Consider the following 56,805-nt stretch of genomic DNA (forward strand, 5'->3'; position numbering starts at 1 on the left):
TGCCTCCACCACGTTCAGCCTGCCGTGATAGCCCGTACATTCGGGGCTCCAGCCCTCCCAGTAGGTGTAATATTTCTTGCAGGTAACGGTGTCCGTGGGAGTGATTATACCCTCGTTCAGCGCCGCTGTTGCAGTCACTGTCTTGAAAGTGGAGCCGGGGCGGTAATATGCGCTGGTGACACGGTTCGTAAGAGGGGCATTCTCACCGTTTGCCACAGCGGAATAGTTGTTTATATAGTCGTTCAGGTCATAGGTGGGAGCAGTCGCCGCAGCCAGCAGCGCACCGCTTTTTACATCTATCACGGCAATAGCGCCTGCGTCCGCTTCGGTGCCCTTTGCCTTTGAAGATGTCTGGTGCCTGAGCCAATAAATGTGGTTTTCAAGAATGGTCTGCACCTTTCGCTGATAGTCGCTGTCAACAGTGAGCTTTATGGTATTTCCCGGCACCGCCTCCTCCGTTACCTTGTCGCTGATAACGGAGCCGCCCATTATCTCAATGGTGCGTGTGCCCTTTTGACCTCTCAGGGTGCTTTCCATGGCTTTTTCAATGCCGCCCTTGCCTATAACATCGTTGAGGGCATAGCCGCTGTCCCTGTTTTCCTCGTATTCCTCGGCGGATATGGCTCCCACCGTTCCGATAAGGTGGGGAACAACATCGCCCACGTTATAAACTCTCACCGCTTCTTCCGAGATATCCACACCGTCAAGGTCATAGGACAGCTCCTTTATCCTGACCACCGCCGCCATGGGGATATCCTCCGCAAAGGTGTAGCGGTTGGAAACGGAGAAGTCACGCATCACCATGGTGTAGCGTATCCCTGCGATTATCCTTTTTTGCCTGTCGGTGTAGCTTTTGTCAATGCCGTAAAGGGTCTCCATGGCTTCCATACATTCCTCGGCAGTGCCATATACCTGCACGCCAATGTTTTTTCTCAGCCGTGCCACGTCCCCCTCCCTGTCAGCCTCATATTCAAAGGGAGCGTCGGAGGTTATGGGAAGAATGTCCTCCCACTCAACGTTTTCCTCGCCAAGCACCTCTGCCACCGTAAGGATTATGCGGTTCACCGACTTGTCGTCCGAGGGAAAGAACGCCTTTTCTATAACGGCATTGAAGCCTGATTTGTTGCTCACCAGATATTCGCCGTCAGCGTCGGTTATCTCCCCTCTGGGAGCGCTTATCACCTGTGTGGCGATACCCGAGCTTCTGGATTTTTCCAGGTAGCTGCTGCCGTCAACAAGCTGTATTTTCATCAGCTGAACAGCACCCAATGACATAATGCCAAGGGTGGCTGCCATCAGGAAAACAAAACGGAAATTATCCGCAGCCTTGTTCATAGATACCGCCTTTCTGTACCGGAGTTGGAAGATTAAGATTAGTATATACCTCTGTAATAAAGTCCTCTTGTAAATGTGCCGTGGGGCTTGCCGCCTGTGAAAAAGCGCTTTGTCACCCCGAGAGCCTCATCAGCCGAAAGCCCCTGCATATCAAGATATGCAAAGTCCGCACCCGAAAAGCCCTCCAGCTTGTCGGAGATATCAAGGATATCGCTGTTGTAGATAACGGAATATTCCCTGTTGTCGCACTTTACGGGGAAGCTCCTGCCTGTTCTGTCGGTAAGGCAGCCAGTGCATTTGCCGCAGCCCGTCACCGCTCTCACAGGGCAGTTGCGCACTACCATAAGAGGCAGCCTGCCGTATGCGAAAACGCCCACGGGGATATTGCTTTTAAGTCCGTTTATCTGGGCTTCTTTAAGCTCAAAGGAAGCTGTAATGTCCGCAAAACCCATATTTTCGCACTGCTTCACCGAGTAGGAGTTTGTGATGTTCATACCCGTTCCGCCGTGAAGCTTTATGCCCTCCAGCTGAGAAAGCACGCCCATATGAGTAAGGTTTCCGCACATAAAATGCACAAATCCCTTTTCACGGAGCATTTTCAGCTGCGAAAGCAGCCTTTCCTCGTCCGAAACAAAATCGGGCAGGCGGACTATCGCCTTGTCAATGTAACGTTCTTCAAGCTCCTCGCATAATTTTATGGGCACCACGAACATGGAAACGCTGCCCTCCAGCGTCCTCAGCACGCTTATATCCGATACAGCCGCACGGAAATCTATCCTGCCGAAGCGTTTGGGTGCATTTATCTTTTCAAGTTCATTTTCGCTGATATGATAAGCGGGGGTATTTTCGTGGAGGATAGCTTCGTCCCCCATGCTTACAGCTTCTCTTCTCATGCGGTTAAGCTCGGAGGCAGGCAGCATAACGCCCTCATCAATATGACATTCCACACTGTTAAGATAAAATCTTGTGTCACCCAGCTTCGAAAGCTGCTTTGTTACATCTTCTTCGGAAAGGCTTCTGTTCTTTGCCTCTTCGGGTATCTTGCCCTCGATCTTTCCTACTGCATTGCCATTATCAAAGGAAAATTCCAGCACAGACGGCTCATTTCTGCGGGCCGTGAAAACAAAATCAGCCGCCGATGTCTTTTTCTCCTTGGCGTAAAGTGCGGCAAGCTCGCTCAGAACTCCGTCCGCAGAAACAACGTCCTCTTTCCTGCGGTAGCCGAACATATCCGCCCCACGCCTGTTCATAAGATATCCGTCAGTAAAGCCGCTGCGGGAAAATACCGCTTCAAGCCGCTTCATATCAGCATCGGTGTCACCTGTGCCGTCAACAGCGTTCCTGAGAGCCGTCACCGCCGCCGCCACATATTCGGGGCGCTTCATTCGTCCCTCTATTTTAAAGGAAGCGCAGCCGATATCGCAAAGCTCGTCAACGTGCCGCACAAGGGACATATCCTTCAGCGACAGTGCATATTCCTCCGCAGGCTTTCCGACAGCTGAAAAAGGCAGCCTGCACGCCTGTGCGCACTGTCCCCTGTTGGCGCTTCTGGAGCCGATAACTGCGGACATATAGCACTGCCCCGACAGGCACATACACTGCGCTCCGTGAACAAATACCTCTGTTTCCATGCCCGTTTCGCATATTTTTCTTATCTCGTCCAGCGTCAGCTCACGGGCAGGAACTATCCGACAGATGCCAAGCTTTTTTGCAAATTCCGCTCCCAAAGGTGTGTGGACGGTCATCTGAGTGGAGCCGTGGAGAGGCATATCGGGCACAGCCGCCCTTGCTATGAGCAGACCGCCCAGGTCTTGAACGATAAGCCCGTCAATGCCCACTTCCGCCGACCTTTTTACCTCGTCATAAAACTCCTCTGCCTCGCTGTCAAGCACCGCAACGTTCATGGCACGGTACAGCTTTACGCCGTGGATATGGCAGTATTCCGCCGCCGCTTTAAGCTCATCATAGGAAAAATTGACGGCATTTGCTCTGGCGGAGAAGCTTTTCCCTCCGACGTAAATGCCGTCTGCGCCGCATCTTACAGCGGCATATATGCTTTCAGTACCGCCTGCGGGCGCAAGCACCTCAGGCTTGTTATTCTCTTTCATTATCACCGTTTTTTCTTTCTTCCCCTGCGTGACTGCTGCGCAGGCTTTTCGGGGGCGGTCAGGTTATCAGATTGTGTATCGCCGCCATTACCCTGAGCTTCTGCATTTCCTTCTGGGCTTCCGCCAACGACTTCTCCTCTTTCTTCCTGCTTTGCTTCTTCTGTCGCTTTGCCGCAACTGGCACCTTCGCCGTCAGCGGCAGGTTCTTTTTTGTCATTCTTTTCTTTGGTCTCATTAGGCTTGACAGGTTCGTCAGCCGCATCGGCAGGCTTTTCGGGCTTTTCCTCAGCCTTCTGAGCATTCTGCTGTGCCTCAGTGTCAAGCTCATGTGCATAAATGGTCACAGAGGGAGTAACGGTATTTTCAAGCACCAGCTGTTCGCAGTCATAAAGTGCAGGGCGCTTTTTAAGCTCCTTGTTTTCCTTTTCAAGGTCAGCTATCTTCTGCTCCAGCTCCTTTACCTTGGCGGTAAGCTTTTCATTTGCGCTTCTTGCCTTGCCTGCTTCGTTCACATAGGTCTTTATCTGACCCCTGATATTTTCAATGCTCTCCTGAGCCTTTGCGGCCTCGTCAAGAGACGTAAGGGCAACAAACACCGCCGCATTCTGTATGCCGAAATTGGGCTTTGCCTTTACCATATCACCTATCTCTTTATCTATTCTGTCGGCAAGGCCTTTGATATATTCGGGCTTTTCGTCGGTCCTGAGGTTATATTCCTTACCGCAGATAACGACCTTAACTTTATTTTCAATATTCATCTGTCCGATCCTTTCCGAAATGTATTCAAATATAATTATACATCATTATCCGACAGATTTCAAGAGATATTATATTCTATTATCGATATGATTTTTACAAAATTATTTATTTGGGTATGTGTATTTTGCGTAAACTTATCGTGTGAGCATTTTATTCATCTTATCGACCTTTATCCTGACAGTGATATATACCGTCAGCCATATTGCCGCAAATATTATTGTGAATATCCAATACATCACAGAAAGAGGCTTGTCATGTTTTTTCGGTATTCGGTGGGTTTTGAAAGGTGAAAGGCAAATTATCATATTGTATTGGCACGGCATTAAAAATCAACCGATACGCAAAGCGCACTGATATTCAATTTTTGCCCTCAAACACCTTGACAACACCCCCGATATGGAATATAATTAAAAGTAACTGTTAATATACCCCATTGTGGGAAGAAATTTGCCTGCGGGCATAAAAGGTGGTTATTATTATGGCAGCAGAAAAAACTATGGACAAGATCGTAGCGCTCTGTAAAGGCAGAGGCTTTGTATATCCCGGAAGTGAAATCTACGGCGGCCTCGCCAACACATGGGACTACGGTCCCCTCGGCGTTGAGCTGAAGAACAACATCAAAAGAGCCTGGCAGAAGAAGTTCGTTCAGGAGTGCCCCTACAACGTAGGCCTTGACTCCGCTATTCTTATGAACCCCCAGACATGGGTGGCTTCCGGTCACATCGGCGGCTTCTCCGACCCCCTCATGGACTGCAAGGAGTGCAAGACCCGTCACCGTGCAGATAAGCTCATCGAGGATTTTGACGGCACAAACGTTGCAGGCTGGACAAATCAGCAGATGCTCGACTATATCAACGAGCATGATATCAAGTGCCCTCAGTGCGGCAAGAAGAATTTCACCGATATCCGCCAGTTCAACCTTATGTTCAAGACCTTCCAGGGCGTAACCGAGGATTCCAAGTCTGAGCTTTACCTCCGTCCCGAAACTGCTCAGGGTATTTTCGTAAACTTCAACAACATTCAGAGAACCACACGTAAAAAGGTTCCTTTCGGCGTTGGTCAGGTAGGTAAGTCTTTCAGAAATGAGATCACTCCCGGCAACTTCATCTTCCGTGTAAGAGAGTTCGAGCAGATGGAGCTTGAGTTCTTCTGCAAGCCCGGCACCGACCTTGAGTGGTTCCAGTACTGGAGAAGCTACTGCCGTGACTTCCTGCTGGGCCTCGGCGTAAACGAGGAGCATCTCAGACTCCGTGACCATTCCCCCGAGGAGCTTTGCTTCTATTCCAAGGCAACCACCGACTTCGAGTACCTCTTCCCCTTCGGCTGGGGCGAGCTTTGGGGCATTGCGGACAGAACCGACTATGACCTTACACAGCACATGAAGACCAGCGGCAAGAGCATGGAATACTTCGACCCCGAGACCAACGAGAAGTACATTCCTTACGTTATCGAGCCTTCTCTCGGTGTTGAGAGACTGTTCCTTGCTATCGTATGCGAGGCATATGACGAGGAAGAGATCGGCGACGGCGAAAAGTCCGACGTAAGAACAGTAATGCACCTCCACCCCGCACTCGCTCCCGTAAAGGCAGCTATCCTTCCTCTTACAAAGAAGCTCAAGGAACCCGCTACCGACCTTTACATGAAGCTTGCAAAGAAGTTCAATGTTGAGTACGACGAGGCAGGTCAGATCGGTAAGAGATACCGCAGACAGGACGAGATCGGTACTCCCTTCTGCATCACCTTTGACTTTGATTCTCTCGAGGACAACTGCGTAACAGTCCGTGACAGAGACACCATGGCTCAGGAAAGAGTTAACATGGACGAGCTTGTTGCTTACCTTGAAAAGAAGCTTGAATACTGATATCATATAGCTTGATTATGCTCCGATATCCTTATGGGTATCGGAGCTTTTTTGTGTCCTGACACCGCTCACCAATAAAGCTATATACAAAAAGTGCCACACACGTTAAATCCGTGTATGGCACTTTTTATTTGACTATTCAATCTTATTCATAAAGGAAGCAATAGAAAGCCTTGTAGGTCATGTAAACATCGACCTTTGAAACGATCTCAAAGGGAGCGTGCATGCAAAGAACGGGAACACCCACATCAATGGTGTCAACATTCAGGTTTGCAATGTATGCCGCAACGGTTCCGCCGCCGCCAAGGTCAACCTTGCCAAGCTCGCCTGTCTGCCAGATAACGTTGTTGTCGTCAAGCAGCTTTCTTACTCTGCCCACAAACTCTGCGGAAGCATCGGAGGTGCCCGACTTTCCTCTTGCGCCTGTGAACTTTGTTACGCACACGCCGTAGTTGATGAAAGAGGAGTTTCTCTTCTCCAGAACATCGGGGAATGTGGGATCAAATGCTGCGTTAACGTCTGCGGAAAGGCACTCGGACTTGCTGAGGACTGCTCTGCCCTCTTCGCCGAAGCACTCTGCCAGGTCGTGGATAAAATACTTGAGATATGCGGATTTAAGACCTGTGTTGCCGTCGGAGCCTGTCTCCTCCTTGTCGGTGAGAACAACAACGGCTGTCTTTTCGGGAACGGTATTGCCGTCCATAAGAGCGGCAAATGCAGTGTATGCGCAAACCTTGTCATCATGACCGTATGCACCGATCATGCTGCGGTCAAAGCCGATATCCTTTGCCTTGAATGCGGGAACTGCTTCCAGCTCTGCGGAAACGAAATCGTCCTCGGTGATGCCGTACTTTTCGTTAAGGATAGCCATGATATTGAGCTTTACCTTTTCGCTTACATCATCATCTCTGAAAGGACGGGAACCGATGAGAATGTTCAGCTCTTCACCCTTGAGTATCTCGCCGGCGCTTCTCTTCATCTGATCCTGAGCAAGGTGGGGGAGAAGGTCGGTAACGCAGAATACAGGGTCGCTTTCGTCCTCGCCGATGTTTACCTTTACGGAGCTGCCGTCAGCACGGATAATTACGCCGTGAAGTGCAAGAGGGATAGTGCCCCACTGATACTTCTTGATTCCGCCGTAGTAATGGGTCTTGAAGTAAGCGGTCTCCTCGTTTTCAAAGAGAGGGTGCTGCTTCATGTCAAGACGGGGAGAGTCAATGTGAGCGGCTGCAATATGAACGCCCTTTTCCACAGGCTCCCTGCCTATGACCGCAAGGATAACTGCCTTGCCTCTGTTGTTGTAATAAACCTTGTCGCCGGGTTCAAGGCGCATATTTCTCTCAAATTCCTTGTAGCCTGCCTTCTTGGCAGCGGAAACTGTGAAATCCGCAACCTCTCTCTCGATCTTTGAGCAGTTCATAAAGTCCTTGTACTTTTCGCAGAAAGCGTCGCAGTCCTTTATCTGCTCCTCGGTCATTCTGAGAACGCCGTTCTTTCTCTGGGAGCAGAGCTTTTCCTGTAAAAGCTTTGCTTCGGATTTTTCGTTTGCCATAATATAAACTTCCTTTCAAAAGTGGATTTGCCTGTCAATACAGATTATTATATGCGTCATACGCCTGCATAACCTTTTTGACATAATGTTTTGTTACCGATGACGGGATATCGTCCAGCACCTGACCGTCCGAGCTGAGGGAGCTGTCCTCCAGCCATTTGTTCACATTGCCTCTGCCCGAATGATAGGCAGCCAGAGCCGTTTCCTCGTCGCCGTATTCGTTGTACAGCAGCATAAGCAGATACGTGCCGTACTGGATATTGTATTCGGGGACATACATGAAGTCGTAATCCAGCTCCCGTCCGTCCCCCATTCGGTAGCCCACCCAGTCGTAAGCGTCCTCCATGAGCTGCATAAGTCCTCTTGCGCCCACCTCCGACTCGGCTGAGGGGTCGAAATTGCTTTCGGTCTTGATGACGGCGAACACGAGATTTTCGTCCACGCCGTATTCTTTCGAGTATTTTTCCACAAGGTCAGCATATTTCCGTGGATAAACACAGTTCTTGCTGAGCTCGGGCAGCTTGTAGCAGCCTATGACCAGCAGAACGATGATGAGCAGCGGCAGAGCGATGTTCTTACGTCTGCGCACCCGCTTCGCCGTATTTTTTGGCATTGTAGTACTCCTTGATCTTGTCTGCCGCTTCCTCCGCCTTGGCGACCAGTATTTCGGGAGTTTTGTTGTTCTTGATAACAAAATCCGAATGGCTTACAAAGAAATGCTCCGAATACTGTGAATTGAAGCGCTTCCTTGCCGCCTCAGGGGAGATATGATCCCGTGCGGTTATTCTCTCTTCTCTAAGCTTTTCATCGGCGGTGACGCTGATGATAAGGTCGCACAGGTCGTCTGCGTTTGATTCAAAAAGGGTGGGAGCGTCAAGGATTATCAGCTTGCTTCCGCTTGCCGAAAGCTCCTCGATGCACCTTATTATCCTGAAAATGATGTATGGATAGCAGATGCCGTCCAGCTGACGCAGTCGCTCGCTGTCAGAAAAGACGATGCTGCCCAGCTTTTTCCTGTCAAGTGAGCCATCGGGGAGAAGTATGCCGCTGCCGAATGCCTCGGCAAGCTCGTTCAGGCACGGCTCACCCTTTCGGGTGACTTCCCTTGAAATAAGGTCGGCGTCGATAACGTCAAACCCCTCTCTGCGGAAAACTCCGCATACCGTGGTTTTTCCTGCGCCGCTCTGCCCTGTCAGACCGATAACATATGCACGTCCGCATGGGTTCACAGCCTAATCACCTCAAATCCCGCAGCCCGCAGCAGACGGTTATAGACTGCAAGCCCAACTCCTGTTTTTTCGGGGCATCTTGCATATACCTGCTCCATGCCCATATCGTCAAGGCTTCTAAGCACGCCGAAAAGCTCCCTTGCCTGCTCCTCGGAGGTGTCTCCGTAGGTAACGTGGGGATAGGGATATTCTGCGGCATCGGAGCCAAACATCATGGCGCACACCTTGTCACCCTGATGCTCCTTCATAAAGCCGATAAACTGCTCCGCACTGCCCTCCACAATGGTCACATTTGCCTTGGGAGAATAATGCTTGTACTTCATTCCGGGAGAAAGCACCCTTTCGCCGTCGGATATCTTTTCGGTAACGCCCTTGGCGCAGCTTACATTTTCGCTGCCCACAACGCCTGCCAGCTCCTCAAGGGACACAAAGCCCGGGCGGAGAAGCTTCACCTTTCCGTCCTTTTCAAAGGAGATGACCGTGGATTCAACACCCACATGGCACTCGCCGCCGTCAACAATGGCGGATATTCTGCCACTCATGTCGTCCATAACGTGCTTTGCAGTGGTTGGACTGGGGCTGCCCGACAGGTTTGCGGAGGGAGCCGCAAGAGGACATCCGCTTGCCTTTATTATCGCCCTCGCAACAGGGTGAACCGGGAAGCGTATGCCCACCGTGTCAAGTCCGCCGCTGGTAACAAGGGGTATTATATCTTTCTTTGGAAGCACCATGGTCATAGGGCCGGGCCAGAAAGCCTTTGCAAGCTTCAGTGCGTTTTCGGGAACTTCCGTTACATATTTATATATGTCCTCAAACTCCGCAATATGTACGATAAGCGGATTATCCTGAGGTCTGCCCTTGGCTTTGAATATGTCCGACACGGCAGCGGGGTCAAGAGCATTTGCAGCCAGACCGTAAACAGTCTCGGTGGGAATGCCCACAACCTTGCCCTCCGCCAGCAGCCTGCCTGCAAGCTTTATATCATCGTCGGAAGCCGACAGCATTTTTGTTTCAAACTCCATAAAAACCATCTTTCACAGCAGCGCAGTTATTCGTCACCCTGCGCCGATAATTTTGCCGCCTGATCGGCAGTTGCCAGAGCGTCTATCACCTCGTCGATATTGCCGTTGAGCAGATATTCAAGGCGGTATATAGTAAGCCCTATCCTGTGGTCGGTAAGACGACCCTCGGGGAAATTGTATGTCCTTATGCGCTCGGAGCGGCTGCCTGTGCCTACCTGAGAGCGCCTGTCAGATGCTATTTTGTCGTTTCTCTCCTGCTCCAGCATATCATAAAGGCGGGAACGGAGTATCTTCATTGCCTTGTCCTTGTTTTTGTGCTGACTGCGCTCGTCCTGACATTCAACCACAAGACCCGTGGGCAGATGAGTTATTCTCACCGCAGATTCGGTCTTGTTGATGTGCTGTCCGCCTGCGCCCGACGCACGGAAAACATCTATTTTAAGCTCTGTGGGATTTATTTCCAGCTCCACATCGTCCGCTTCGGGAAGCACCGCAACGGTAACGGTGGAGGTGTGGATACGTCCCTGGGACTCGGTCTCGGGAACTCGCTGAACACGGTGAACGCCGCTTTCGTATTTGAGACGTGAATATGCACCCTCACCCTCGATGCTGAAAGATATTTCCTTGAAGCCGCCAAGCTCCGTGGGATTGGCGTTCAGCACATCTATCTTCCAGCCCCTTGCCTCAGCGTACATGGAGTACATTCTGAAAAGGGAGTTGGCAAAGAGCGAAGCCTCATCGCCGCCTGCGCCGCCTCTTATCTCAACGATAACGTTCCTGTCGTCGTTGGGGTCCTTGGGGATAAGCAGTATCTTCAGCTCCTCGGAAACGGAAGCGATGTTCTCCCTCGCCTCGTCAAGCTCAGCACGGGCAAGGTCTTTAAGCTCCCTGTCAGCGCCGCTCTCGTCAAGCATTTCCTGAGCTTCCTGCTCCGTTTTCACATAAGAGCAGTACTCACGGTACTTTTCAACAATAGGGGACAAGCTTTTATATTCTTTCATCAGCTTGGCATAAAGCCCGTTGTCGCCGATGACCTCAGGGTCAGTCAGGCGATTGCTGATGTCCTCAAATTTTTCCTCTGTGGCTTTCAGTTTTTCAAACATGAAACAAACTCCGTAACAAAAAGAATGAACGGTTACTGTTCGGGCTCTTCCCGTTTAACCGCCTTGATATTTTTTTCAATTTTACTGCGGGGGACCATAAATTCATGGCCGCAGCCTGAACATCTGAGCTTGAAATCCATACCCGACCGCAGCACTACCATTTCCTTTGAGCCGCAGGGATGAGTTTTTTTCATAGTCAGCACATCGCCCACACGGATATCCACAAGCATCGTCCTTTCGCAGCAATGGAGGCTGGGGCTCCATTTAAAGATTAGTAATTTTATTATACCACACAGAGGAATAAAAGTACAATATTTTTGCGTCACTTTTTTGAAAATACAGTATAGCACATAAAAACTCACGTTATTTTTGGTAATTCTGACCACTTTAAAAGCGAAAAGCGGCAGGAAAAGCTTCCTGCCGCCAAATATTATGCCGCCTCTGCCGCAGGCTTTGCATAAACAATATCAGCAGATGTTACAGCCGTCCAAGAGCCGTTAACATACGCCTTTACCGCAAAGCCGTACTTTATTCCGTTGGCAAGATTTTCAATGTTGATCCCTATGGCATCGGTATAGCACTGAAATGTCCATGTGCCGTTGATGTAGCTATAGACTGCATATCGGTCAGCACCCTCAACCGCAGTCCATTCAAGATAAACACAGCCGTCGCCCGCTTCCGCCTTGGTTATCACGGGCTTGTCGCTTGTGACCGTGCTGCCCGCAGGCTGAGCATACACCATGTCGGCGCTTGTAACTGCCGTCCATGCGCCGTTTACATATGCCTTTACCGCAAAGCCGTACCTCGAACCGTTTGCCAGACCGCTGACCTCATATGTAAGCTCAGTCGTGTGACCCGCAAAGCTCCACTTGCCGCCGATGTAATAATATACGCCATATCTTTCCGCACTGTCAACGCCGCTCCATGTGAGCTTTACGCTCCTGTCTCCGGCTTCCGCAGATGTGATAACAGGCTTGTCCGCTCCCTTGGGGGATACATACACGATGTCGGAGGAAGCAACGCCTGTCCATGCGCCGTTCACATACGCCTTGACTGCAAATCCGTAGCTTGAACCGTTGATCAGTCCCGTAACGTTCATTGCGAGATCTGTTGTGTAGCCATAGCAAGTCCACTTGCCGTCAAGCTTGTAATACACCGCATATTTTTCTGCGGTATCAACGCCGTCCCATGTGAGCTTTACGCTCTTGTCTCCCGCTTCCGCAGATGTGATAACGGGCTTGTCCGCTCCCTCGGGGGATACATACACGATGTCGGAGGATGCAACGCCTGTCCATGCGCCGTTTACATACGCCTTCACCGCAAAACCGTAGCTTGAACCGTTGGTCAGCCCCGTTACATTCATTGTGAGATCTGTTGTATAGCCATAGCAGGTCCACCTGCCGTCAAGCTTGTAATACACCGCATATTTTTCTGCGGTATCAACGCCGTCCCATGTGAGCTTTACGCTCTTGTCTCCCGCTTCCGCAGATGTGATAACGGGCTTGTCCGCTCCCTCGGGGGAAGCATACACCATATCGGAGGAGGTAACGTCAGTCCATGCGCCGTTTACATACGCCTTCACCGCAAAGCCATATCTTGAGCCGTTGGTCAGCCCCGTAACGTTCATGTAAAGGTTGGAAGTATATCCTGCGCAGGTCCACTTGCCGTTTATGTAATAATACACGCCGTATCTTGAAGCACCGTCAACGGAAGTCCAGTTGACTGTCATCGACCTGTCGCCTGCAATAAGTCCGGTTATCTGCGGCTTCTGAACGGTATTTTCAACGTAAGCCACCGCCGACTGAGAAAAGCTTGTAAGCACATTCTGATATGTCACAGGGTCCCACATCTGCGCCCTTACCACAAATCCGTCGGAATTCTGCAGGTCAGCCACAGTGCAGCCCGTATATGCCGATGAAAACTCGCTTACCTGAGAATATGCGCCGCTGCGGTATCTGTAAAGGGAATAGCCCTGGCAGCCGTTTATAGCCTCCCAGTTAAGGGCTGCGGAACCGCTTGCATTCCTCTCAGCGTCAAGGGTGATGAACAGAGGGTTCGAGTGGCTTGCATCGGGAAGAGTGATGTTTTTATATCTGCTCTCCTTGGGGTTGTGGTATCCCGAGCTGTCGAGAGCCATAAAAACTCCGCTGCCCCTGTTGCAGAACGGGTAATAATATCTGCCCGTGACCTCGTACCTGTCCATCCAGGTAACGTCCAGGTCATACCAGCTGCCGCCCAGGTTTATGCTGTTCCAAGCGTGGTTGTTGCCCACTATTCCAACGCAGTCGATACCGATAAGGTGGCTGAAATATGTAACTGTCATGGCATATCCGTTGCAGACGCACCTGCCGTTCAGCAGCGCACCTGCAATGGTCTGGTTGGAGCCTTCGCTTATGGCGCCGTTCTCGTCCTTGTTGTATATAACGCTGTCGCACAGTTTTTTGTAGATGATAGATTCTTTTTCAAGGTCGTCCCTGCCCTGATTTATCTCAGCCAGCCACTGAGAAGTCGCAATATCTATCTGATTTGCCGCAGCCATACGTGCGGCACCGTTTTCATATCCGTCATAGGTGATAAGATAGATATTATCGCTGTTCCAAGCCAGCTGTGAAACGAAGAAATACTGGGGATTGGAGTAGAAAAACGCCGTCGCAACGGCAAGTGCCTCGTCCTGGGTGAACCGACCCGTAAAGGGCACCTTTGCAATAACGTAGTGTGATTTCTTTGTGCCGTCCGCACTGGTGGTGCTTACCCTGCCCGTGTAGTTCACGGAGTAATTTGCCGCCTGTTCGCAGGCAGCCGCAAACTGCTGATAATACGCCCTTGCCTCTGCGGAAAGCTGGGAGTAAAAGAAGTCCGACTGGAAATTGTAGGAAGCGTACTGATACTCGGTGTATGCCGCCTCCTCCGACTCGCATTCCTCCCGTGCAAGCTCAAGGGAGCTGTCGATAAGTCCGTCCTCTTCCTCGGTAACATCGGCCTCCAGCACCTCAACGGAATAAGGGGAGATACGCTCCTCCAGCGCTGCCATATCCTGAGCTGATATAACATCTTCTGCCGAAAGATCGGCAGTTTTATTATCCTCTGCCATAACGGGAACGCCCCCAAGGGCAAGAGTTCCCGCTGTAAGCACGGAAACTATTTTTATAAAGCTTTTTTTCAAAGCAAGTCCTCCTTTTTCGGAAATATTCATATTGTCATATTATAAATAATTATATCCCAACATATCTTTTTAATCAAGTTACAAAATGGACAAAATTGCAAAGGCAGACAATTCTGTGAACGGAAATTATTAAATTTTGTAATTATCAGCCTATAAAAAAAGTCGGCAAATCACCGCTTTGCCGACTGTCTTGGATATTTTTGTTTTACGTCTGTAAGACCAAGGATATAATCAACGCTCACGTCATAAAAATCCGAAAGTTTGATAAGAAACTCCAGAGGTATATCCCGCCTGCCTATTTCATAATGAGAATAGCTCACCTGCGAGCAGTTAAGTACAGCTGCGATCTCCCTTTGAGTAAGGTCATTGTCCTCCCTGAGCGCTCTCAGTCTGTTTCCGGGAATGGAGTTCATTTGCTTCGCCCTTTCTCGTTAAGATTCCTTTATTTTAATATTATATATTATTTTTTCCAATATTTGGGATTATATAACAAAATGTAATAAAAAAAGCTCTTATCCGCCGAAAAACAATGCTATTTTATCTTGTCCTCCGCTTTCCCCTTGATATTCCCCGCAATGGTCATAAGGAACGGCGGCAGAGGCGTTCCTATATCACGTATATTCTCCAGTATGGATATGACCTCGTTTGCGATCAGCCACACCGCCGCCAGCGAGCCTGCAATATACTCCCCTCCGAGCGATATCCCCACATTTTCCGCCGCATATTCCAGCAGTATATCAAGCATTGCCCCCACCGCAATAAGCAGCCACATACATATTTTCTTTGCTATCCCCCGAAACGACCTGTAGGAGCTTACGTTCTCTTTCCTGTACCCTGCCGCACATATGCCCGTTACATAGTCAATGATATTGCAGGCAAAAAGTATCATTGCAGGCACGTAAAGTATCCCCAGCCACGCAGAAAGCGCCGTTCCGATAACGATAAAAAGCTCTTTTATCCTCTTCAAACAAATCCCTCCTTATATTATTGCGATATTATCCAGCTGTCGGTGTAATTTCCCGCACCCACGCTGTTGTGGTCAAAATCACGCCTGTTTCCTGCGGTGTCACGCTCCGAGCCGTCCTCCCAGTATCTTGTAAGGGAGTAATATATCTTCACCACGCCGCTGCCGTATTCTATCCTTGTTATTTTAAAAAGCGGCTGCTTTGTGGTAGCCTTGTTCCAGCCGTAATTTACCGAAAAGCAGCTGCCTGTTTTGCTCTCCCCCGTCAGCAGGTCTTCCATTTTCCAGTGATAGCTCAGAGTATAATAATCCGCCTGAACAGGGTGAGGCGTCATTTCCGTATAAAAGGATATCCGCACCGAATTTCCGTGGTTTGTTACATCCGGTGGCTCTGTTCCCTTAAATGACAGCAGATAGTCATTTGTATTGTCGGTGCTGCCCGATGCAACCGAGTTCGATAACTCCGCCCCGCCCTCGGTGGAGTTATTCCCGCCGCTGCCTGTGGCAAGGTCATACAGATCCTTGTACTTGCTGCTCACATTCACCGGGTCGAAGCCGTCACAGCCGTAGTCAGATGCTATATACACCCCGGGGTCGGAAATGCTCAGCTCATTTATCGCCGCCTGAGAGCTGACATTCACCGTCACCTTTCCAAAGCCGTCATACCCCTCAGGCGGGAGATACTCGCCGTTTTCCGCAACGGAAATATCCGTAAGAACAGGCTCTCTGCTGTCTGCCAGACCCAGCATATACCCCGCCATGAAGCTCATGAGCTTTCCTCCTTTGCAAATGTGATGTCCGTCTTTTTGCCGCCCTCCGACTTAAAGCTCAACACATACACGCTGCCGCCGTACTTTATCTTTTTCACTGTGTCCGATACTGACTGCACATATTCGGGCATGATGCCGTCAAACATCACCCCGTCAAATTGGGTTATCCTGTCCGAAAGCGCCGAAAAGAACCTGCCGCTGCCTGCCCTAAGCTCATCGCCCTCTTCCACAAAGCCGATACCACGCTCGGTCATCACCGTGCAGCCGTATTTTCTTCCCTCTTCTATCCTTTTGCGCAGCTCATAGCCCGTAAGGTCGGTGTAGTTCGACTCGTCCTCGCAGATATCCGCAGCCCTTGCCTCGGCATAAGCTCCCTTGCCCGTAAAATGCACCACTGTCCTTGCGGAGATAAGCCCGCTTTCATGCCCCGTGAATATGAACTCTGTAAGCCCTTCCGGAGCGCCTGTTATAGCTATCCTTCCGCATGAAAAGGAGCGGTAGCTTTTCTGAGCCACAGCGCCGAGAACTGCCGTAACACGAGCTTTGTCCATAAGCCTGCCGCTTATTTTCAGCACATTTCGGAAGCTGTCGCTCTGACCCGCACCGTAAACCTCATTTGTGGCGGTGTTTTTGCAATACACCGCCGTGAAAGGACCTTTTTCCGAATGAAGATACATTTTTTCGCTCCTGCTGTCCTCCATTCCGATGCTGCACGAGGCGGAAAGAAAAGGCGTGAATTTAAGCCTGTTGTCGTTGGAGCAGTAAAAAGCACCCACTGTATTTTCCGCAATGTGCGCCAGAATTTCACGGCATTTCTTTCCGTGAAGCTCCTCAAAATATATCTTGTCCGTGCAGAAGTTACCGCCGCCGAATCCCGCAAAGCCGCACTGGGAAGCCATATCGGCAAGCACCAATGAAAGCACATACGGCTCGTTTGAGCGGTTGTAAAGGCTGTCGTCAAAGTCATTTTCCGTCACTCTCATTCTGTCCATGGCATGGATCTCCAGCAGACCCCCTCTGCGGCTTATGCGACTGATAAAATGCTCCGAAAACTCCAGCGGGTCTTCTCCCCCTGTTTTTACCGTCACAAGGGCGTTTGGCTCAAAGGTAAGGTCGGTTTTGAGCGCAACTATAAGCTCCGACTGCACAATGCCCTTTATCGGCATATTTTCTGCCGTCCTTATAAGCCTTGCGGACTGTATCCTGTCAGCCGTGATAACATTGCCGCCGATGGTTATAACAGGCGGTCTAAAGACCGTCCTCAGGCACAAAAGCCGCATGGAGCTTTACCTGAGCCGTCCAGAACTTTTCTCCCCTGTAAACACGGTCAAGGGAAAGCGAAAAGCCCGAGCACTGAAATTCCCCTGTTTTCTCCGTGGGAGCAGAATATGATACGCTGCATTTTTCCCCAGAAAGAGCTGCCGACAGCGTCGCCGCAGATGTGTCGTCCACGTCCGAAAGCTCAGCGGATATATCCACCTCATAGCCTGTCTTTTCCCTGACCTTTGCGCCGTAAATGTTCACAAACTCGCGCCGTTGTCATACACCGACGATACGGAAATGCTGTACTTGTTTTCGGTGATGAACCTGCTCACATCGGTGCTGCCTATTTTCAGATATATTCCCATAGCCCCTCCTTACATCGAAAGCGTAACATCTATAACGTGCCCGAACAGCTCGCCGTCCGATACTGAGATATCCGTAACACTCATGCCGCATATCATAGGCTCCTGACCGTGCCCCGCATATACACAGCGGAGCTTTGAGCCGTTTTCCGCAGCCTTGACCACCGCTTTCTGCACTGCATTTTCCGAGCAGGCAGCGAATTTTATGCGCACCTTCAGGAAATCCGATACCGCCCGACTGCTCCACCCGTCAACAAAAGTGATGAGCTTTGTTTTTCGTGAAAGTTCGGCGCTTATGCCGTAAACCTTTTCCTTTACCGCCGTAAAATCCGAATATTCGGCAGTCAGCCCCTCAGAAAGGTCAATGCCGAAAACAAAGTCCTCCCCCGCAGAAAATCCGCCGCCTGTCAGTGCCATAGCCTGTCCGACCGTCATTCCCATTCCTCCCCTGCAATAATAATTATCTCTCTTTCAAAGCGGAAGCTCCCGTTAAAGTAAAGCACCCCCGGCGACGGCGCAGATATCCTGTAAATTCCGTCTCCACGATATCCGCAAAGCACATCTGCCGCCGTGTCAAGAGCTTCAAGAGCGGCTTTCCTGTCATCGCCTGCGGAGCAAAGCACCCCACGCATCTCGCAGAGCTGTCCCGCCGCCATTTTCTGCGCCTTGCCGCTTTTAAGCTCAAAGGAAAGCCCCTTGCCCGCCGCCGAACCGCATACCGCTCCGCTTGCGGCGCATATTGCCGAAATTATATTTTCTGTTTTCACACAGCCCCTCCAAGTCCCACTTCAAGATGATGAAGCTCATCGCCGCCGTAAAAATATTTCACCGAGGTTATCTCATATTCTGTGCCGTTGAAAACAACAGTGCCGATAAAATCTTCCCCCATGAACTCAGCGTCCTCCGGGGAGCTGTTGCGGCAGTCATAATAAAGCACACCGCACTTTTTCACATTCCTGCTGTGAATATCCCTCTGAGCCTTGCCGTAAACGCATATCCGCACATTGGAAAGCACCGTCTGCGAAATAAGCTTTCGCTCACCGAACGCACCCTCCTCGGAATAGTTTTTCAGCACACAGGAATGTATGAGCACCTCTTTTGGAATAGGATACATCTTACACCTCCATTCCCCTGTAAAAAAGCCCCGCACAGTCAAGCACAGCCTCCGCCTCGCCGCAGAGATGTGCGGAAAATCTGTCGCCATGTGAACCTCCGCTCACAGAAAAGCTGCCTATCTTCACCGAGGAATATCCCCCGCAGTCCTCTGCCCTGTCAAGGAAATCCGCCTGAACGCATACCGCAGTCCTGAAAGCTTCATCGGCTTCCGATACATCGACCACACACCCTCTCACGACCCTCTCCGCACTTGCAAGCAGCGGAGAAATTTCGCTTTCATCGCCCTTTCCCCCGTAAATATCCCTGTAATACGCAAAATCTACCGCCATAAACACTCCTTTCCAAGGGAGCATAAGCCCCCTTGATGTTTCGATATAAACTAATTGCTAAGCCGAAAATTCAGCAAACTGATTTGCAAATCAAAGTTACCGAGCCACGATTAAAATATTTCTCACATAACCTCCCAATGGGCGGCTGCGGTGACACGCCGCAATCTCTGTGCAAGTCTTTTGCAAACTGCAGTTACCGAGCCACGAATAAAATATTTCTCACATAACCTCCCAATGGGCGGCTGCGGCGACACGCCGCTTAGGTGGTGGAGTAGTGGCAGTAAATGCCCGCAGCCTTGGAGGGATAAACACTGCACAGACCATAGCTGCGATAGCCGTATTTCCAGCTGTCCGCATCGGGATTTGCCGCAGGGGAAATGATCTTGGGTACAGCGTGCTTGGTGAACTGGAGCACCGCTCCCTTGTGAACTATCATAAAGTTGATGTTCTTGCCATCAGTGTCCTTGGCATAGCCGCCGTCAGTCTCCCCCGATGTGGTGCCGTCATTGAGCTTTATCTTGGTGTAAAATCTGGACTGGGGAACAGTCACTATCTTGTCAAAGGAAGCAAGCACCGCACGGGATTTTGTGGTGTCCATGTCGTCGATAAGTCCTTTCAGCACGGGAGTGATGAACAGCACCCTGTCCTCGGAAGGAACCTCCGCCGCATCAAGAGCAGATACCGCAGTTCTCACCGCAGCCACAGCGTCCGCACCTGTGGAAAGCGCCGCAGATGCGGAGCCAATGCCCGTTGTGCCCGCAAAGGAAGCAAAGCGGAAGGCATCAAGCTCAGGCACAGCCTTTGTGCGCACAAACTCCCCCGCAAGGGAACCGAAAGCAATGCTCTGGCTCTCCTCGTTGTCCATAGCATCAACGCTGAACATACGTCCTCTCTCGTAGTTGAACTGAACAGTCTGCCACGAAAGGGAAACATCGCCAGCCACATATCCGCTTGAACGGGAGTAGTCTGCAAGCCCGTCCATGGTGAGCTTGGGAATAACTATCTCGTTGGCATTTGCCCCCTCTCTTGCAAGGGAAGCGTCCGACTCAAGAACAGCAGTTCTCGCATTTTCCTTGTACGCCTCATCAAGAAGCGCAGCGTATTTCTTAGCAAGTGTAATTGTGTTAGCCATAATTTTTACCTTTCCTTTCAAATTTCATTTTGATTTGTCAGTGAATTACTTAAGTCCGAAAGCCCTGCGCAGTACATCATCACCGTTCCCTTCCCTGCGTGACCTTACTCCCGTGGATATCTTCTGACCCGAGCCGCCGAATTTAGATATCCTGCCGAATATATCTCTCGCCGCCTCTTCAAAGCTCACTCCCCCCACAGCACGGGCGGAAGCCGCACAGATAATGTCCTCCGTCAGCTCACGGGGAATGCCCTCCCTCTCGCAGAAAAGCTGATTGCGAAGCTTTGCATTTTCAGCCGTCAGAGCCGCCACCTGCTCTTCAAGGGCATGGATATCAGCTGCGTCAGCAACGTCAGCAACGTCAACATCTCCATTGCCCTCATCGGGAGAGATATCCCCACCCATATTTGTAATTTCATTTACAGACTTCTCGTTTTCTTCATTCATACCTTTTCCTCCTTTTTGATCCTTTCTATCTCAGCCAGTGCGTCCTCCTCCGAGCAGTCCAGCACAGCCATGACCGCCGAAAGCCTGCTTTTAAGCCCCGCCGACACAAGCCTTACGTTCTGGTCGATTATCTCGCCCTTATCCACCGTCTGCCTGTCGGAAAAAGCCACCCTGACGGAAATATCACCCTTTGGTATCTCGCCGCACAGCATTCCGCAGCGGATAATGCTCTTCACCGTGCTTTCGATAAGCTCCGCCGCAAGGCACCTGTTCTGCTGCATTGTGATCTCCGTGCGTGTCTCCATGCTCTTGACCTCAGCCGCCGTTTTAAGTCCGCCCGAGGTGCTGAACGAAAGCGTTCCCGATGAAAGCCCCGTCTGGAAGCAGAGAATATCAAGCAGCGCATTTATAGCGTCAACGTGCTCCGAAACTCTCAGCTCGCAGGTGTTGTCGGATATTTTCAGGTCCTTTTCCTCGTCGCATTTAAGCGCCTGATACACTTCATCGTCCGTGTCGAAATACCTGCTTATCCTGCCCGTGTCGGGGTCAACCACCGTCCTGATGCAAGATGAGGGCACGATTATCCTCTTGCGCCCCAGCACAAACTCCCGTGAGAAGCTGTCAAATGCTATGTCGAGAGCTTTCAGAGTGTCGGTGCAGTTTGCAAAGCAGCTCAGCCCCAGCATGGTCTCATCGGAGAGATTGTTCGCCCCCGCAGGTCGGAAGTACCCGAAAAGCGGCTCGCAGATGTCATACTCCGAATGTTCCGAAAGCCCATCAACCATCGTCTCCACAGGTATCTGCTCCCCAAGATATCCGTCACGGGAGGAAAACAGCGCCCTGTCCGTGAAAATGCCGCTGCCGTCTGCTCCCTGCCGCTCAAAAAGAGTAAACGCCTCGCCGCCTTTGTAAAATCTGCTGCGAAATATGCCCTCCTTTATGCTGCCGCAGAAGCCGCCCACAGGAATAAAGCTGTCCGCCGATATGTAGTCGATGCCAATGTCCCCGTCAATGAAAACCTTGAGCGCACCTCCGCCCAGCGCATAAGCACGGCTGAAAAACGAGGGCATATTTTCCCAGAAGCCGTTGTCCTGGAGCACCCTTTCAACCAGCTCCTGCTGGCGGTGGTCGGCGCAGTAAATATCCGCCTGACTGCTGAACGTAAGCGCCGCCAAGCATGCTCATACGCCGCTCGCCCTTGCCGTAAAGCCCCGAGCGCTTCACATACGCCCAAGGCGGCTCACCCTTGTAAATATCGGCGCAGGCAGCTATCACCGTGCGGTAATATTCCTCTTCGTGGGGAATTTTCGCCTGGGGGAACGCCCTCTGCGCCTCCGAAATTATGCCCAATCACATCATTCCTTTCTATCTCATAACATCAAGGATATCCTTCATTCTCCGCTCCGTGGAATACTCCTGAGCGTCAAGGCTGTCAATGTTCACACTGCCGTCGTCCAGCCGCCTGTCAAGGCTTCCGCCCTCCCACACAGCCTGAGAAAATGCGGCAATAGTGTTCTTGCACTGTGCAAGAATTTTGTAGCGGCCGTCGCTTAAAACAGCATTGTAAAACCTTATTCTCTGGCTTATCTCGCCCTTTCGGGCGTTGTGTATCTCCACAGGCAGCCTTTCACGTATCGCAGCATTCTGCAGTCCTCTTATAAGCACCTGCTCCGCACTGTCGCAGTAAATATCCCTGAGCATGGGATATTTTTTCCTGACCCTTTTAACAAAATCCGCAAAATCACGCTCCAGCTCCGCAGGGGACATTATCCCCTTTCGGTAATACTCCTCCAGAGTGTATATCTGCCTGTACCCCGCCGTGTAGCCCGTCACGTTGAACGCCGTGGCAGAGCCGTTTCCGCCGAAATCCACACCCATGTCCGCCATGATGATGTTCTTTGCCATTTTGCAGATGAATTTCTCAGGGCAGTCCGCAAACTGCCTGTAAATGACCCCCTCAGCATTTTTCCAAAGCCCCAGGATAAAGCGGTCGTAATAAACCGTCCCCGCATATTCCCTTTTCAGCGCCTGAGCAAATCCCTTGGGCAGAGCCGGATTATCGTCAATAGTGAAGCCCGATACCCTTACGCTGCCGCCCGGCACCCCTTTGTCAAGGAATTTCTTGAACCAGTGGGATGGCGACGCAGGGTTGCAGCTGCCGTCAAAAACCGAAGTCTCCCTGTCAAGCCTTGAACCTATCATTCTGAAAACGCCCTCGCTCCATGTGGTTATCTCATCGCCGTAGCAGCAGGAAAGGCTTGACCCCTGGAGCTTGTCCGCATTGCCGCTGCGCCCCGCACCGATAACAAAGCAGTCCCTTCCGAAAAGCCGCACATATCCGCCTCCCTTGACACGCCCCACAAGCTTCTCGCCGTATATCCCACGCATGGGCGAAAGGATATTCCGCTCAACGCTTGCCACCGTGTTGCCCACTATGGCGATCCCACCCCGAGGGTCGCTGATAAATATTCGCTGGGGAATGCGGTAGTAGTCAAGATACGTTTTTCCCGACCGCACTGCCCCCACCGAGATGTTCCAGCGGCAAGGCTCCCTTATGGTAACGCTCAGCACGCTTTTCTGTTTTTCAGTCAGTCCCAAAGCCGTCCTCCCCGAAAAATTTTTTCAGATTTTCCACCGCTTCCTCCTCAGAGATATCGCCGCCGAACACGCCATAGATCTTGCCCAGAAGCTCCAGCGCACGGAGCTTGTCATAAAGCTTCACCTCAATGCCCTTTGTGCCTGCCTTTATGGAAGCCACAGCCTTTGCCGACTGCCTGTTGAGCAGAGCCGTGTCCGTCACCGTCATGACCTGTCCCCTTTCGGGCAGCGTTTCAAGGGAAACGAACTTGGTGAAGTCGGAAAAAGCCACAGCCGCAATCTCCCCGATTATTTTGTCCTTTGATATTTTCCTCAACAGCGCCCTCCTTTCTTGTTGCACTACGCAAATAAGAACTTAAAAATAATTTTCCCATATGTACTCCCTGAGCAAATGTCCGTACTCCGCAAGGAAACCCCTTATGATATTGTCACGCACATTTTCAACAAGCTCTTCAATAAAGCAGTCCAGACACATTCCGAAGCGCTCGCACTCCTCACGCTCCGTACTTTCCTCACACACAGGGCAGTACAAAACCTTTTCCATACGCCTCACCTCCTTATAATTTAGCACTATGCAATTTTAAACTTGCAGTTCTTATTTGCATCTCGCAAAATTATAATACCACACTATCCTGCGATTGTCAATAGCATTGCGCAAAATTCCTGCTGTTTTTTGCAGATTTGTGGAATATATGCAAAAAATGCCGGTACACTTATTGCATTATGCAATTATATTCTAAGCAAAACAAAAAAAGCCGAGCTTCCGCCCGACTTTTTTATACTAATCACCAATAAAACTATAGACAAAAAAATCATCGCATGATCCATATACGCAAGATCATGCTTGATTTTTTGTATAGCTTTTAATTGGAGCTTAGTATTAACTTCTTTTTCTGATAATGGTATGGCAGGGAAAATCAATTCCCGTTGTGTTGGGCATGGAAAACTTCATCGCCGCATGGCAGGTGTTTTCGACCTGATTGCCCTCAGCGTCGGTTATCTCGGTTACTGTGTATTCCACAGGTCTGCACGAGGGAGCAAGTATCTCCAGCTTGTCGCCCAGCAGGAACTTGTTCCTCTGCTCCGCATATATGCGGCCGTTTTCGCACTTATCCACCACAGCGCACACATCATAGGAGCGGATATATCCGCTGTCCTCATAATACTGTCTGCACTCTGAGGGGTGTCCGAAGAAAAATCCTGTGCAGTAGTCACGGTGGCTCACCTTGAATACCTCGTCCCTGATGTAATCGGGGAGCTTGTAGTCATCGGGATGCTCTTTGTACCAGTCAACCGCCATTCTGTAAGCATTTGTTATCACCGAAACATAGTAGGCGGACTTTGCACGTCCCTCTATTTTCAGTGAGGTAACTCCCGCCTTTACCAGCTTGTCGATGTGGTCTATCATGCACATATCCTTGGAATTGAGAATGTAAGTGCCCTTTTCGTCCTCGAAAATTGGGAAATACTGCCCCTCTCGCTTTTCTTCCATGAGATGATATCCCCATCTGCACGGCTGAGCGCACTGACCCCTGTTTGCGTCACGGTTCACAAGGTAAGAGGAAAGCAGGCATCTGCCAGAGAATGACACGCACATAGCACCGTGAACGAATACCTCTATCTCCATATCCGCAGGGGATTTTGCACGTATCTCCGCCACTTCGTCAAGGCTCAGCTCACGGGCAAGCACCACACGCTTTGCGCCCATGTTGTAAAGCTCATTGGCAGTGACATAATTCACAATGCCCGTCTGAGTGGACATATGGATCTCCATATCGGGAGTGTATTTCTTTATCAGGGATAAAAGTCCCAGATCCGCAACGATGGCAGCGTCAACGCCAACCTCGTATGCGTATTTGATGAACCCCTCAAAATAAGGTATCTCATCATTTCTCGGCAGAGTGTTGCAGGTAAGATATACCTTAACGCCCCGTGCATGGCACTTTTCAACGGCACTTTTCAGCGCCGCTTCGTCAAAATTTTTCGGACCTGCCCTCATGCCGAAGGAGGTGCCGCCCAGATAAACAGCGTCGGCACCGAAATCAACAGCAGCTTCAAGCCGTTCCATATCGCCCGCAGGCGCAAGAACTTCGGGAATGAACAAAGACATAATTTCAACCTTTCAAGTTATTCATCGGGATCTGCCACAAGATGAGCCTTTACAAGATTTGCCTCATGCTCATCAAGAGTGGTGGCAAAGAAGAACTCGCCTGTGTCAAGGTCGGAGCAGAAATAGTAGTAGTCAGTCTCTCTGGGATAAAGCACAGCCTGGATAGCCTCGATGCCCGGGTTGCAGATAGCTCCGGGAGGCAGTCCGCCGCCCTTGTAAGTGTCGTAAGCGTCACACATGGACTGGGAATATATCTCCAGATTGGGCTTGATGACCGCTTCCACATAGTTTGTGGTTGGGTCGGACTGGAGCAGCGGGAACTGGTCGGGATTATTAAGTCTGTTGTGGAAAACAGAGGAAACAAGCTTCATATCAATAGAGCTGGAAGCCTCCGCCTGAACTATGGAAGCAAGGGTGATAGTCTCGTCAAGCGTCATGCCCAGATCCTCCATACGTCCGTACATATCGGGAGTTACCTTGTATTCAAAGTTCTTGCAGACCTTTTTCGCCACGTTCTTGGGATCCTCTTCAAGATAGAACTGGTAGGTGTCGGGGAAGAAATAGCCCTCCATCTTGTAGAACTTTTTGGAGCTGGATTTTACCTGCTTTTCAAAATCAAAGCCAAAGGTGGTGGAGTTGAACACACGGATAAATTCGTCCGCATCGCAGACACCTGCGTCCTCCAGCTTTTGGGCAGCGTCAATTAGCCTTATGCCCTCGGGGAACGTGATGTTCACAAACTCTCTGGGGTTGATAGCGTCCTTCTGCAGCGCCTCGATGATGTCGCCGTAGGTCATGTTGGGGTTGAGCTTGTGGCTGCCCGCTATGTAAGTGCCGTCCGCACCCTTGAGCTTGGAATATATGCGGAAGATAACAGGTCTTTCAATGATGCCCTCGCTCTGCAGAATGTTCGCAATAGCTTCCGTGCCTGAGTTTTCGGGTATCTCAACGGAAAATTCCGTGTCGGAGCGGCCCATTCCCAGTATCTCGGAGGAAACAGTGATGACCGCCACCGCACCCAGTACCGCCAGCGAAATTACCAGCGTTACCATGATAAGCGCAAAAATAAGCCTGCCGTGGGTCTTTTTCTTACGCTTGTCCTTTCTGCGCTTTTCCTTTATTTCAAGGCGTGCAGCCTCAGCTTCTTCGTCCTCTTCACCGTTGCCCTCTTCGTCGTCATATATATCCTCATCATCTTCCGCCACGCTGTCGTCTGTCTCATTGTCAGGAGCAGATTTATTGTCTGCTGATGTATCAGCAACTGATGTATCAGCAACTGATGTATCGGCAGCTGATGTATCTGCACTTGACCTGTCAGCAACTTCGGAAGTCTTTTCGGTTTCCTTATCTTCTTCGGGAGTATCGGCAAATTCTGTAACATTGTCCTTTTTTTCGTCCATTTATCATCTTCCTTTCTTCCCGTCTGTTTTATCAGTCCTGCCCTGTTCAGTTTTGCTCTGATCGGAGCATTTTCTCAGATATTTTTCAGTAGCCAGCATATCCGCACAGACATCGAACCTGCCGTGGATAAGCTCGTTGCATGTGCATGAGCAGTAGCACAGCCCCATTTTTACAAGCCTTGGGTGAGCGGAAAGAAACCTGTCATAATATCCCTTACCGTAGCCCAGCCTGTAGCCCTTCATATCAAAGGAAAGCCCGGGGACAATGCACAAAGCCTTTTCAAAGGCATATGCCTTTACGCACTTTTCGGGAGCAGGCTCCAGCACGCCGAAGGTGCCTTTTTCCAGGTCGTCCATGCTTTTGATGAAGTAAAATTCCATGTCCCTTGTGCCGTCAATGCAGCGTGGAACAGCCACACGCTTTTTGTCAGCAAAAGCCTGTTCTATGATCGCCATAGTATCCACTTCAATGGCAGTGGAAACGTAGGTAAGTACAATGTCCGTGTCCCTGTACGCTCCCGATGATACCACGCGCTCAAATATTTTTCTGTCCTTGTCCGCCTTGACCTCGGCTGACATTCCTGTCCTCAGCTGCTTGCATTTGCTGCGCAGTTCGTTTTTGTATTCACGTATGTCCCCCACAGGAGCCGTTACTTTTTCCATATGATATCCCCCGCCAGTTTTTTTGCGGCATTCACGCCGATAAGTGCGCTGATAAGCTCATAGGAAAATTCCAGAGCAGCGCCCGCACCTCTTGCGGTGATGATGTTGCCGTCCCTTACGGCGGGAACACTGAGCACCTGCGCACCTGTAAGAGCGCTCTCAAAGCCGGGGTAGCAAACAACCTTTTTACCGTTAAGAACACCTATGGAGCCAAGCACCGATGGAGCAGCGCAGATAGCGCCCATAAATATCTTGTTGTTGGTGCAGTATGCGATGATCTGAGCAAGCTTTTTGCTGGCAGCAAGGTTCTTTGTGCCCGGCATTCCGCCCGGGAGAACTATCATCTCCAGACCGCCCACACCGGCCTCGTCAATGGTGATATCGCACTCAACGGGAATGTTGTGTGCGCCTCTTACCACTTTGCCCGTAACGCCTACAGTAAGCACTTCCTTACCGCAGCGCCTGAGCATATCAATAGGGGTTATAGCTTCTGTCTCTTCAAAGCCTTCAGCAAGAAATACATATATCATGATCCATTATCCTTTCATTTAAAGATTTATTTGAATATAACAGTGTGTTTTTCGATCATAAACGCAGGGTGATAGGAGCGCTTCGCCTTTCTCAGCCCCTCGATGCCCAGATCTTCCTCACGGTTGATGTAGGAAAATTCCTCCGATGCGGAACGGGCAAACAAATAGTTTATTGCGGGATATGCTCCCTCAACGGAAGCCTCTGCCTTTTCGATGTGAACGCCCAGTGTGTCCGAGTTTATCCGCTCGCCGATGGTAAAGGCAGCCACATTTCCGCCGACCCTCAGCACGCCGCCCGAAAGCCCCAGCGCATGGAAATTCTCAAAATAGGTGTTTATGGCAAACTGCTCGCAGACCTTCGACCTGTCATCGTAAGCGTCGCTGCGGTTGTATGTGCCCACAGCATAGGTGATGCAGTCGTCAAAGTCCTTTTCTGTCAGCGGTTCGTAGGAATATTCACCGTCCAGCAGCTTTTTCAGATGATTTCGCTTGCCGTGGTATTTCTTTCCTTTAAGCTCCGCAAGGTCGGAAGCGTTGTAAACATAGTCCCAGTCGCCCTCGTCGCAGGTTATCTCATAGCTGCCCTCGGGGAAATTTTCTTTGAACACAGGGAACAGGTCGGGAGTTACCGAATCTATCACAAGAGGAGAACCGTTTGCCTCCGCAAACCTCTTCATCTCCCCCAGCACCTCGGCATAATCGCCGCCGCCCGCAGGGAACGTGAAATATATGCCGCCGTCAAATGAGCATGAAATGTAAAAGTCCTTAAATCTTGTTATCCTTGTGTCGTGCATTCTCCGCCACGCCATGTTGTTTGCAAAGCAGTATTCGCAGCCCCGAAAGTCGGATATTTTCAGCAAACTGTCTATCCACGGCTTGTCGGAAAGCTCAATAACCTTAAATTCAAGCATCTGAACCGATAACCTCGCCAATAATATTGAGGAGCATCTGAGTGACTTCCTCCTGAGAATAAATGTGTCCGTCCCCACCGCAGCAGCTTATAACGTCCCAGCCGCATTTTTTTGCAGCATAAAGAGCGCTTTTGCGGCAGGCAGTCATGTAAGCAATGTTGCTCTCGTGGATATCCTTCTTTGACTCATCACCGTGATAACGCTCCGAAAGGCGCTTCTGAGAAAGCTCCACAGGGATATCAAGGATAATAGTCCTGTCAGGACGGGGAAGCCCCAGCTTGTCATACTCATAGTCCTCCAGCCATTCAAGAAAGCCGTCCCATTCATTTTCGGGCAGCTTTGACATCTGGTGGATAGCGTTGGAGCAGACATATCTGCTGGCAAGGATAAGGTCGCCGTTCAGATAATTTTTCTCCCAGCAAAGCTTGTAGCTGGCATATCTGTCGGCAGCGTAAAAAGTAGAAGCGGCATAAGCATTAACGTCCGCAGCGTTCTTGGAAAAATCACCTCTCAAGTACATTTTAACAAGTGTGGCGGAGGGCATATCATAATCGGGGAAGCTGATGCCCTTAACGCTGAGCTTGGGGGAAAGGATCCCCAGCAGGCGGTCAAACTGAGTAGATTTGCCGCTGCCGTCCAGCCCGTCGATAACGATAAGCCTGCCGTGTGTGTTGTGATCCATTATAAAAGCATCCTTTACTAAATAAGCGATAATAACATAAAGGTATTATATCACATTTTTCGGATAAGTACAACACATTCGGACAATTTTCTCACGGAATTTCGGAAGCATGAGCTAAGGAAAAATCAGCAGCGCCAAAAAGGCGCAGGTACGAACAAATCAACATTTCTATTTTATAAATTTCCACCAAACGCTCTCCCTCATAAATCATTGACGTAATGCCAACAATATGTTATAATCAAAGCACTGAACATTGAAAGGACAGAGTAAAATGGCTGTTTATTATATCCTGATGGCGCTTATACTGGGACTGGCTTATCCCATGTGCATAAGAAAGCCGTCAAAAAAGAAAAATATCATCTACATCGCCGTGGTTTTCGGATATATGTTCGTTATGTCCTCGCTGAGATACGGGCTGGGAAACGACTACTTCAACTACCGCACATATCTCCATAGCGTTATGGATAACGGACTTTCCGTAATTGATACTGTCCGCACCACAGGCATAGAACCCGGGTATGTGCTGCTGCTGAAGCTTACGGGTCTGCTGGGCGGAGACTATCTTATCCTCAACACCCTTACCGCCCTGCTCATACTGGTGCCAACCGCATATATCATCATAAAATACAGCAAAATGCCATGGATATCCGCATGGCTGTACCTGACCGTAACATTCTTCTATAACTCACTGAATTTTACCAGACAAAGCCTTTCCGTGGCGGTCATATTCCTGGGGTGGCGGTTCTTCCGTGACCGAAAGCATATTCCCGCTGTGCTGATAATACTTGCGGCGGCAATGTTCCATGTGTCGGCGCTGATATTGCTTCCCGTGTATTTCCTGTCGCTCATAAAGCCTTCCGCCAAAAGCCTCGGCATAATCGGCGGAGCGGGCGTGCTGGCGTTTATCTTTTCAAGGCAGATACTTTCCTTTGTCACAACCTATATCCTGCCCCGATACGCAAAATACATGGACACCATCTACCTGAGAGTGGGTCTGTCATGGGTGTTCCTGCTTATCCCGGCACTGATGATGATACTCACCCTCGCCGCATATTTCACAGGCTGGAAGGACAAGGCTCCCGAAGCGCAGATGCTTGCAAATTTCAGCTTCTATAACTTCTTTATCTGGCTTTTTATCGTGAAGCATTTCATCATCGAGCGCTTTACAATGCCCATATACATCTTTATCCTGCTGGCGATCCCCGAAATCCTGGACTGCTGGAAGAGCTGCCGACTTGCACCCGATAAGAAAGTGAGCGGCATAAAGGACACGATCTACACGCTCAGCAAGGGCGGAAAGCGCATCGCTCCTGCAGCAGCGGCACTGGTGATAGTATCCACGCTTGCCTATAATCAGTTCTGCGTTGGCGAGGGCGTTCACGGCGTTTTCCCATACAGGTCGATCTTTGTGCCCGTAAGCGGACTTACCGACAAAATGCTGGAGACCGATTACCGTGCGCTTTACAACAACGCCGACTTTATGCAGTTTCTTGGGCTTGCTAACAAAGGCAATTACACAATAGTCGCCAGCGTCAACGGCGATACAGGCGATATGCTGGAATTTCAGTACAGGCATCTGCTGAAAAAGCTGGGCTTTGAAACTGATTTCCGCACCCTTGACGGAAAGAGCTACATCGGTGTGGTCAGCGGAGGAAAAGCAGTTTTCGAGAAAACAGGCGATGAACAGCTTACCGAAAATCTAAGCCTTTACGGAGGAAAAATATCCGTCACCATAACCAGCGGCGGAGCTGTCACAGGCCAGCCTGTGGCAAGGATAATCGCAGACGGAAAGGAATATGCCCCCAACGGCAGCGGCATAAACTTTGCGGTGTTTGACAACAAGCTTCAGAAGATAGTGGCGGCGCAGTCCTATGATACATCGGTATATACCTACACTTACAAGGGCACTGACGCTTTTTATGGGGAGATACTGATAGAGGAGTAAGGAAAATATGTGCCATAGTGGCACAGGAGAATGTCGGCTTGCAAAGGGATTTTGCAGATAAACATTTTTTACCACTGAGGCTACAGCGCCCAAATGGCTCTGCCCTCAGCGGACTTTCTAAACTCTTTACCTCGCTTTTTCTTTTTTCCCTTTGTGGTCGTTTTTAGTCTGATTTTGTCTTATGACTTTTCTATTTTTACCAACATCTTCTTATACTAAGCACCAATTAAAAACTATACAAAAAATTGAGCATAATCTTGCGTATATGGATTATGCGATGATTTTTTGTCTATAGTTTTATTGGTGATTAGTATTATTGACTGCTTTAGGAAAATCCCCTATAATTATTATCGGAAGGAAGGATATGCTTGAATAAAAAAATAACAGCTGCTGTGCTTGCGGCAGCCATGCTCACCGCCTGCGGTGCAAAGGACGAAGCCGTTCCCGCAGCAAATTACATTGCGGTCTATGAGGAAGCTACTCAGCCTACCGAAACTTCCGAGGTCTCCGAAACCATTCCCGAGATCGAGATAACTCCTCTGACCCCAGAAAACGGCTTCACATATCTGCAAAACACTCTTTTTATCGGCGACGGCGTTTGCAGCATCATATCCGAAAGCGGACTTCTTCCCGAAGAACAGGTGATATCCTTTGACGGTGCCTTTGCGGACGAGCTTCCCGATCTGTCGGAACAGCTCTCATCGCCAAAGCCTTACATATATCTTTGGTTCGGCGACAAGTCTGTTGCCGATGAAAAAACTCCCGAGGAATACGGCGCTGCCATTCTGGCTCTGGCGGAAAATATCCGCACTGTATGCCCCGAAAGCATGGTGCTTGCCATGAGCTATCCCCCTTTGCCTGAGGAATACGGCGGCAAGTCGGACGAGCTGAACGAAATGCTTCATATGTACATACGCTCCACTCCCGATGAATATGTTATCTACCGCAATTTTTCCTATGCTGCCGAAAATGCGGACGGATATCTTGCTCCCGAATACGGCACGGAAGAGATAAACGCTGCGGGAATTTCCGCCATGCTGAACGCTGTTGAGCATGACCGTTTTTACAGCGATATGACCTCTGACAGCGACGAAAAATACGAGGATATAACCGCTTCACGCCCCGAATACACCGTCACTGACGGCAAGGTGGCATATCTCACCTTTGATGACGGTCCCTCAAAATATACTCCGCAGATACTTGATATCCTCCGTGAAAATGACATTAAGGCGACGTTTTTTATCACTGGATGGTGCATTGACGGCAAAGAGCACATCTTAAAGCAGGTGGCAGATGAAGGCCACACCATCGCACTCCACAGCTATTCCCATGATTATGACAAGATATACGCCTCGAGACGTGCATGGCTGGATGATTTTGCCAAGGTTTACGGCAAGGTATATGCGGTAACGGGGCAGAAGCCGTGGGCGTTCCGCTTCCCGGGCGGCAGCTATAATTCCTACAACCGTGACACCGCCGACGGCATAATTGCCGAGATGCAGAAGCGAGGCTTTGCCTATTACGACTGGAACGCAGCCACTGCCGATGCTTCAAGCTCCGCCACCTATGACAGCTGCATGGATTATCTGCAAAACAGCATTGATTCCGACCATGAGGTTGTTCTTATGCACGATTCGCTGGAGCTGACCCCTCAGTATCTTCAGGACGTTATTGACTACATCAAAGGCGAGGGATATTCTTTCGAGACCATTGATACAGCCGATGAAGTACATTTTTGATTTTTATATTGGTACAAGCCATTGTCTGAAAAATCGGCAATGGCTTGTGTTTTTTATTATGGGCTGAAAAAGGAGTAAAAAAGCGGTTTGTTTGTATTGAGTATATGCTTATCAAAATTAAAAAGTTAATTTGTCCGTGCCTGCGCCTTACGGCGGAAACCAAATTCGACGTTCCTGACGGAACATCTCTTGGTTTCAAGCCGCCTGCATGATATAGTTTTAAGATGATTTGAGAAGTTAAGTTTATATGCAAGGTTTTGAATTCACTGTGCAGGCGGCTTTAGGACTTTTAAATTTGTCGGCTGTTGTTTTAAGTGCTTTTGCCGTCGGCAAAAAGATTTCGCTGCTTGCGAGCAGCGACCAGAAGGCTCTGCCCTCCTGTGGACTTCCTAAACCCTTTACCTTGTTCTTATTTGTGCTGACCCCTTCTTTTGTCTTTCGCTCTCTTATATGTAAAAAGCCATTGTCCGTTTTTGGACAATGGCTTTTATAATGCTTATATCATTCATCTTTTAAAGGCTGAGCCTTGATAAGCGCCTCGATATCGCTCTTTTCGGGCATTGCGGGAATAGCTCCCTGCTTTGATGCGCAAAGCGCTCCGCAGGCGTTGGAGAACATCGCCATTTCCTTTATATCGTCGCTGTCAAGCTCTTCAATGCTCTTTCCGGTTTCAAGGAACTTATAAAGGAACGCTCCGAAAAATCCGTCTCCCGAGCCCAGTGTATCGACCGTCTTTGTCTTATATGCGGGGAACCTGTTTATTCCCTTTGGCGTTGCGATTATGCAGCCCTTTGCTCCCTGTGTTACACATATTATCTTAACGCCCATCTGCAAAAGCTTTGCCACTCCCGGGATAAGCGCTCCGCTGTCGCTGAGCAGCTGAAGCTCCAGCTCCGACACCTTTACTATATCCGCATACTGGGCTGCGCTGCGCATAGTGCGTATGGCAGATTCCTTATTTTCCCAGAGGTGCGGTCTCCAGTTGGGGTCATAGGTAACTATTTTTTCCTGCATCTTTGCATATTCCACTGCGTTGACCGTAGCCGTTCTTGAAGGCTCATCTGTAAGTGAAAGTGAGCCGAAATGGAATATCCTGCAGCTGTCGATAAGCTGCCTGTTCACCTCACCGTACCGCAGATTAAGGTCTGCGCTGGTCTGGCTGCTGCGGTAGAAAACAAAGTCACGGTCGCCGTCGGCGCTGTTGCGCACAAATGCAAGTGTAGTGGAATAGTTCGGGTCAAGGATAAGTCCGCTTGTATCCACCTTGTGCCTTGTAAGCACTTCTTTAAGGTAAAAGCCGAACATATCACGGCCTATTTTTCCTATAAATCCAGTCTTTGCGCCCAGCTTTGCAGCCATGCACATAACGTTTGCAGGCGCACCGCCTGCGTTCTGCTTGTAAAAAGTGTCCCCGTTCTCGCCGCTGACATAAGTAAAATCCACCAGCAGCTCTCCTATACTAACGATATCAGACATAATTACCTCCCATTATCCGAGCATATATTCATCATTCTTTTTTACTAATTATATCACCTGTCACTGCCGTATTTTAACAAAATTTGTTGCCTGATTACTAATTATTTGTTAAGATGAATAAGACAAAATTTCCAAGGAAAAATATAGGTATATTATCTCTTTGGAGGACGGCAGAATGAAGATACCCAATACCTATGAATTTGAAAATGTTCCCATAGAAAAAAGCCTTGACGCTAACCTTGAAAATATTAAAAGGATACTCGGCAATACCGCCGACCTGCTCATAAGCCCCATAACCGTTTCGGGCGTGCGTGCGGCGGTCATATGCTTTGAGGGAATGGTCTCGGGCTTCAACACGGCTCAGGTGGTGGTAAAGCCCCTGATGAGGGTAGATATCCCCGACTGCACCTCCGAAAAGCTTTACAGCCATGTAAAAGAGAATATGATACTCTCCGTTGACACCACGGAAACGGACAAATACGGCGATGTTATCCGCACCGTGATGAGCGGCTTTGTTATCCTGCTCATAGACAATATCCCCTCGGCAATGTGCTTCGGCATACAGGGCTATTCGGTCAGAGGGATAGACGAGCCCTCCTCCGAGGGAAATATCATGGGCTCCCACGAGGGCTTTGTGGAAACGGTAAGAACAAATATGTCACTGGTGCGCAGGCGCATAAAATCCCCCGTCCTGCAGTTCAAGCTTTTCCCCATATCCCCCCGCAGCAAAACGGACGTTGTTGTGTGCTATATGGCAGACCGAGTGCCCAAAGCCCTTGTGGACAGCATTTGTCACAAGCTCAAAGATCTTGACCTTGAAACAATACTTGGCAGCGGATATGTCACTCCCTTTCTTGACAGCGGTGCGCCCTCGGTCTTTTCGGGGCTAAGCACCACCGAGCGCCCCGACGTGATGTGCGCCAAAATACTGGAGGGACGTGTGGGCGTGATGATAGAAGGCACGCCCTTTGCAATAGTTATCCCCGCCATGTTCACCGAAAATTTTCAGACACTTGATGACTATAACTTCCGCCCCTATTACGCCACATTCCTGCGATATATCAGGTATATCGCATTCTTTCTTGCTGTGTTCTTCCCCGGCATATACGTGGCAGCGGCGCTTTTTCACCCGGAGATGTTCAACAGCCGCCTGCTGATGAACCTTGCCGCCGCCGAGGAAGCCGCTCCCCTGAACCTTATGTGGGAAGCACTTATAACCCTGATATTCTACGAGATAATACGTGAAGCGGGAGTCCGCCTGCCCAAAAGCGTGGGCGGAGCAGTCTCCATAGTCGGCGGACTTATCATAGGCGATGCGGCAGTCTCCGCAGGCATAATCTCCAACCCCATGCTGCTGGTGTGCGCCATTTCCGTGACCGCCTCATTCGTTATCCCCTCCCTTGACCAGCAGGTAACAGTGTTCAGGCTGGCGGCAGTGGTGCTGGGGGGCTTTGCGGGACTGTACGGCATCGCTCTCCTGACCGCATTTTTGCTGGCAAACATCTGTGCCGACGAAAATTACGGCCTGCCCGTAATGGCACCCGTCTCCCCCTTTACACGAAAAGCAATGGGCGATGTGGCAGTGCGCCTTGGCTTCAGGCGAATGGGCAAGCGTGGCTTTACCGTTGAAAAGCTGAACGGTGCGGATATAAGGTCCGCCGCAGAACGTGAAGAAAGCGGTGATAAACACAATGGATAACAGATATATAGGAGCAGGTCAGGCGGCGGTGATAATGGCAGCCCTTGGCGTTTTCGGACTGATAATATCCGATTTTACGGACACGGGAGCCATGCTCTCAAACGCCGTCTCGGCAGTCATTCTCATCACCCTTGCCCTTATCCCGCCGGTGATACTCATAAAGGACGGCAGCGGAAGCGTACCGCAGATAGCTGTAATGCGTACAGGCTTTATCGGCAGGCTCATTTCCGTTCTCTACAGCATATTTTTCATTTCCGCAGCGGCGGATTTTATCGCAAAATACTCCGTTTTCGTCTCCGAAAGATATTTTGAAGCAAGCGCCGCAGTGTGCGCAGTTTTTCTCGGCTTAATATGCGGGTACATCTCCCACACAGGGGCGGAAACCGTCAGCCGAATGAGCACCGTCCTTATCTTCATGCTCATATTGACAGGCGCAGCATATGTAATAAGCGGCTTCGGTGATATCATCTCCTACGACTATGCAAAGATAGTTCCCGAAACCATATCCCTCTCAGGAGGACTTGAGGGCATATTCCCCGTCGCCGCAGCAGGAGCGGCAGCCCTGTGCATACTCAGCGGAGGGCTTGGCGAACGTACCCGGGCAGGCGTTTTCGGCGGAGCAGCGGCAATGCTCATCGCCCTTTCGCTGGTAATAATCGGCGTGTGGGCAGTGCTGGACGACTTTGTTTTTGCCTCAGACTATCCCATGGCGGACGCAGTTATCTACGCCTCACGCCAAATGAGCTTCCGCCCCGACGGAGCATTTTTCATGCTCTGGACAATTATCGCCGCAGCGGTATCCTCCCTTATGTGCGCCTGCGCAGGCCATTCCCTTACCGCCGCCGTGCCAAAGTTCAGGTGGTGGGGCATACTGACGGCAGCCCTCGCCCTCATCGGCGCCGAAGCGGAGCTGTGGGGAATAAGCGTAGGAAGCATCTACCGCTCCCCCGTCTGCGCATTTATCCTTGTGGGAGCGATCCCCTTGGCGCTTATATTCACACCCGAAAAAAGGAGGAAAGCAAGGTGAAAAAGCTATTTTGCGCAGCCGCAGCCCTGTTCATGGCGCTGACCATGACCTCATGCAGCGCAGTCCAGGTAAACGAAAGAATGTTCGTTCAGCTCATGGGCATATCGGAAACGAACGGACTGTATGAGCTGACCGTTCAGGTATATAACAGCACCGACAGCGAGGATTCAGACCCACAATACAAAGCGCTGAGCGGCAGCGGCAGGAGCATAAGCGAGGCAGCGGACATGATAATGCGAAACAGCGGCAGGCAACTTTTTTTCGGTCACTGCACCGCCATATACGCAAATGAAAGCATAATTCGTGACAGCGGCAAACTGAAAGCACTGGCAGGCGAGCGCATATCCGCAGGCTGCCCCGTTTTCTTCACTCATACCCCAAAGGAAGCCGTTTCAGCCGTAAGCGCCGACGAACTGTCAGGCATCGTCAGCCATTACCAAAGCGAAGGTCTGGCAGAACGAGCCGACCTTAAAACCGTCACCGCCGCCGCCAAAAACAATACCATCGCCATAATACCCATGTGGGACGATAAAATATGCGGCTCGGCAATAATCATGCCAAACAGCACTTCGGAGCTGAATATATCCGAGACCGCCGCCCTTGACCTTATGCGCAGCGCAAAGGGCATACGCCTGAGCGTGCTGGGCGGCAGCATGACCCTCGGAGAAGCCGAAGGCTCCGTCTATTATCAAAGCAAGGAAAACGGCGGTGAATACGTCATAGATATGTCCCTCAAGTGCCGTATAGACGAAACCGGCAGCTCTGCCAATGCCGAAGAATACGCCCATGAAGCGGAGCGGATTATCTCCCTTTCCTCGGAAGAGATATGCAGGCGTGGGTTAAGCGAGGGCTTTCTTTCCGTTATCCTCCCCCAAAGCCACACCTCCGAGGAAAACATCACCTTTGCGGTAAATGTAACGGCAGAGGTGTCATAGCATTCCGCATGAGCTTTCATAAGCAAAGCACACCTCTGCAATTTTTTTCAAAAAAGGCTTTACAAACCCTGCCCGATATGATATAATATTCATATTGCCGAGGTGTGGCTCAGTTTGGTAGAGCGCTTCGTTCGGGACGAAGAGGCCGTGGGTTCGAGTCCCGTCACCTCGACCAATAAAAACAGCCCCTTAAACCGCTATAATGCGTGGTTTAAGGGGCTGTTTATTTTTAATATTTGCTTGTATGCTTTGCTCAAAACAGTGCTTTTTTGCTCACTTTTTTGCAAAGATGGGTGTCAAAATGGGTGTCAAAATATATGCAGGTGTGTCTATTTTTTATTGTTGTACTATTTTACACCATTACGCATATCTTATTAGAAGAATTATCAATGCGATTGTACTTACTTGCATATACAAATGATGCTCTATCACGCTTATGCAATGTGATGTATAATACATTATAAATGTTATATAATAAGAGCAATCAGCTAATAGTATTATTCCCCTTGACAATTATTGTTTTTATGATATAATAAAAAAAATGATTGATTTATGGCAATATTTTTTTATGTGGTGAAAAATATGAATATTAAAGTACGCAATTTTGGAAAAATCTCATCTGCTAATATAGATGTGAGTAACTTTTCGATATTTGTAGGAGAAAATAATTCTGGTAAATCTTATTTAATGCAACTAATTTATGGCGTGATTTTTTCATTTTCAAATGACAAGAAATTTACTGAAGCATTACAAGATTTTGAAGAAATTAATATTTCAGAAAATCCTATAAGTATAGATTCCTCTGATAAAGGATTTCTGCTCAGCCTGCAAGATTGTATCAATATGTTTCTTTACAACAATAAGGATAGAATTATTAAAGAGATATTCCATACCAAAAAATTGAAGATTGAAGAATTGAGTATAGAATTAAATGATTTAATATTTAATTATACATTAAGCTATGAAGGCTTATCTCCAGTAGTTGAAAAAGATAACAGTCAACATTTTGAAACGTACAAAATCACAAGAAGTGATAGCAAAACACTGACAATAAGATTTTTTGAAAGTTATCCCAAGTCACTCATTGAGGGAACTATCAAGCAAGAACTTTTATCTTTTATTTTATCAGATAATATTGGAGTACAGATAAATAGCAATCGAAAAGCCGAAAATAATTCAATTATTTATTTGCCAGCATCCAGATCAGGTATTATGTTGTTATATGCTAATTATTTAGCAAATGATTTAAGAAATAATGAAACTACCAGCGACGTAGTATTTGCAGAAGATGAAAAGGATGAAGTAGAAAACGAATATGGGCTTACTGAACCCGTATATAATTTTCTTATGTTTTTATTAAAGCATAAAGCTAGTGAATTGGCTTCAAAAGGAAATAAAAAAATATTATCTTTTATCACTAATAACATAATTAACGGAAATCTCACCAAAGTCGGTAATTCTATGGTATATACACCTAATGGTTCTGAGGATACCCTTCCTATTTATCTATCCTCATCACTAGTATCAGAACTAGCCCCAATATGTCAAGTTCTAACCAGTAGTATACGTCCAAATATGATATTATATGATGAAATTGACACTTGTCAACATCCAACAAAGCAATTACAGTTAGCGCGTCTTTTAATAAGAATGGTAAATGCTGGTTATAAAATGATCGTAAGTACCCATAGCGATACCATGGTTGCAGCAATCAATAATCTTATCACAATGTCTGCCAAAAATAACAAATACGACTTAGCATTAAAATTAGGATATGACAATGATGACATTCTTAATAATACAAATGTTCACGCTTATCAATTTATCATAAAACAAGGCAAAACCATAGTAGAAGAAATACCAAACAATATTTTACTTGGAATCGGCTTTGATTTTTCTTTGTTTAACAGTACTAATGACAAAATATATCAGGACGCTATAAAATTAGCTGAGGAAGATTAACAATTATGAATCATTTACGTGCAAAATTATTTAAAAAAGCCGAACTATTACAAACAAGCTGTTTAACCCTTAAGAAAAACACACCAAAGCTTATCGACAAATCATGCAATAGTCATGTTATTTTATTAAAAGAAGAAGAAGAAAACGAATCATTATACATTCATTCTGCTTTTTCTGGCGATGAATATGCGTTTATCGGAAATGAATTTCAATTAAACTTTTTGGAGAATGCAAAAAAAGTTGACTTTATGTATATATTTTTCTCCAAAGATAAAAAAGCCCATGCCTACTTATATGATATGAAAAAAACATTTTCTGGAATAGATGTAATACTTAAACTAGTAGGGCAATGGAAAAGTAGTATAGAAGATGTAGTATATTGTGTAGGTAAATTAGACGAATATGAATTAACATGTATAAAAATCGGCGTAATTACCGAAAAAGATGACAAAGATCAGCGTAAACTTGATTTAGAACCTATTCTAAAGATTGATGATATACCCGCTAAACTTCCAACATTTATGAAGAGTAAGCATTTAGCGGATAATACAACCAATGCTATACTTGCAAAAAAATTATCTGGATTTCTCGAAGGAAAAATTACTATAAATGGTCATACTTATAAATATGATATACGTAAATTTGTTGATAAGAAACATGATATGTATTTTAATGATGGCATTTTAAAAGAAGAATTTGAATAATCAAACGCCGTCGGTAAGAGCTTAGTCCACTCTTACCGACGGCGATTTTTTTGTCTTACATTGATTTAATAAATGCACCCGGATAATCTTTTTTCACTGTTTTAAGGTATGCCTCAGCATTCTCCCGAGACTTAAAAGCCCCGACCTGCACATAAAACATCTGATTGCTTTCGGCAGCAGGCATAAACATCTGCCGGAACTTCTTCCAGCCCTCAAGCTCTGCCTCCGAATGTGTCCACATCGCAGGGCACAACTTGCCGGTCACCTGGTGGTGCATTATAACATGGTCAGCTGAAATGCCGTATGTTTTCATCAGATGCTTGACCAGCTCAGCAGCCAATGCCAGCTCTGCATCGGTGAAATACCAGTCCGTGTCATCTGCGCTCAGAGACTTCCTGTTTTTCTTGTTGCTGCAAATCTCAATGTTGATGCAGTTGCTGTTCCTGCACTTGCCGTAATATCTGCCGCCCTCTGACGTGGACATCTTGGTGTATTTTACCCCGCCTGCGCCCCATGAATAACGGTTTGCAATGTCAGGATTATAGCAGACAACATTTTCGTCGTCCACAATAAAATCAGCGCTGGCAGGATTGGCGGGATTTGCTCCCGCCCTGAACCATGCCGCAAGATTGTGTGCGCTGCCCGCAGCCGATGATGTGCCTGCCGTGTAGTGGATCACTATCCATTCAATGGATCGCCCTTTGGCAACAGTGGTGTTGGCAGTGCCTGTATCCATTTTGATGTTAATGCTCATCGTCATCGTCCCCCTTATTCTCAGCTGACTTCTTCACATTCTCCGCAATTTTCATAAGAAAAGGCGGCAATGGCGTGCCTATATCACGTATATTTTCGAGAATTGAAATTATCTCGTTGGCGATGAGCCATACTGCCGCTACAGAAGCGACAACAAAATTAAGCCCGATGGATATTCCCGCCGTGCCGACGGCATATGACAGCAGCCAGTCGAGCATAGCACCTATCGCAACCAGCAGCCACATACAAATCTTCTTAGCTATCCCACGAAACGATTTGTACGAGCTGATAGCCTCACTGCGGTATTTGGCAGCACACAGCCCAGTTATGTAGTCGATGATGTTGCAAGCAATAAGTATCAGCATGGGTACATACAGGATACCCAGCCATGATGCGAGCAGCGCTCCAACCGTGACGGAAATTTCTTTTACTCTTTTCATTTTTATTCCTCCTTACACCCTCAGAACGAAATTGCCATACATACTAACGTACGTATCGTCACCGATTGTGAAGATGCTGCCGCGGACGGGTTTTTCCATTCCGCCATCAGCGTGCATAACGTGGCTTTGGATTAAACCGGAAGCTGCGAATGTAAACGGCTTAATGCAGTACGATGCAGTTGTCCCCACTGCGTCAGCTCCATAGTAGGAGAGATTGCCATTGATAATCCCGTTTCCGACAAACCAAATAAAACCTGCACTAGATGTATCAACTTCAACGCCACACTCGGTGCCATCGAATTTGGTGGCAGAATGAATGCTGCAACACCAAGGGGTCGTGCCAAAACCCAGTCCAACCATATCTGTATCAGAGATGATATACAAATATGGGTCGCCGCTCAGTGCGACACTATGTGACTGCCAAGCAGGAGACTGATTGCCTGTCTTGGTTGACACTATGTACTGACTACTACTGCTCACCTCAATAGCAATAACCTTGTCGTTGATATTGGCAAACTTCGGCGTCAGTGTGCAGCCTGTTTCCGTATATGTGATGTCAGCAACCGTTGTCAGGAGATTTTCCACAGAATGTAACCATGCAATAATTTTGGAAGTGTAGTTAGCCTGTGTCCTGTCATCTTTCGACATACCCAGCGTAGGCTGATATTTGTAAAGCTTTCCCATTATCCTATAACCTCCGTATCTGCAATATCAACAGCTTCTCCCACCGCATAAATTGGCAGGACCTGTCCGTGCAACGTTATACCGCCTGTTTTCATGCCGCTTCCACCCCCTTTCTGAACAGCCTTAAAATTTGCCGCTGCCTCGTTTTTAGCCGCCACAGCCACAGCACCCGAACCTGTGATATATACAGTGTCCAGCCCCATCATGTGCATATAGTTGAACGTCTCGCCGTCTCCAATGGTGATAACGCCATCATCGCCCTTGGCAGCACCTGATTTCAGGGATACTGTGATATCCTTGCCCGACTTGTTGCGGATATCAAATCCGTTGTATTTGGCATCAAATTTCACAGCACATTCAGTGCCGTCAAGGGTGATCTCGATGACCCTGTTGCAGCCTTTTACTTCTTTTATCATAAATAAAATATCCTCCTCTACTACGCATAAACCGCCTGAAAATATACGGGCGATACAAATCCGTTTGGTATGCCAACAGTAGCCGAATTAAATTCCGCGAAAAAGGAGTTCCACCAACTCTCAGCACCGCCCCACAATTCGCCATTACGCCAAACTCTTCCAGGATAAAATTGAAAATACTGACCATTAGCTTTAATCTGATAATTCTCAACAGTAAACCAGACGGATAGTTTTTCCGTCACCTTTATTTGATATCCGCCTCGCAAAATATTATCATATGTTACAGTCTGTCCTGTCGTTAAATTTGTCATTGTTGCGCCAAGATACTTTGTGACATAGGTATTACCGTCGGTTAAAACCTGGGGGTCACTGTAGTGCACAAATAGTTTTAACTGCAATCCTGTACTGGGACACGTAATAGCCGCCGAACCCTCATTCAGTGTGATACATTTTACGATGTCCCAATCCGTTTCAATCGCATTATCCAGTACAATTTCATTGCCGTCAGGGTCGGTAATGCCCGTGTCAATGCTATCGCCAATACCCAGCGCCTGCTCGTATAGCTTTTTATATTTGTCGCTTACGTTTACCGGGTCAAACCCGTCACAGCCATAGTCGGACGCATTATACACACCTGGTTCCACCACGGTCAATGGTTGTATGTTTGCTGCTGCTTGCACATCAACCGTCACAGGCGCAAATCCAACATACCCCTCAGCCTTTTCAGCGTCGGAAACATTGTATGTGCCGTTTTCCGTTATAGTTATGGGCTTGACCTTTCCGCCCGAGCTTCCCCCGCCCGCCAACGCCTGTAAAATAAGCCCCCCGTCTAAAATCATCCGCCCGCCTCCTTATACACCCTCGTCCAGTGCGCATTTTTCCTTTTCCCGCCGTCAATATCATACGTCACTGTAATAATGTACGGTCCATATTCGTATATTGCTTTGCCCGAAGTCTCGCCATCAATGCGTTCAAATGACAGACAAGGATATCGACAGTGTATGTCCCCGCCGTCAAAAAACAGCCCATCGCCATAGGACACGAAAGGATATCCGTCGTTATCAGCCACTGTTAACCTTCTCCTCTCCGTCCACCATCACGACACCCTGATATTTTGTGAACATCATGGCACCGCTGCGTCCATACCTTACCTTGCTGTCGCTCTCACGCAGGTTGCGTCCTCTCATGCCTATCTCGGAATCCGACGGCTCAGGATTGCTCACCTCCGCAAATATTCCCGCCTTGCTGATGCTTGCCGTAACAGATCCTGCACGCATGATGCCGCTCCCCGCAAAATTTACCGTTCCACCCGTAGGCGGGATACCGTCAAGTCTGCACCTTTGGCAGGAATATGCAGCGTGGGTATAGTTTTCGGCACGTCCCCATATCTCCTCGCAGCCGCTGTCAGTGATAAGCTCTGAGGCTATGCAAATGCTGTCGTACTTCCTCGAAGCGTCGCCTCTTGTGATAACATTTCCGTCACCGTCAGTGCATTTGATGCCAGTCGCCGTAAATTCACAGCCAACGTCAAGCGCCGTGTGTACGTCTGCGTTCACCTGCCCGGAGGTATTGCCGTAAGGAAGAAACTGCAGGTTCTGCTCATCTGTTATGTAGAATACGCCGCAGCACGCCTCCGATATCTTTGTAAGGATATCGGAACAAGTCTCTTGAAGCTCAGTCCTGGAAATAGACGTAAGCCATGAGGGAATGCCGCCCCACCCGGTAAGCTCTCCTACAGTCCGTACGATAAGGTCCATTACGGTGTTTATGGGAACATTCTTAGGCACCGAGCTGTCTATGGAAGCATATGGGAAATCCTCATCGGAAAAAGCCATGCGGTCAAGGCACGTCACCGTCACCACGCCGCCACTTTGCGACCTGCTGTCAATATAGTATTTTCCTACGCCCGAAACTCCCGTAAGAACAACAGGAGCTGCCCTGTAAGCATTAAACGGAGCAGGGGTCTCGAACGAAAGCTGAGAAGTGCATATTCCCGACGTTCCCAGCCCGTCAACAGCCTTTGTCACAGTGATATTGCCGAACCTGGTGACCTCAGTGCCTCCCGCAGTAAGCACCAGGCTAAAGCCCGCCGCCGAGAGGCGTGAGCGCAACTGCGGCGGCATTGAAAGATACCGAATACCATTTTCCGAGACTTTTTGCGGCGATAAGCTCAGCCGATACGCCGCTTATTTTTACATTTCCCTTGTAATCGGGACACTCTATGCTCACCAGGCGTGGAGCCAGAAGATCAAGCAGAGCGCTTTTATCCTCTTCCGAAAGATTTCCCACCTTGAACGCCGCCGAGAAGCGAACACCCTTTAACTGAGTAAAATCCGAAAAGTCATAGTTTTCAAAGTTCTCGGCCTCTTCCTCCGCCCAGGACGGATAGTATCCGTTCAGCAGCTCCCACTCCGTACCGTTTATCTTGATAGTGTATCCGCCGTTAAATTCCTTTGACATACTTTTCACCTCCTGCTGTCAGCCAGCTTGCCCTTGCGGATAAGCTCCTCAATGGTGCTTACTATCACATTCTTGCCCGCAACATTGATAACGATCTTCGTATCTCCGCTGTAGAAGCTGCTCTTGCCGCCCTGTGCCGTGCCCGACGGCGAATAGGTGCTGCCCGAGCTTCCCGATGCAGCCGACTGCATTTTGCTGTTCTGGCTCCGCTCCCCGAAATCCGAGCCCATAGACCTGAGCGCATCAGCGTCCGCCATGGTCTTGTTAATGCCATCAATGTACGACTGTGCCGTTTCAACGCCCTTCTGATATGCGTCGGCAGGCATACTGCCATATATGCTTTCAATGCCCTCTTTGGCTATCCTGTCCGCCTCGGTGAGATCGTCCTGCACCTCGAATGCGGCAGTCTTGTCAGCCTCGGCATAAAACGCATCAACGTCCTTATAATATTTTTTCCTCTGGCTGTCACTCATTTTCAGCAGTTCGGAAATATATCCCTGGCGTTCTCCGCTGTCATAGCTCAGGCTCATTACCTGCTCCATAAGGTCGTCGGAAATGCCCGTCTCTTTGAGCTTTTCCAGGTCCTTGCGGTATTTTGCAAGTTCCTTGCGCTTTTTCTCAAAGTCCGTAAGGATATATCTGTCTGCTCCCGATGTGTCCGTGACCTTTTTGTCAATGAGCTTTGCCGAAGAAATAAGCTGACTTTTCGCCTTTTCATATGCCTGTGTGACATTTTCATAGGTCTTGGTTATTTTGTCCGTTATTTCCTTTGAAGCTTTCTCCCAGGCGGTCATTTCCTCCTTGCGGACTTTCTCGTCATATGATGCTATCTTATCTGCGGCATATTCCGATATGTCTATCTGTTTCTGAGCAAGCTCTTCCGTAAGGGCAGCATATTCATCATTGAACTGCTCCCGTGTGATCTTTTCATCGCTGAGCTGAGAGTACAGCGCATCAAATCGCTTCTTGGCCTCGGCGGTATCTTCTTTCAAAGCCGCTTCCTTTGCCTTTTTCTCAGCCTCCGCAAGCTTGGTATAATGCTCAGTTACTTTGTCGTATAGAGCATTCCATTCCTCACTGTCATCATCACGGTATTTTTCAAGAGTGCTTTTTCTCTCAGCCCAGTATTGCTCTTCCGTTACCTTGTGGGTCTTGTACTTGTGTTCAAGCTCTTCAAGCTCCTTGTCGAGCATATCAGACTTCTGATTTACACCGCTTTCATCGCCGCCATTTTCGCTCTTTGTCTCCGAAACACCAACATCAGCCGCAGTCCCTGCCGCCTCAGCTATCTCGGTGCTTGTGTCCGCCAGCTTGTCAGCAGTCTCTTCCGCTCCCTTTTTAAGCTCTTCCTGTATCTGCCTGTACTCCTCGGGTATCTGACCACGCTTTTCTTCAAGCTCTTTCAGAGCAGCATCAAGCCGTGCTTCCGCCTCGTCCTGAGACCCCAGTACCTCATAGCCATCATCGGCAACTATCTTGTCTGCCCATATTTCCGATATATTCCACTTCTCTGCCGCTTTATCAAGCGCTGCTTTGAGGTTTCCTATAGCCTTGTCTGCACCGCCCGTCCAGTCATATCCGCCAAGACCATCAACAATGCCGTTAACAATAGCCTCGGGCACACCGATGATAATTTCATACGCTGCATCTATCAGCGCCGTACCAAGCTTGGCAATGATCGTGGGCGCTTCCTGTAAAAGCCCGGGCAACGCCCTGAAAAGCCCCTCGGTCAGCCCCTCGATGATCTTTAGGGCGGCATCGAGAATAACGTCTATGTTGTCGAGCAGCGATTCTGCTATTTTAACAACAGCCTCCACAGCCGCAGGGACCAGGTCGGGCAGCGCCTCGCCTATGCCGTCAGCCAGGGTCGTAACTATAAGCACAGCACCGTCGGCAATAGCAGGCAGTGCCTCTGTAAGCTTCTGCGCAAATGCCGTAAGCAGCTCTACCGCCATGTCTGTAATGTTCGGCAGCTGTGCTTCCAGCCCCTCTCCCAGTGCGGCGATTATCTCCTCCGCCATTCCCGCAACCTCGGGAATAACCTCGGGAATAGCCTCAACCAGCTCCTGCGCCACCTGCGGAAGAGCATCAGACACTGCCTGCAATACAGGCATTACGTTATCCTTTACACTGCCGAACGCATCAATAACATTCTGCGTCAGATTGACGATATCAGCCTCGGAATTTCCCAGCCCTGCCATAAGGCTTTCTATCGAGGCGGTAAGCAAACCGATAGATCCGCTTACAGTCTCTCTCGCTTCACGCTCAAAGTTGCCCGCATACTGCTCTGTATTCTCAAAAAAATACTGCATGGCTATTTCAGCCTTCTGGGCGTTCGAGGCGCTGTCCCAGGCAACGTCAAGCCCCTTGGAAAGCGTGTATGCTTTCAGGGTCGTTGCATTCATGGCAACACCCAGATTATCCATCATGGTGTAGTTGCCTTTTGCCGCTCCCGTCACTGCCTCCAATGCCGCAGAGGTTTCAATACCCATAACAGATGCCATATCCGTGGCACGCTGCATAGCCTTTTCGGTAAGCTCCAGCGACTTCTGCTGTTCCACGCCCGAACCCTGGAAGAGCGCACCCATCTTGTTTGCCGTTGCCAGATATTCCGACTGGGACGTTCCCATGGTCTTATATGCGTCCTCGGCGGTCTTTTTGATGCTTTCCGAATACTGCCCGAAAACAGCGTCGGCACCGCCCAGGTTCTGTTCCAGCTCTCCATAGCTTTCAACAGATGATTTTCCCAGGTCGATAAGCGCCTCTGCCGCCGCTTTTGCGCCCTCTGCCAGTCCGATAATAGCCTTGGAAGTGATTATGGCCTTGACCGTGTCCCCAAATCCGCCTACAGACTGGGAAGCGTTCGGAGCCTCATTGCCAAGCAATTTTAACTCAGCAGTTGTGTTTTCAATCTCACGCTGGAACTCCCTGTATTCTTCCCCTGAAATATTGCCATTCTCAAATGCGCTTTTCATTTGTTCCTGCGCATTTTTAAGCATTTCAAGCTTGGCTTTGAGTGCATCTGATGCAGTTTGTAAAAGCTGCATTTTCTGCCTGAACAGCACCGAGGATTCTCCAGTGGAGTTCATAGCCGAGCGGACTTCTTTAAGTTCGTTTAAGGCGTTTGTGTAAGTCTTATCGAGGTCGGCACTTGAACTTTTCAGCTCTTCAAACGCATTACTCTGCTTTTGGGCAGCGTTTGCCGCCTGCTCATTTGCCTGCCTGTACTCTTTTATGGTCCTGCTGCATTTTTCTATTTCACGCTGATATTCTCGGTAATCACTGTCGGATATCTCACCTGCATTAAGAGCCGCATTCATTGCTTCCTGCTGCTTCGTCAGCTCTGCCAGCTTCTTTTCCGCCTGCTCTGCGGACTGCTTCAGTACCTCCATTTTCTGTGCTGCAAGCATGATATTTTCCGGGTCAAGCTTAAGTGCGCTGTTTATCTGCTCCATCTCAATTTTGAGTTCTTTGGAGCTGCTGTCGATTTCTTTTAAAGCCTCCCTCAGTGTGTGAGCCGGATTTTCCGCTGCCTTTTGAGCTTCCGCCAGTGCCTGCGCCGAGTCCTCTGCCGCCTTTTGAGCCTCATTCTGTGCCTTTGTAAACTCTCTTACAGTCCTTTCGGCCCTTTCAATCTCCCTCTGATACTCCCTGTAATACTCAGCGCTTATATCCCCGTTCTGCAGAGCCTTGTTCATAGCTTCCTGCTGGGATTCCAGCTTTTCGATTTTTTTCTGCGCTTCCTTTGCGGCATCGCCCATGACTTCAAGCTTCTGCGCCGCAAGCACAGCATTTTCGGGGTCAAGCTTAAGAGCGCTGTTTATCTGCTTAAGCTCCGAGTTGAGCTTCTTGGAGCTGCTGACTATCTCCTTCATGGCGTTGTTGAGCGCCGAATAGTCGGCACCTATCACCGCAGTAAAGCCGAATTTTCCCATACGTGCCTCCCTGTGTCAAAAAAGGGACAGCCGCAATGAATGTGCCTGTCCCTCCCGCTTTACATAAATTTATTTCCTTATCAGCCCTGATCTTTGCCCGGCTCATATATGGGCTTGCCCGCCATGTGCTCGCTCACCTTGTACAGAACGCCTGTTGTGTCAATAGCCTGAGCCGCATAGGTGCAGTTCAGAGGCGTTACCTGGTTGGGCTGGAACTGCAGCGTAAGTCCCGAAATATTCTTGCCCAGGGTATAAACACAGATATCGCCCAGATCGGTATCGGGGTGTACAAAAAGGATATCGTAAGCCGAATCGTCCTTGTTGGCAATACCGCCCAGGTTCGTGAGCTTTATGCCCGCTTCTGTGTTTTCTGCCGCCTTTGCCAGAGGGTGGATCTTCGAGATGGTCTTTGCATTGGCATTAAAGAGTGCAAATGCCGCATTGCCCTTTTCATCCTGGATATCTGCCACCTTAAGGCGGCCCATGTCATCCTGATCTTCCAGGGGCGTAAGGGTCTCGGTAATAGTAATGCCGTTTTTAAGATATCCCAGCTCGTTGTCCGCCACCGCAAGAGCACGGATATATGCGTCAATAGCTTCCGCCTCTACCTTCGTCATCGAGGCCATATCTGCCACCTTGGGAAACGATACAGATGCGCTGTGCTTTCTTGCAAATATGTATCCCGATCCTTTGAAAACTCGTGTAGTAACCTGTTCGCTCATGTTATCACTCCTATTCCATGATCTCAAACTCTATTGCCGTCAGATAGAGACGGTCGGAGGAGTAGCTTACTTCCTCTTCATCAAACTCCCCTGCAGGGATAGTGCTGTAAATAAGGTCCTTGAACCTCTCTCTGAGAGTGTCCGCCTTTGTCTTGGTGTACAGCTCTATCCTGTATCTCTGGGTCCTTGCGTAATATCTTCCCATATCGGGAGCCGAGACCCTTGCGGCGGGCGTAAGCACTGCCGCATAAGGTGCCTCGGTCTTTGTGTAAAATTCCTCAGCCGCAGGGATCCCGAGCACATCGCCGATAAGCTTTGCTATCTCCTCGGCGGAGACATTGTCCATCACATAGCCTGCCATGCCTTACCTCTCCCTTTACTTTTTGCCATCTTCGGTGGTAGTGCTCTCTGTCAACTTGTCAAGGGTCTCGGTAAGCGTGGTAACATTGTATCTGAGAGGCTTGAGTTCCGAAATGTCAAGGGTGATGAAGCCGTTGTTGTCAAGGGGCATACCGTTGCCGTACATCTTGATGGCATATACACGGTTGTCCTCCATAAACTGCACGCTGTCATCATACTCGATCTTGCCGTTTTTTGCAGACCCCAGAGCCATGAAGTAGCGCTTTGCCATTCCGAGATATGCCTTGCCCTGTGCGCACTCCTGTGACTGGATAACCTGTGTGGGCACAGGGAAAATATCACGTACATATACGCCCGAGGGTGTGAGCATAGTTGTGGCAGGCATGATGACCTTGAGGTAATCCACAGGATTTACAATAAGAATAAGCCCTGTTACCGTTCTTGAAAGTCCGCTTTCGGAGTTTGTCGCCAGGCGTGAGCAAAGAGCACCGTAAGATGCAGGCTCAAAGCTTGTTACCTTGATAGCTTCCTTTTCGGAGTAAACTCCTGCGGAAACGCTGGAAGTGCTGCCTACAACACGGTTGATGCCTATAGGCTCGTCCTTGCCCGTTCCGGAAATGATCGCCTTCTCAATGCCAAAGAAAAGTGCTTCCGAGAGGATAGTGCGAATGTATTTGTCGAGCCATGCAGGGCCCAGGTCAAGCATAGCCTTTGCAACAGGGATAAATGCCTGTAACTTGTAAAGTCCCGCATCTATCTCCTCAATGGAGCCTGAAAGCTCGGTCTTGTAGGAGTCGGTGAGCTTGCCCCATACCGCCAGCTGGATACCGCCCTTGTTTACGATCATCTTTACAGAGCCGCTGGTGTTCACAAATGTGATAGCCGCCAGGAGAGGGTGCTCCTGCACAAGCTCGTCAAAAACGCTGTCAATGTAGGTAATGGGCATTGCCACCTCAATGTTGGTCAGTGCCTGCTTTACATTATCGCCCTTCATAGCCTCAATGGCCTGCTCAAAATACTTCTGCTCGGTGCTTGTAAGCTGTCTTACGCCTCTTGCCGCAAGAATGCTCTTGTCCGCCGCACTCTCTGCATTAAGGGCACGTGCCTCGCTGATAATGCTCTGCTGTATCATGTCAGCAAATTCGGTCATGGCCTTTGCAGCCTCTTCGGTGTTCTCCGACTTCATGGCAACGGAAAGCTTCTCGCTCATTTTTTCCTTGTCAAGCTTAATAAGGTCTCTTGATTTCTCTGCACCCATTCTGATCTCCTCCTTCATTATGCGCTACGGTGCGTGCGCCTCTTTATTTCAAGAATAACATAAACCCACGCACCCTTAATACCAACTTTTAGGGACTATTCTCTGCCAAATATCCCGATTATGCTTGCAAGCATATCCTCTCTGCTCATAACAGCCCCGGGCTTTTCTTCCTGCTCCGCTCCCTTACCGTTTGCGGGTGCATCGCCCTCAGCTTCATCATGAGCCTTTCCGCATACCGCATTTTCAATGGCGCACAGCCTTGCTTCTATCCTCGATATCCACGCCCCCGTGTTCATGAAAGCAGGGAATGCGGAACGTAATGCCTGCTTGGCTTCTCCGTCATCATTTGCCTTTTCATCGGATATCCTGTCGCAAAGCCCGTACTTTCTGCACTGCTCTGCCGTGAGCCATGCTTCCGCCCTCATAAGGGTAGTAAGCTCTTCCTCGGATATCTTGCCGCCCGAATGCTGTAAATACGCCGTCCTGCTTGCCGAGGTTATCACGTCCAGGTCATCCGCAGTCTTTCTCAGCTCCTCTGCATTGCCCGATGTGCCGCTTATCCAGGCGTCGTGTATCATCATCAGCCCCGCCATAGGCATTATTACCTCATCGGCAGCCATCGCTACAACAGTGGCAGCACTTGCCGCCATTCCGTCGATGTATGCCGTTTTCTTGGGGCAGGCAAAAGCCTTTATCTGGGAGTACAGCCCCATAGCCACCTTCACCGAGCCGCCGCAGGAGGAAATGTGGATATCAAGCTGTGAAACTCCCTCAAACTCTGCCAGACGGTCTCTGATAAACTTCTCCGAGGTCTCCGAGACAATGACAGCACCGTTCCACCAGTCGTAGCTGTCGTTCTTTATTTCGTCGTAAATGTAAATAACACCCTTTTTGCTTTCCGCCGCCTGCATTATTCTGCCGTCTATCCTCATTTTTCCTCTTCCTTTCCGCTGTTGCCGTCATCGGACGATGCGCCCGACCCGGGTATGTTCTCATAGTTTTTGGTCAGGCTGTATTCGTCAGCCCATGGCTTGTTGATGCGTGGCTCTCCCACCTTGCGCCTTATCTCATTGGTGCTGAACAGCCCTGCGGATTTCAGCTTGTCCAGGTCTCCTGCGATGCTCAGCGCATCAAGATGCTTTATGCAGCTGGTGTCCGCCTGTATGTATGAACCGTTGAGCACTTCCTTGCCGTATCGCACAAAGTTAATGCTTTCCGTTATCATGTCAAGCAAAGGGTCAGCACAGAATGTCAGCATATTATCCACTGCCGTCTTTGTGTCCGCCACCTCTCCCAGCACAAGCGCAGGCGGTATCTTCATGCTCTGCGCCGTTACCTCTATCGACTGCCGTATGATGGAATTTATATCCCCCACAATGGAAGTTTTCTGACCCGAGCTGTTGGTGTACTGGTTATATTTTGTGCCCGCATATAACGGCATCACTGCGGATTTTGCGGCAAAATAGTTTTTGAAATCCTCATTGAGTGCCTGATTTACAGCATTGTTGTAATCATCGTCACCCATGCGGTCAGCGTCATATTCAAATGTTCCTTTTTCTCCGCCCTCGTGATTATACTTATCCACCGCCTCGGAAAGCGTGCCTTCCAGAATGTCAGTCACTCCCGACACAAGCGGCCCCGGAGCAACATCTCCCGGCAGGGATAAATATATAGCCGTCTCGCTTGTGAATGTCTGCCAAAGGCTCAGCGTTCCTCTGCCGATGTTCGTGAATATTGTCGGAGCAATAGCCAGCTCTTCCTTGGAGAAATGTTCGGCGATTATAAGCGAACCGCCCACAGGAACGATAAGCGCCTCCTTGTCTCTGTAGAGCCTGAATATCACCTCCCGCCAGAACTCTGTTGAGGTCTGGTTGGCATTGGGCGCTACATTCCACAGGTAATATTCCTCGCCTCTCACTTCCTTGCCTTCAAGGAACGTGCGGAACTCGCATTTTGCCACAGCCGAAGCAATGTAGTCAACACATATGTTCCACGCCAGTCTCTTAAGCTGAGCGTTCATGTCCGCAGGCACATACGTGCCGCCGCCCGCTACGGTTACTTCCGTCCTTACGGGGTCGGCAGTCTTTGTGCCGAATACCGAACCCAGCAGCTCTTTAAGTCCCATTCCGACCGCCTCCTTTACCTTCTCGTATCAATATCCCAGTCAGACAGTGCCATCACAGCCACGGGAGGCACAGCAGTGAATATCTCCTGAACCGTCTCCACCCTGTACAGCCTGTCGCCGATGCGGGCGCAGCGTATGTTCGCATACGCTCCCTGTGCGGTCAGCGGAATGCCGATTATGCGGCTGTATTCCGTCATGATCTGCCTTGCCTCCGCAATGCGCTTGTAGGTGATGTTCCGCTCCCCGAAAAATCGCCTTATCCGTGAGCCTTCGTCAGGCTCTCCGTCACTGCGCAGCTGATAGAGATACGCTATCCCGTCGGAAAAATGCTCGGAGGCGAGGGTGTTATTGATCCTGCGCAGCGTCCTCACTCCCTTTCTCAGCTTCAAGTTCAAGCTTGCCTGCAACTGCCATGTTCCTCAGGGCGATAAGGTCACTCCTGTATGCCGAGGAGAATTTCTCGCAGCAGTCATTCCGTGCGTAAAAGCAGTAGTTGTACAAAAGTCCTCCCGCATATTCGTCCTTTTCGTAATCAACGCTTTTCCCGCAGGCGATAAGGTCAAGCTTCTTCCTGCCTTCAAGGATATAACCCTTCATAAGCTCCCTTTCCTCGGGGTCGCTTCGCATTTCATCGGGCAGCCTCATTCTTGCAAAAAAGCTGTCAGTAAGCTTTGAAATACTCTCTTCGTTCATTTTACCGCCTCCCTTTCACTTGGATAACAGCCGCCGTATCTCTTCATAGACCTTCTGCCTGTATTTTTCCTGTATCTGCGAAACTATGGGATTTCCCCCAAACGTTCCGCCATTGGGCATTCTGTGCCCGAACTCCAGAAGATGAACAAGCCTGTAGTCCTCTCCCTTCTGGTATGCCGTGGCTGCTATCCTTCCTCCCATGCCCTTTTTCCTGTCGCTAAACTTTACCTTCCAGCCGTGCTTGTAGCTTCCGGGGCTTGCACCGTACTTTCTGCGGCTGTATCGGTATCTTTTGCCCTTGTATTTCTTCTCTAAGAATTCACCGTCAGGCGATTTTTCCTCAAGCTCTGCCTGCATCTCGCGGCCCAGCCGCCTGATTATCGTCTCTATCTCATTCTGTATCTCTGCCGTAAATGTCGTGTAAGCGCCCACAAGGTCTATCTCAACATTTCCGTCATCGGCTTTGGTAAGCCCCGTCCTTCCCCAGTTCGCCATAACATCACCTTTTCACCGTTATTTTCGCACCGCCCGAAAGAAACGCACTGCGGTCATATTCCGAAAACATCTCCAGATGCGCCGCATTAAGATAATCAATGCCCTTTTCCGTCCTGCCGAGATTGTATTTCACCGCATCGGCAAGATACAGCCTGTACAGCAGATAATCAAGATCGCCGACCCGGAGGATACTCAGCCCCGTGTATTCCGCAACAAGCTTTTCCGGAAGAGTTGAAGCAGGAAATGAGCATTCCGGAAGAGAATTTTCAAGAGGGAATGAGCTTTCGGGAACTTTGAGATATTCCCCCCAGTCCTCAATTATCTTCGTAATGCCGTCGATATATACCCCCATGAGCCTGCTCAGCTCCGCTTCGGGCATATTGTCAGGGGCATTACCCGAATATTTTTTCAGCATCTCTCCGAATATTGCAGTTGACTGCAATTCGCCGTTCATCAGCATATCCAGCTCATTCTTGGTGCATATCTTTATTCTGATTTTACCACACAAAGATACTGCGGTAATATCAAGCTGCGAAAAGTACGCCGCCGCACCTGTCAACTTTTTGCTCACCTTACAGCCTCCTATCTGTATATTTTCAGTTTCGGGAGTACTATGCCCGAACTTTTTTTCTTATCGTATTTTTCAAGCATGGGCGCAACGGTCATAGCCGCAAACAGTGCCATAGCACCATCAGTCTTTCGGCTCTTGCCCTCTATCTTCTCAAAGGTCGTGTTGCCCTTGCTATCCACCACACGCTTTACGTTGTTTAGGTACCAGCGCATTATCATGCTGTCACCGCAGTAAAACATACGCCTGTTGAGGTCGAGGGTGATGTCGGGTGCAGCCTTTGCAAGGTCAGAGGGACGGGTAAAATATATATGCCCCGTGTCTTCTCCGTAATGGTTTGCCGCCTTTCTCGCCTCTCCCGTTATGCCCAGTATCTGTTCAGCGTTCCTCTTCATGTAGGGAAATCTGTAGCTGTCCGCCGCTCCCGCAAGCACTCTCTGATTTTTTGTCTCTTCCTTTATCCACAGAAACGGAAGCTCCGAGCCTATCTCCGAACCCTTGACCATCTCAGCTTCCCCACGGGCAACAGCCTCCATGTACGGAAAGTTTATCCTGGGCAGGTCACGGCTCTGCTCGCATATCCATGTTTTCTGCCTTACGTAATATATCCCGTCAATAAGATTTACGATCACCGCCGACATAAAGTCATCTACAAGGCTGTAGTCCACCGCAATGATACATGGGCGCTTCAATACCTCAGGTATCTCCGAGGGCATAGCCCCACGGCAGCAGGCTTGTATGTTCTCCCAGCCCGTCACCGCTCCCTCACGTACACCGTCAGGGCAGTTGCAGCGCTTTACCGCAAATGCCCTCTTGCGTATAGGGTCTTCCTTGTACTCTATGTAGTCACGCATCATCTGCTCCCTCAGCACAGGAAACTCGTCAAGGCTGGGCACCGCCATTATCCAGTTGTCGGGGTCATCTATCTCCGAAAGCTCCATGTGGCACATAAAGGGCAAAAATCCGTTGTCGGGGCGGTCTCCTCTGAGTATAGCCCTCG

61 protein-coding genes and 1 tRNA gene (2 of these 62 running past the window's edge) are annotated in these 56,805 nt (G+C 49.3%); 10 read left to right on the forward strand and 52 right to left on the reverse strand.

Features of this window, described 5'->3' with window-relative positions:
• The 3 genes in view from OCV68_RS06325 to zapA are tightly spaced (at most 38 nt apart) and all read right to left on the reverse strand, a layout consistent with a single transcriptional unit that may run on beyond the window.
• On the reverse strand, positions 1–1,335 hold the 5' portion of the coding sequence (locus tag OCV68_RS06325) for a penicillin-binding transpeptidase domain-containing protein (protein WP_262571521.1). 783 nt of this gene lie to the left of the window's left edge; 1,335 of the gene's 2,118 nt are visible here — the first part of the coding sequence; the start codon lies at positions 1,333–1,335; the stop codon falls past the left edge of the window.
• Positions 1,336–1,373: 38 nt separating this feature from the next.
• The gene (locus OCV68_RS06330; protein ID WP_262571522.1) at positions 1,374–3,443 is read right to left on the reverse strand and encodes a U32 family peptidase; all 2,070 of its coding nucleotides are present in this window, start codon (positions 3,441–3,443) and stop codon (positions 1,374–1,376) included.
• Between the two features lie 2 nt (positions 3,444–3,445).
• On the reverse strand, positions 3,446–4,201 hold the full coding sequence (gene zapA, locus OCV68_RS06335; RefSeq protein ID WP_147622043.1) for a cell division protein ZapA: 756 nt from the start codon (positions 4,199–4,201) through the stop codon (positions 3,446–3,448).
• A 476-nt stretch (positions 4,202–4,677) separates the two neighbouring features.
• Between zapA and OCV68_RS06340 the strand changes: the two genes are divergently transcribed.
• A complete protein-coding gene (locus tag OCV68_RS06340; RefSeq protein WP_317259205.1) occupies positions 4,678–6,063 on the forward strand; it encodes a glycine--tRNA ligase in 1,386 nt (461 codons plus the stop codon).
• Between the two features lie 145 nt (positions 6,064–6,208).
• Here OCV68_RS06340 and OCV68_RS06345 read toward each other — a convergent pair whose 3' ends face one another.
• From OCV68_RS06345 to OCV68_RS06485, 29 genes are all read right to left on the reverse strand, one after another.
• A complete protein-coding gene (locus OCV68_RS06345; RefSeq protein ID WP_022474912.1) occupies positions 6,209–7,615 on the reverse strand; it encodes an aminopeptidase in 1,407 nt (468 codons plus the stop codon).
• Between the two features lie 34 nt (positions 7,616–7,649).
• On the reverse strand, positions 7,650–8,228 hold the full coding sequence (locus OCV68_RS06350) for a lytic transglycosylase domain-containing protein (RefSeq protein ID WP_262571525.1): 579 nt from the start codon (positions 8,226–8,228) through the stop codon (positions 7,650–7,652).
• Entirely contained in the window at positions 8,191–8,844 is a 654-nt protein-coding gene (gene coaE / locus OCV68_RS06355; RefSeq protein WP_022474910.1) for a dephospho-CoA kinase, read from the reverse strand. The genes OCV68_RS06350 and coaE overlap by 38 nt, the downstream gene beginning before the upstream one ends.
• The gene (locus OCV68_RS06360) at positions 8,841–9,866 is read right to left on the reverse strand and encodes an L-threonylcarbamoyladenylate synthase (RefSeq protein ID WP_262571527.1); all 1,026 of its coding nucleotides are present in this window, start codon (positions 9,864–9,866) and stop codon (positions 8,841–8,843) included. The genes coaE and OCV68_RS06360 overlap by 4 nt, the downstream gene beginning before the upstream one ends.
• 26 nt (positions 9,867–9,892) lie before the next feature.
• Positions 9,893–10,969 carry a peptide chain release factor 1 gene (gene prfA / locus OCV68_RS06365; RefSeq protein WP_147622046.1) on the reverse strand — a complete coding sequence of 359 codons (1,077 nt, stop codon included), beginning with the start codon at positions 10,967–10,969 and terminating at the stop codon, positions 9,893–9,895.
• 32 nt (positions 10,970–11,001) lie between these two features.
• Complete coding sequence (locus tag OCV68_RS06370) at positions 11,002–11,193, reverse strand: DUF951 domain-containing protein (protein WP_022474907.1); 192 nt, start codon at positions 11,191–11,193, stop codon at positions 11,002–11,004.
• A gap of 206 nt (positions 11,194–11,399) precedes the next feature.
• Positions 11,400–14,132 carry a hypothetical protein gene (locus tag OCV68_RS06375; protein WP_262571530.1) on the reverse strand — a complete coding sequence of 911 codons (2,733 nt, stop codon included), beginning with the start codon at positions 14,130–14,132 and terminating at the stop codon, positions 11,400–11,402.
• 170 nt (positions 14,133–14,302) lie between these two features.
• Positions 14,303–14,545, reverse strand: a complete 243-nt coding sequence (locus tag OCV68_RS06380; RefSeq protein WP_022475208.1) for a helix-turn-helix domain-containing protein — start codon at positions 14,543–14,545, stop codon at positions 14,303–14,305.
• A gap of 119 nt (positions 14,546–14,664) precedes the next feature.
• Positions 14,665–15,099 (reverse strand): phage holin family protein, encoded by a 435-nt coding sequence (locus tag OCV68_RS06385; RefSeq protein ID WP_262571532.1) that lies wholly within the window; start codon positions 15,097–15,099, stop codon positions 14,665–14,667.
• A 17-nt stretch (positions 15,100–15,116) separates the two neighbouring features.
• Positions 15,117–15,866 (reverse strand): hypothetical protein, encoded by a 750-nt coding sequence (locus tag OCV68_RS06390; RefSeq protein WP_262571534.1) that lies wholly within the window; start codon positions 15,864–15,866, stop codon positions 15,117–15,119.
• Complete coding sequence (locus OCV68_RS06395; RefSeq protein WP_262571536.1) at positions 15,863–17,146, reverse strand: hypothetical protein; 1,284 nt, start codon at positions 17,144–17,146, stop codon at positions 15,863–15,865. The genes OCV68_RS06390 and OCV68_RS06395 overlap by 4 nt, the downstream gene beginning before the upstream one ends.
• The gene (locus OCV68_RS06400; RefSeq protein WP_262571538.1) at positions 17,115–17,390 is read right to left on the reverse strand and encodes a hypothetical protein; all 276 of its coding nucleotides are present in this window, start codon (positions 17,388–17,390) and stop codon (positions 17,115–17,117) included. Before OCV68_RS06400 ends, OCV68_RS06395 begins: the two co-directional genes overlap by 32 nt.
• Positions 17,391–17,503: 113 nt before the next feature.
• The gene (locus tag OCV68_RS06405) at positions 17,504–17,926 is read right to left on the reverse strand and encodes a hypothetical protein (RefSeq protein WP_262571539.1); all 423 of its coding nucleotides are present in this window, start codon (positions 17,924–17,926) and stop codon (positions 17,504–17,506) included.
• Complete coding sequence (locus OCV68_RS06410; RefSeq protein ID WP_022475214.1) at positions 17,923–18,258, reverse strand: hypothetical protein; 336 nt, start codon at positions 18,256–18,258, stop codon at positions 17,923–17,925. Before OCV68_RS06410 ends, OCV68_RS06405 begins: the two co-directional genes overlap by 4 nt.
• Positions 18,255–18,605 (reverse strand): minor capsid protein, encoded by a 351-nt coding sequence (locus OCV68_RS06415; RefSeq protein ID WP_262571541.1) that lies wholly within the window; start codon positions 18,603–18,605, stop codon positions 18,255–18,257. The genes OCV68_RS06410 and OCV68_RS06415 overlap by 4 nt, the downstream gene beginning before the upstream one ends.
• Before the next feature lies 1 nt (position 18,606).
• Entirely contained in the window at positions 18,607–18,936 is a 330-nt protein-coding gene (locus OCV68_RS06420; RefSeq protein WP_262571543.1) for a head-tail connector protein, read from the reverse strand.
• A 259-nt stretch (positions 18,937–19,195) separates the two neighbouring features.
• On the reverse strand, positions 19,196–20,068 hold the full coding sequence (locus OCV68_RS06425) for a hypothetical protein (protein WP_022475217.1): 873 nt from the start codon (positions 20,066–20,068) through the stop codon (positions 19,196–19,198).
• 45 nt (positions 20,069–20,113) lie between these two features.
• Positions 20,114–20,515: a hypothetical protein gene (locus tag OCV68_RS06430; protein WP_262571544.1), complete on the reverse strand. Its 402-nt coding sequence runs from the start codon at positions 20,513–20,515 to the stop codon at positions 20,114–20,116.
• Entirely contained in the window at positions 20,512–21,690 is a 1,179-nt protein-coding gene (locus tag OCV68_RS06435; protein ID WP_262571546.1) for a phage portal protein, read from the reverse strand. Before OCV68_RS06435 ends, OCV68_RS06430 begins: the two co-directional genes overlap by 4 nt.
• Positions 21,620–21,865, reverse strand: coding sequence for a hypothetical protein (locus OCV68_RS06440; protein WP_262571548.1), 246 nt, complete (start codon positions 21,863–21,865; stop codon positions 21,620–21,622). Before OCV68_RS06440 ends, OCV68_RS06435 begins: the two co-directional genes overlap by 71 nt.
• 15 nt (positions 21,866–21,880) lie before the next feature.
• Positions 21,881–23,113: a PBSX family phage terminase large subunit gene (locus OCV68_RS06445; protein ID WP_262571550.1), complete on the reverse strand. Its 1,233-nt coding sequence runs from the start codon at positions 23,111–23,113 to the stop codon at positions 21,881–21,883.
• Positions 23,100–23,429, reverse strand: coding sequence for a terminase small subunit (locus OCV68_RS06450; RefSeq protein ID WP_022475221.1), 330 nt, complete (start codon positions 23,427–23,429; stop codon positions 23,100–23,102). The genes OCV68_RS06445 and OCV68_RS06450 overlap by 14 nt, the downstream gene beginning before the upstream one ends.
• A gap of 39 nt (positions 23,430–23,468) precedes the next feature.
• On the reverse strand, positions 23,469–23,657 hold the full coding sequence (locus tag OCV68_RS06455) for a hypothetical protein (RefSeq protein ID WP_262571555.1): 189 nt from the start codon (positions 23,655–23,657) through the stop codon (positions 23,469–23,471).
• 336 nt (positions 23,658–23,993) lie between these two features.
• Positions 23,994–25,223, reverse strand: coding sequence for a peptidase U32 family protein (locus OCV68_RS06460; RefSeq protein ID WP_262571557.1), 1,230 nt, complete (start codon positions 25,221–25,223; stop codon positions 23,994–23,996).
• A gap of 17 nt (positions 25,224–25,240) precedes the next feature.
• Entirely contained in the window at positions 25,241–26,623 is a 1,383-nt protein-coding gene (gene mltG / locus OCV68_RS06465) for an endolytic transglycosylase MltG (protein WP_262571558.1), read from the reverse strand.
• A gap of 3 nt (positions 26,624–26,626) precedes the next feature.
• The gene (locus tag OCV68_RS06470) at positions 26,627–27,286 is read right to left on the reverse strand and encodes a 5-formyltetrahydrofolate cyclo-ligase (protein WP_147622060.1); all 660 of its coding nucleotides are present in this window, start codon (positions 27,284–27,286) and stop codon (positions 26,627–26,629) included.
• Complete coding sequence (locus OCV68_RS06475; RefSeq protein ID WP_022475226.1) at positions 27,274–27,816, reverse strand: DJ-1 family glyoxalase III; 543 nt, start codon at positions 27,814–27,816, stop codon at positions 27,274–27,276. The genes OCV68_RS06470 and OCV68_RS06475 overlap by 13 nt, the downstream gene beginning before the upstream one ends.
• A gap of 26 nt (positions 27,817–27,842) precedes the next feature.
• Entirely contained in the window at positions 27,843–28,727 is an 885-nt protein-coding gene (locus tag OCV68_RS06480) for a DUF2156 domain-containing protein (protein ID WP_262571561.1), read from the reverse strand.
• Positions 28,720–29,409, reverse strand: a complete 690-nt coding sequence (locus OCV68_RS06485) for a dTMP kinase (protein ID WP_262571563.1) — start codon at positions 29,407–29,409, stop codon at positions 28,720–28,722. The genes OCV68_RS06480 and OCV68_RS06485 overlap by 8 nt, the downstream gene beginning before the upstream one ends.
• A gap of 271 nt (positions 29,410–29,680) precedes the next feature.
• Here OCV68_RS06485 and OCV68_RS06490 point away from each other — a divergent pair, with 271 nt between their 5' ends.
• From OCV68_RS06490 to OCV68_RS06500, 3 genes are all read left to right on the forward strand, one after another.
• The gene (locus OCV68_RS06490) at positions 29,681–31,354 is read left to right on the forward strand and encodes an EpsG family protein (RefSeq protein WP_262571565.1); all 1,674 of its coding nucleotides are present in this window, start codon (positions 29,681–29,683) and stop codon (positions 31,352–31,354) included.
• A 368-nt stretch (positions 31,355–31,722) separates the two neighbouring features.
• Positions 31,723–33,093, forward strand: a complete 1,371-nt coding sequence (locus tag OCV68_RS06495; RefSeq protein WP_262571567.1) for a polysaccharide deacetylase family protein — start codon at positions 31,723–31,725, stop codon at positions 33,091–33,093.
• 247 nt (positions 33,094–33,340) lie between these two features.
• Positions 33,341–33,586, forward strand: coding sequence for a hypothetical protein (locus OCV68_RS06500; protein ID WP_147622065.1), 246 nt, complete (start codon positions 33,341–33,343; stop codon positions 33,584–33,586).
• Between the two features lie 8 nt (positions 33,587–33,594).
• Here the strand turns inward: OCV68_RS06500 and OCV68_RS06505 are convergent, their stop codons facing one another.
• Entirely contained in the window at positions 33,595–34,569 is a 975-nt protein-coding gene (locus OCV68_RS06505; protein ID WP_262571569.1) for a carbohydrate kinase family protein, read from the reverse strand.
• Between the two features lie 175 nt (positions 34,570–34,744).
• On the opposite strand from OCV68_RS06505, the gene OCV68_RS06510 reads away from it, so the two are divergent.
• The 6 genes from OCV68_RS06510 to OCV68_RS06535 all read left to right on the forward strand — a co-directional run bounded on the left by OCV68_RS06510 (position 34,745) and on the right by OCV68_RS06535 (position 40,896).
• Entirely contained in the window at positions 34,745–36,268 is a 1,524-nt protein-coding gene (locus OCV68_RS06510; protein WP_262571571.1) for a spore germination protein, read from the forward strand.
• Positions 36,261–37,295, forward strand: a complete 1,035-nt coding sequence (locus tag OCV68_RS06515) for a hypothetical protein (RefSeq protein WP_262571573.1) — start codon at positions 36,261–36,263, stop codon at positions 37,293–37,295. The genes OCV68_RS06510 and OCV68_RS06515 overlap by 8 nt, the downstream gene beginning before the upstream one ends.
• Positions 37,292–38,230, forward strand: coding sequence for a Ger(x)C family spore germination protein (locus OCV68_RS06520; protein ID WP_262571575.1), 939 nt, complete (start codon positions 37,292–37,294; stop codon positions 38,228–38,230). Before OCV68_RS06515 ends, OCV68_RS06520 begins: the two co-directional genes overlap by 4 nt.
• A gap of 98 nt (positions 38,231–38,328) precedes the next feature.
• Positions 38,329–38,405 (forward strand) — tRNA-Pro (locus OCV68_RS06525).
• Between the two features lie 377 nt (positions 38,406–38,782).
• Positions 38,783–40,192 carry an ATP-binding protein gene (locus OCV68_RS06530; RefSeq protein ID WP_262571577.1) on the forward strand — a complete coding sequence of 470 codons (1,410 nt, stop codon included), beginning with the start codon at positions 38,783–38,785 and terminating at the stop codon, positions 40,190–40,192.
• A gap of 5 nt (positions 40,193–40,197) precedes the next feature.
• A complete protein-coding gene (locus tag OCV68_RS06535) occupies positions 40,198–40,896 on the forward strand; it encodes a hypothetical protein (RefSeq protein ID WP_262571579.1) in 699 nt (232 codons plus the stop codon).
• A 55-nt stretch (positions 40,897–40,951) separates the two neighbouring features.
• Here the strand turns inward: OCV68_RS06535 and OCV68_RS06540 are convergent, their stop codons facing one another.
• The 19 genes from OCV68_RS06540 to OCV68_RS06630 all read right to left on the reverse strand — a co-directional run.
• Complete coding sequence (locus tag OCV68_RS06540) at positions 40,952–41,650, reverse strand: N-acetylmuramoyl-L-alanine amidase (protein WP_262571580.1); 699 nt, start codon at positions 41,648–41,650, stop codon at positions 40,952–40,954.
• On the reverse strand, positions 41,640–42,089 hold the full coding sequence (locus OCV68_RS06545) for a phage holin family protein (protein WP_262571581.1): 450 nt from the start codon (positions 42,087–42,089) through the stop codon (positions 41,640–41,642). The genes OCV68_RS06540 and OCV68_RS06545 overlap by 11 nt, the downstream gene beginning before the upstream one ends.
• Before the next feature lie 12 nt (positions 42,090–42,101).
• Complete coding sequence (locus OCV68_RS06550) at positions 42,102–42,773, reverse strand: hypothetical protein (protein WP_262571583.1); 672 nt, start codon at positions 42,771–42,773, stop codon at positions 42,102–42,104.
• On the reverse strand, positions 42,773–43,189 hold the full coding sequence (locus OCV68_RS06555; protein ID WP_262571584.1) for a hypothetical protein: 417 nt from the start codon (positions 43,187–43,189) through the stop codon (positions 42,773–42,775). The genes OCV68_RS06550 and OCV68_RS06555 overlap by 1 nt, the downstream gene beginning before the upstream one ends.
• Before the next feature lie 20 nt (positions 43,190–43,209).
• Positions 43,210–44,028: a hypothetical protein gene (locus tag OCV68_RS06560; protein ID WP_262571586.1), complete on the reverse strand. Its 819-nt coding sequence runs from the start codon at positions 44,026–44,028 to the stop codon at positions 43,210–43,212.
• Positions 44,025–44,258 carry a hypothetical protein gene (locus OCV68_RS06565; RefSeq protein ID WP_262571587.1) on the reverse strand — a complete coding sequence of 78 codons (234 nt, stop codon included), beginning with the start codon at positions 44,256–44,258 and terminating at the stop codon, positions 44,025–44,027. The genes OCV68_RS06560 and OCV68_RS06565 overlap by 4 nt, the downstream gene beginning before the upstream one ends.
• Positions 44,251–45,264: a hypothetical protein gene (locus OCV68_RS06570; RefSeq protein WP_262571589.1), complete on the reverse strand. Its 1,014-nt coding sequence runs from the start codon at positions 45,262–45,264 to the stop codon at positions 44,251–44,253. Before OCV68_RS06570 ends, OCV68_RS06565 begins: the two co-directional genes overlap by 8 nt.
• Before the next feature lie 4 nt (positions 45,265–45,268).
• Positions 45,269–45,649 carry a hypothetical protein gene (locus OCV68_RS06575; RefSeq protein ID WP_262571591.1) on the reverse strand — a complete coding sequence of 127 codons (381 nt, stop codon included), beginning with the start codon at positions 45,647–45,649 and terminating at the stop codon, positions 45,269–45,271.
• Between the two features lie 5 nt (positions 45,650–45,654).
• Positions 45,655–49,584, reverse strand: a complete 3,930-nt coding sequence (locus tag OCV68_RS06580; RefSeq protein ID WP_262571593.1) for a hypothetical protein — start codon at positions 49,582–49,584, stop codon at positions 45,655–45,657.
• 80 nt (positions 49,585–49,664) lie between these two features.
• Entirely contained in the window at positions 49,665–50,306 is a 642-nt protein-coding gene (locus tag OCV68_RS06585) for a hypothetical protein (protein WP_262571595.1), read from the reverse strand.
• A gap of 10 nt (positions 50,307–50,316) precedes the next feature.
• Entirely contained in the window at positions 50,317–50,667 is a 351-nt protein-coding gene (locus tag OCV68_RS06590) for a hypothetical protein (protein WP_262571597.1), read from the reverse strand.
• Between the two features lie 15 nt (positions 50,668–50,682).
• On the reverse strand, positions 50,683–51,924 hold the full coding sequence (locus tag OCV68_RS06595; RefSeq protein WP_262571599.1) for a phage major capsid protein: 1,242 nt from the start codon (positions 51,922–51,924) through the stop codon (positions 50,683–50,685).
• Between the two features lie 95 nt (positions 51,925–52,019).
• On the reverse strand, positions 52,020–52,856 hold the full coding sequence (locus tag OCV68_RS06600; RefSeq protein WP_262571601.1) for a head maturation protease, ClpP-related: 837 nt from the start codon (positions 52,854–52,856) through the stop codon (positions 52,020–52,022).
• Positions 52,853–54,049 (reverse strand): phage portal protein, encoded by a 1,197-nt coding sequence (locus OCV68_RS06605; RefSeq protein WP_262571602.1) that lies wholly within the window; start codon positions 54,047–54,049, stop codon positions 52,853–52,855. Before OCV68_RS06605 ends, OCV68_RS06600 begins: the two co-directional genes overlap by 4 nt.
• 14 nt (positions 54,050–54,063) lie before the next feature.
• Complete coding sequence (locus OCV68_RS06610; protein WP_262571604.1) at positions 54,064–54,438, reverse strand: hypothetical protein; 375 nt, start codon at positions 54,436–54,438, stop codon at positions 54,064–54,066.
• Entirely contained in the window at positions 54,395–54,742 is a 348-nt protein-coding gene (locus tag OCV68_RS06615; RefSeq protein ID WP_262571606.1) for a hypothetical protein, read from the reverse strand. Before OCV68_RS06615 ends, OCV68_RS06610 begins: the two co-directional genes overlap by 44 nt.
• A gap of 15 nt (positions 54,743–54,757) precedes the next feature.
• Complete coding sequence (locus tag OCV68_RS06620) at positions 54,758–55,237, reverse strand: hypothetical protein (protein ID WP_262571608.1); 480 nt, start codon at positions 55,235–55,237, stop codon at positions 54,758–54,760.
• Between the two features lie 4 nt (positions 55,238–55,241).
• Positions 55,242–55,808, reverse strand: a complete 567-nt coding sequence (locus tag OCV68_RS06625) for a hypothetical protein (protein WP_262571610.1) — start codon at positions 55,806–55,808, stop codon at positions 55,242–55,244.
• Positions 55,809–55,819: 11 nt separating this feature from the next.
• Positions 55,820–56,805: the 3' portion of a terminase TerL endonuclease subunit gene (locus tag OCV68_RS06630; protein ID WP_262571612.1), read on the reverse strand. Its footprint extends 703 nt past the window's final position; the window shows 986 of its 1,689 coding nt (coding positions 704–1,689); the start codon falls outside the window, past its right edge — the gene reads right to left on this strand; it ends in the stop codon at positions 55,820–55,822.

It is taken from the genome of Huintestinicola butyrica (assembly GCF_025567215.1).
Taxonomy (GTDB): domain Bacteria; phylum Bacillota; class Clostridia; order Oscillospirales; family Ruminococcaceae; genus Huintestinicola; species Huintestinicola butyrica.

Excerpts from the sequence above, each read along its gene's own strand:
- OCV68_RS06330 (WP_262571522.1), bottom strand. The coding sequence starts at position 3,443 with ATGAAAGAGAATAACAAGCCTGAGGTGCTTGCGCCCGCAGGCGGTACT.
- zapA (WP_147622043.1), bottom strand. The coding sequence starts at position 4,201 with ATGAATATTGAAAATAAAGTTAAGGTCGTTATCTGCGGTAAGGAATAT.
- OCV68_RS06345 (WP_022474912.1), bottom strand. The coding sequence starts at position 7,615 with ATGGCAAACGAAAAATCCGAAGCAAAGCTTTTACAGGAAAAGCTCTGC.
- OCV68_RS06350 (WP_262571525.1), bottom strand. The coding sequence starts at position 8,228 with ATGCCAAAAAATACGGCGAAGCGGGTGCGCAGACGTAAGAACATCGCT.
- OCV68_RS06360 (WP_262571527.1), bottom strand. The coding sequence starts at position 9,866 with ATGGAGTTTGAAACAAAAATGCTGTCGGCTTCCGACGATGATATAAAG.
- prfA (WP_147622046.1), bottom strand. The coding sequence starts at position 10,969 with ATGTTTGAAAAACTGAAAGCCACAGAGGAAAAATTTGAGGACATCAGC.
- OCV68_RS06380 (WP_022475208.1), bottom strand. The coding sequence starts at position 14,545 with ATGAACTCCATTCCCGGAAACAGACTGAGAGCGCTCAGGGAGGACAAT.
- OCV68_RS06390 (WP_262571534.1), bottom strand. The coding sequence starts at position 15,866 with ATGAGCTTCATGGCGGGGTATATGCTGGGTCTGGCAGACAGCAGAGAG.
- OCV68_RS06395 (WP_262571536.1), bottom strand. The coding sequence starts at position 17,146 with ATGCGGCTTTTGTGCCTGAGGACGGTCTTTAGACCGCCTGTTATAACC.
- OCV68_RS06405 (WP_262571539.1), bottom strand. The coding sequence starts at position 17,926 with ATGACGGTCGGACAGGCTATGGCACTGACAGGCGGCGGATTTTCTGCG.
- OCV68_RS06415 (WP_262571541.1), bottom strand. The coding sequence starts at position 18,605 with ATGTATCCTATTCCAAAAGAGGTGCTCATACATTCCTGTGTGCTGAAA.
- OCV68_RS06420 (WP_262571543.1), bottom strand. The coding sequence starts at position 18,936 with ATGGCGGTAGATTTTGCGTATTACAGGGATATTTACGGGGGAAAGGGC.
- OCV68_RS06425 (WP_022475217.1), bottom strand. The coding sequence starts at position 20,068 with ATGGCTAACACAATTACACTTGCTAAGAAATACGCTGCGCTTCTTGAT.
- OCV68_RS06430 (WP_262571544.1), bottom strand. The coding sequence starts at position 20,515 with ATGAATGAAGAAAACGAGAAGTCTGTAAATGAAATTACAAATATGGGT.
- OCV68_RS06455 (WP_262571555.1), bottom strand. The coding sequence starts at position 23,657 with ATGGAAAAGGTTTTGTACTGCCCTGTGTGTGAGGAAAGTACGGAGCGT.
- OCV68_RS06460 (WP_262571557.1), bottom strand. The coding sequence starts at position 25,223 with ATGTCTTTGTTCATTCCCGAAGTTCTTGCGCCTGCGGGCGATATGGAA.
- mltG (WP_262571558.1), bottom strand. The coding sequence starts at position 26,623 with ATGGACGAAAAAAAGGACAATGTTACAGAATTTGCCGATACTCCCGAA.
- OCV68_RS06470 (WP_147622060.1), bottom strand. The coding sequence starts at position 27,286 with ATGGAAAAAGTAACGGCTCCTGTGGGGGACATACGTGAATACAAAAAC.
- OCV68_RS06475 (WP_022475226.1), bottom strand. The coding sequence starts at position 27,816 with ATGATATATGTATTTCTTGCTGAAGGCTTTGAAGAGACAGAAGCTATA.
- OCV68_RS06480 (WP_262571561.1), bottom strand. The coding sequence starts at position 28,727 with ATGCTTGAATTTAAGGTTATTGAGCTTTCCGACAAGCCGTGGATAGAC.
- OCV68_RS06485 (WP_262571563.1), bottom strand. The coding sequence starts at position 29,409 with ATGGATCACAACACACACGGCAGGCTTATCGTTATCGACGGGCTGGAC.
- OCV68_RS06490 (WP_262571565.1), top strand. The coding sequence starts at position 29,681 with ATGGCTGTTTATTATATCCTGATGGCGCTTATACTGGGACTGGCTTAT.
- OCV68_RS06500 (WP_147622065.1), top strand. The coding sequence starts at position 33,341 with ATGCAAGGTTTTGAATTCACTGTGCAGGCGGCTTTAGGACTTTTAAAT.
- OCV68_RS06505 (WP_262571569.1), bottom strand. The coding sequence starts at position 34,569 with ATGTCTGATATCGTTAGTATAGGAGAGCTGCTGGTGGATTTTACTTAT.
- OCV68_RS06510 (WP_262571571.1), top strand. The coding sequence starts at position 34,745 with ATGAAGATACCCAATACCTATGAATTTGAAAATGTTCCCATAGAAAAA.
- OCV68_RS06515 (WP_262571573.1), top strand. The coding sequence starts at position 36,261 with ATGGATAACAGATATATAGGAGCAGGTCAGGCGGCGGTGATAATGGCA.
- OCV68_RS06530 (WP_262571577.1), top strand. The coding sequence starts at position 38,783 with ATGGCAATATTTTTTTATGTGGTGAAAAATATGAATATTAAAGTACGC.
- OCV68_RS06535 (WP_262571579.1), top strand. The coding sequence starts at position 40,198 with ATGAATCATTTACGTGCAAAATTATTTAAAAAAGCCGAACTATTACAA.
- OCV68_RS06540 (WP_262571580.1), bottom strand. The coding sequence starts at position 41,650 with ATGAGCATTAACATCAAAATGGATACAGGCACTGCCAACACCACTGTT.
- OCV68_RS06545 (WP_262571581.1), bottom strand. The coding sequence starts at position 42,089 with ATGAAAAGAGTAAAAGAAATTTCCGTCACGGTTGGAGCGCTGCTCGCA.
- OCV68_RS06550 (WP_262571583.1), bottom strand. The coding sequence starts at position 42,773 with ATGGGAAAGCTTTACAAATATCAGCCTACGCTGGGTATGTCGAAAGAT.
- OCV68_RS06555 (WP_262571584.1), bottom strand. The coding sequence starts at position 43,189 with ATGATAAAAGAAGTAAAAGGCTGCAACAGGGTCATCGAGATCACCCTT.
- OCV68_RS06560 (WP_262571586.1), bottom strand. The coding sequence starts at position 44,028 with ATGATTTTAGACGGGGGGCTTATTTTACAGGCGTTGGCGGGCGGGGGA.
- OCV68_RS06575 (WP_262571591.1), bottom strand. The coding sequence starts at position 45,649 with ATGTCAAAGGAATTTAACGGCGGATACACTATCAAGATAAACGGTACG.
- OCV68_RS06580 (WP_262571593.1), bottom strand. The coding sequence starts at position 49,584 with ATGGGAAAATTCGGCTTTACTGCGGTGATAGGTGCCGACTATTCGGCG.
- OCV68_RS06585 (WP_262571595.1), bottom strand. The coding sequence starts at position 50,306 with ATGAGCGAACAGGTTACTACACGAGTTTTCAAAGGATCGGGATACATA.
- OCV68_RS06590 (WP_262571597.1), bottom strand. The coding sequence starts at position 50,667 with ATGGCAGGCTATGTGATGGACAATGTCTCCGCCGAGGAGATAGCAAAG.
- OCV68_RS06595 (WP_262571599.1), bottom strand. The coding sequence starts at position 51,924 with ATGGGTGCAGAGAAATCAAGAGACCTTATTAAGCTTGACAAGGAAAAA.
- OCV68_RS06600 (WP_262571601.1), bottom strand. The coding sequence starts at position 52,856 with ATGAGGATAGACGGCAGAATAATGCAGGCGGCGGAAAGCAAAAAGGGT.
- OCV68_RS06605 (WP_262571602.1), bottom strand. The coding sequence starts at position 54,049 with ATGGGACTTAAAGAGCTGCTGGGTTCGGTATTCGGCACAAAGACTGCC.
- OCV68_RS06615 (WP_262571606.1), bottom strand. The coding sequence starts at position 54,742 with ATGAACGAAGAGAGTATTTCAAAGCTTACTGACAGCTTTTTTGCAAGA.
- OCV68_RS06620 (WP_262571608.1), bottom strand. The coding sequence starts at position 55,237 with ATGGCGAACTGGGGAAGGACGGGGCTTACCAAAGCCGATGACGGAAAT.